Origin of the sequence: Cupriavidus mimosae (assembly GCF_023952485.1) — a bacterium.
GTDB lineage: Bacteria > Pseudomonadota > Gammaproteobacteria > Burkholderiales > Burkholderiaceae > Cupriavidus > Cupriavidus taiwanensis_C.
In genome coordinates this window covers 166802-222793 of sequence record NZ_JALHRY010000006.1, presented here as the reverse complement: position 1 = coordinate 222793, position 55992 = coordinate 166802, and the positions used below count along the sequence as shown (strand labels likewise).

At 68.2% G+C, this 55992-nt stretch carries 54 protein-coding genes; 41 read left to right on the top strand and 13 right to left on the bottom strand.

Translation table 11 applies throughout. From position 1 onward, the window contains the following. The first annotated feature begins 207 nt into the window (after positions 1 to 207). Positions 208 to 843, top strand: a complete 636-nt coding sequence (locus tag MKD50_RS13660; RefSeq protein ID WP_252667339.1) for a TetR/AcrR family transcriptional regulator — start codon at positions 208 to 210, stop codon at positions 841 to 843. A 51-nt stretch (positions 844 to 894) separates the two neighbouring features. On the opposite strand, the gene MKD50_RS13655 is transcribed toward MKD50_RS13660, so the two are convergent. Both MKD50_RS13655 and MKD50_RS13650 read right to left on the bottom strand, forming a co-directional pair. After that, positions 895 to 2163 carry a polyhydroxyalkanoate depolymerase gene (locus MKD50_RS13655; RefSeq protein ID WP_252667338.1) on the bottom strand — a complete coding sequence of 423 codons (1269 nt, stop codon included), beginning with the start codon at positions 2161 to 2163 and terminating at the stop codon, positions 895 to 897. A gap of 308 nt (positions 2164 to 2471) precedes the next feature. Continuing rightward, complete coding sequence (locus MKD50_RS13650; RefSeq protein ID WP_115706493.1) at positions 2472 to 3668, bottom strand: amino acid aminotransferase; 1197 nt, start codon at positions 3666 to 3668, stop codon at positions 2472 to 2474. A 172-nt stretch (positions 3669 to 3840) separates the two neighbouring features. Between MKD50_RS13650 and uvrB the strand changes: the two genes are divergently transcribed. The 14 genes from uvrB (at position 3841) to iscX (ending at position 15480) form a co-directional block, all read left to right on the top strand. Continuing rightward, entirely contained in the window at positions 3841 to 5925 is a 2085-nt protein-coding gene (gene uvrB, locus MKD50_RS13645) for an excinuclease ABC subunit UvrB (protein ID WP_115706494.1), read from the top strand. A gap of 90 nt (positions 5926 to 6015) precedes the next feature. Beyond that, positions 6016 to 6237: a hypothetical protein gene (locus MKD50_RS13640; protein ID WP_252667337.1), complete on the top strand. Its 222-nt coding sequence runs from the start codon at positions 6016 to 6018 to the stop codon at positions 6235 to 6237. A 40-nt stretch (positions 6238 to 6277) separates the two neighbouring features. Next, positions 6278 to 6520 (top strand): hypothetical protein, encoded by a 243-nt coding sequence (locus MKD50_RS13635; protein ID WP_115706495.1) that lies wholly within the window; start codon positions 6278 to 6280, stop codon positions 6518 to 6520. 95 nt (positions 6521 to 6615) lie between these two features. Then, positions 6616 to 7104, top strand: a complete 489-nt coding sequence (locus tag MKD50_RS13630) for a low molecular weight protein-tyrosine-phosphatase (protein ID WP_240074079.1) — start codon at positions 6616 to 6618, stop codon at positions 7102 to 7104. A gap of 80 nt (positions 7105 to 7184) precedes the next feature. After that, positions 7185 to 9281, top strand: coding sequence for a site-specific recombinase (locus tag MKD50_RS13625; RefSeq protein WP_252667336.1), 2097 nt, complete (start codon positions 7185 to 7187; stop codon positions 9279 to 9281). A gap of 119 nt (positions 9282 to 9400) precedes the next feature. After that, positions 9401 to 9955 carry a Fe-S cluster assembly transcriptional regulator IscR gene (gene iscR, locus MKD50_RS13620; RefSeq protein WP_011614910.1) on the top strand — a complete coding sequence of 185 codons (555 nt, stop codon included), beginning with the start codon at positions 9401 to 9403 and terminating at the stop codon, positions 9953 to 9955. 52 nt (positions 9956 to 10007) lie between these two features. Beyond that, on the top strand, positions 10008 to 11231 hold the full coding sequence (locus tag MKD50_RS13615; protein WP_269469265.1) for an IscS subfamily cysteine desulfurase: 1224 nt from the start codon (positions 10008 to 10010) through the stop codon (positions 11229 to 11231). 74 nt (positions 11232 to 11305) lie between these two features. Then, a complete protein-coding gene (gene iscU, locus MKD50_RS13610; protein WP_010809025.1) occupies positions 11306 to 11704 on the top strand; it encodes a Fe-S cluster assembly scaffold IscU in 399 nt (132 codons plus the stop codon). Between the two features lie 40 nt (positions 11705 to 11744). Continuing rightward, entirely contained in the window at positions 11745 to 12065 is a 321-nt protein-coding gene (gene iscA / locus MKD50_RS13605; RefSeq protein WP_115706499.1) for an iron-sulfur cluster assembly protein IscA, read from the top strand. A 34-nt stretch (positions 12066 to 12099) separates the two neighbouring features. Next, entirely contained in the window at positions 12100 to 12324 is a 225-nt protein-coding gene (locus MKD50_RS13600; protein ID WP_111519645.1) for a DUF3565 domain-containing protein, read from the top strand. A gap of 55 nt (positions 12325 to 12379) precedes the next feature. Continuing rightward, positions 12380 to 12898 (top strand): Fe-S protein assembly co-chaperone HscB, encoded by a 519-nt coding sequence (gene hscB, locus MKD50_RS13595; RefSeq protein ID WP_252667335.1) that lies wholly within the window; start codon positions 12380 to 12382, stop codon positions 12896 to 12898. 108 nt (positions 12899 to 13006) lie between these two features. Beyond that, the gene (gene hscA, locus MKD50_RS13590; protein WP_252667334.1) at positions 13007 to 14872 is read left to right on the top strand and encodes a Fe-S protein assembly chaperone HscA; all 1866 of its coding nucleotides are present in this window, start codon (positions 13007 to 13009) and stop codon (positions 14870 to 14872) included. A gap of 40 nt (positions 14873 to 14912) precedes the next feature. Continuing rightward, a complete protein-coding gene (gene fdx / locus MKD50_RS13585) occupies positions 14913 to 15251 on the top strand; it encodes an ISC system 2Fe-2S type ferredoxin (protein WP_025582290.1) in 339 nt (112 codons plus the stop codon). A gap of 34 nt (positions 15252 to 15285) precedes the next feature. Next, entirely contained in the window at positions 15286 to 15480 is a 195-nt protein-coding gene (gene iscX / locus MKD50_RS13580) for a Fe-S cluster assembly protein IscX (RefSeq protein WP_012352438.1), read from the top strand. Between the two features lie 98 nt (positions 15481 to 15578). Here the strand turns inward: iscX and lysS are convergent, their stop codons facing one another. The 3 genes from lysS to prfB form a co-directional block, all read right to left on the bottom strand. After that, on the bottom strand, positions 15579 to 17135 hold the full coding sequence (lysS, locus tag MKD50_RS13575; RefSeq protein WP_115706502.1) for a lysine--tRNA ligase: 1557 nt from the start codon (positions 17133 to 17135) through the stop codon (positions 15579 to 15581). A 48-nt stretch (positions 17136 to 17183) separates the two neighbouring features. Continuing rightward, entirely contained in the window at positions 17184 to 17942 is a 759-nt protein-coding gene (locus MKD50_RS13570; protein ID WP_115706503.1) for an SDR family oxidoreductase, read from the bottom strand. A 100-nt stretch (positions 17943 to 18042) separates the two neighbouring features. Then, positions 18043 to 19147, bottom strand: a protein-coding gene (gene prfB / locus MKD50_RS13565) for a peptide chain release factor 2 (protein WP_115706504.1) whose coding sequence is annotated in 2 segments (ribosomal slippage) — positions 18043 to 19065 and positions 19067 to 19147 — 1104 coding nt in all. Because the reading frame shifts where the segments join, the coding sequence is not laid out codon by codon here. Positions 19148 to 19338: 191 nt separating this feature from the next. Between prfB and MKD50_RS13560 the strand changes: the two genes are divergently transcribed. Next, positions 19339 to 20064: a peptidoglycan DD-metalloendopeptidase family protein gene (locus MKD50_RS13560; RefSeq protein WP_240074082.1), complete on the top strand. Its 726-nt coding sequence runs from the start codon at positions 19339 to 19341 to the stop codon at positions 20062 to 20064. A gap of 26 nt (positions 20065 to 20090) precedes the next feature. Here MKD50_RS13560 and recJ read toward each other — a convergent pair whose 3' ends face one another. Together recJ and MKD50_RS13550 are read right to left on the bottom strand one after the other, a co-directional pair. Further along, positions 20091 to 21794 carry a single-stranded-DNA-specific exonuclease RecJ gene (gene recJ / locus MKD50_RS13555; protein WP_115706506.1) on the bottom strand — a complete coding sequence of 568 codons (1704 nt, stop codon included), beginning with the start codon at positions 21792 to 21794 and terminating at the stop codon, positions 20091 to 20093. 36 nt (positions 21795 to 21830) lie between these two features. Further along, positions 21831 to 22949, bottom strand: a complete 1119-nt coding sequence (locus MKD50_RS13550) for a hypothetical protein (protein ID WP_252667333.1) — start codon at positions 22947 to 22949, stop codon at positions 21831 to 21833. A gap of 148 nt (positions 22950 to 23097) precedes the next feature. Here MKD50_RS13550 and MKD50_RS13545 point away from each other — a divergent pair, with 148 nt between their 5' ends. The 4 genes from MKD50_RS13545 (at position 23098) to MKD50_RS13530 (ending at position 28459) form a co-directional block, all read left to right on the top strand. Beyond that, positions 23098 to 24348, top strand: a complete 1251-nt coding sequence (locus tag MKD50_RS13545) for a lipoprotein-releasing ABC transporter permease subunit (RefSeq protein ID WP_115662509.1) — start codon at positions 23098 to 23100, stop codon at positions 24346 to 24348. Continuing rightward, positions 24341 to 25081, top strand: coding sequence for a lipoprotein-releasing ABC transporter ATP-binding protein LolD (gene lolD, locus MKD50_RS13540; RefSeq protein WP_240074086.1), 741 nt, complete (start codon positions 24341 to 24343; stop codon positions 25079 to 25081). The genes MKD50_RS13545 and lolD overlap by 8 nt, the downstream gene beginning before the upstream one ends. 13 nt (positions 25082 to 25094) lie before the next feature. Continuing rightward, positions 25095 to 25955 (top strand): TatD family hydrolase, encoded by an 861-nt coding sequence (locus tag MKD50_RS13535; RefSeq protein ID WP_240074087.1) that lies wholly within the window; start codon positions 25095 to 25097, stop codon positions 25953 to 25955. Between the two features lie 71 nt (positions 25956 to 26026). After that, a complete protein-coding gene (locus tag MKD50_RS13530) occupies positions 26027 to 28459 on the top strand; it encodes a DNA internalization-related competence protein ComEC/Rec2 (RefSeq protein WP_252667332.1) in 2433 nt (810 codons plus the stop codon). Positions 28460 to 28481: 22 nt separating this feature from the next. Here the strand turns inward: MKD50_RS13530 and MKD50_RS13525 are convergent, their stop codons facing one another. Then, on the bottom strand, positions 28482 to 29435 hold the full coding sequence (locus MKD50_RS13525; RefSeq protein WP_252667331.1) for a MurR/RpiR family transcriptional regulator: 954 nt from the start codon (positions 29433 to 29435) through the stop codon (positions 28482 to 28484). A gap of 263 nt (positions 29436 to 29698) precedes the next feature. Here MKD50_RS13525 and edd point away from each other — a divergent pair, with 263 nt between their 5' ends. From edd to ftsB, 12 genes are all read left to right on the top strand, one after another. Then, a complete protein-coding gene (edd, locus tag MKD50_RS13520) occupies positions 29699 to 31585 on the top strand; it encodes a phosphogluconate dehydratase (protein ID WP_252667330.1) in 1887 nt (628 codons plus the stop codon). 70 nt (positions 31586 to 31655) lie between these two features. After that, positions 31656 to 32162 carry a gluconokinase gene (locus MKD50_RS13515; RefSeq protein ID WP_115706514.1) on the top strand — a complete coding sequence of 169 codons (507 nt, stop codon included), beginning with the start codon at positions 31656 to 31658 and terminating at the stop codon, positions 32160 to 32162. Positions 32163 to 32502: 340 nt separating this feature from the next. Beyond that, on the top strand, positions 32503 to 33978 hold the full coding sequence (locus MKD50_RS13510; RefSeq protein WP_115706515.1) for a circularly permuted type 2 ATP-grasp protein: 1476 nt from the start codon (positions 32503 to 32505) through the stop codon (positions 33976 to 33978). Between the two features lie 22 nt (positions 33979 to 34000). After that, complete coding sequence (locus MKD50_RS13505) at positions 34001 to 34972, top strand: alpha-E domain-containing protein (RefSeq protein ID WP_115706516.1); 972 nt, start codon at positions 34001 to 34003, stop codon at positions 34970 to 34972. A gap of 46 nt (positions 34973 to 35018) precedes the next feature. Beyond that, positions 35019 to 35858 carry a transglutaminase family protein gene (locus tag MKD50_RS13500; protein WP_115706517.1) on the top strand — a complete coding sequence of 280 codons (840 nt, stop codon included), beginning with the start codon at positions 35019 to 35021 and terminating at the stop codon, positions 35856 to 35858. 114 nt (positions 35859 to 35972) lie between these two features. Then, a complete protein-coding gene (locus tag MKD50_RS13495) occupies positions 35973 to 36794 on the top strand; it encodes a proteasome-type protease (protein ID WP_252667329.1) in 822 nt (273 codons plus the stop codon). Between the two features lie 10 nt (positions 36795 to 36804). Next, entirely contained in the window at positions 36805 to 37611 is an 807-nt protein-coding gene (locus tag MKD50_RS13490) for an alpha/beta fold hydrolase (protein ID WP_115706519.1), read from the top strand. 128 nt (positions 37612 to 37739) lie between these two features. Next, on the top strand, positions 37740 to 39392 hold the full coding sequence (gene pyrG / locus MKD50_RS13485; protein WP_115706520.1) for a CTP synthase: 1653 nt from the start codon (positions 37740 to 37742) through the stop codon (positions 39390 to 39392). A 27-nt stretch (positions 39393 to 39419) separates the two neighbouring features. Then, entirely contained in the window at positions 39420 to 40289 is an 870-nt protein-coding gene (gene kdsA / locus MKD50_RS13480; protein WP_111519668.1) for a 3-deoxy-8-phosphooctulonate synthase, read from the top strand. Between the two features lie 91 nt (positions 40290 to 40380). Then, positions 40381 to 40674, top strand: a complete 294-nt coding sequence (locus MKD50_RS13475; RefSeq protein WP_115706521.1) for a DUF1330 domain-containing protein — start codon at positions 40381 to 40383, stop codon at positions 40672 to 40674. A gap of 118 nt (positions 40675 to 40792) precedes the next feature. Then, positions 40793 to 42082: a phosphopyruvate hydratase gene (gene eno / locus MKD50_RS13470; protein ID WP_115679924.1), complete on the top strand. Its 1290-nt coding sequence runs from the start codon at positions 40793 to 40795 to the stop codon at positions 42080 to 42082. 167 nt (positions 42083 to 42249) lie between these two features. After that, positions 42250 to 42591: a cell division protein FtsB gene (ftsB, locus tag MKD50_RS13465; RefSeq protein WP_018006885.1), complete on the top strand. Its 342-nt coding sequence runs from the start codon at positions 42250 to 42252 to the stop codon at positions 42589 to 42591. A 60-nt stretch (positions 42592 to 42651) separates the two neighbouring features. Here ftsB and MKD50_RS13460 read toward each other — a convergent pair whose 3' ends face one another. The 3 genes from MKD50_RS13460 to MKD50_RS13450 form a co-directional block, all read right to left on the bottom strand. Next, entirely contained in the window at positions 42652 to 43074 is a 423-nt protein-coding gene (locus MKD50_RS13460) for a hypothetical protein (protein ID WP_252667328.1), read from the bottom strand. A gap of 155 nt (positions 43075 to 43229) precedes the next feature. Then, positions 43230 to 44231 carry an Hsp33 family molecular chaperone HslO gene (gene hslO / locus MKD50_RS13455; protein WP_252667327.1) on the bottom strand — a complete coding sequence of 334 codons (1002 nt, stop codon included), beginning with the start codon at positions 44229 to 44231 and terminating at the stop codon, positions 43230 to 43232. 37 nt (positions 44232 to 44268) lie between these two features. After that, a complete protein-coding gene (locus MKD50_RS13450; protein ID WP_018006882.1) occupies positions 44269 to 44793 on the bottom strand; it encodes a gamma carbonic anhydrase family protein in 525 nt (174 codons plus the stop codon). 131 nt (positions 44794 to 44924) lie between these two features. Here MKD50_RS13450 and MKD50_RS13445 point away from each other — a divergent pair, with 131 nt between their 5' ends. After that, positions 44925 to 45806 (top strand): ferritin-like domain-containing protein, encoded by an 882-nt coding sequence (locus MKD50_RS13445; protein WP_371925341.1) that lies wholly within the window; start codon positions 44925 to 44927, stop codon positions 45804 to 45806. On the opposite strand, the gene MKD50_RS13440 is transcribed toward MKD50_RS13445, so the two are convergent. Continuing rightward, the gene (locus tag MKD50_RS13440) at positions 45803 to 47542 is read right to left on the bottom strand and encodes an acetate--CoA ligase (RefSeq protein ID WP_252667325.1); all 1740 of its coding nucleotides are present in this window, start codon (positions 47540 to 47542) and stop codon (positions 45803 to 45805) included. The two genes, MKD50_RS13445 and MKD50_RS13440, sit on opposite strands and share 4 nt — an antisense overlap. 156 nt (positions 47543 to 47698) lie before the next feature. Here MKD50_RS13440 and MKD50_RS13435 point away from each other — a divergent pair, with 156 nt between their 5' ends. Beyond that, positions 47699 to 48598, top strand: coding sequence for an alpha/beta fold hydrolase (locus tag MKD50_RS13435; RefSeq protein WP_240074106.1), 900 nt, complete (start codon positions 47699 to 47701; stop codon positions 48596 to 48598). A 20-nt stretch (positions 48599 to 48618) separates the two neighbouring features. On the opposite strand, the gene MKD50_RS13430 is transcribed toward MKD50_RS13435, so the two are convergent. Beyond that, entirely contained in the window at positions 48619 to 49713 is a 1095-nt protein-coding gene (locus MKD50_RS13430; protein ID WP_252667324.1) for an NAD(P)/FAD-dependent oxidoreductase, read from the bottom strand. 166 nt (positions 49714 to 49879) lie between these two features. Between MKD50_RS13430 and MKD50_RS13425 the strand changes: the two genes are divergently transcribed. From MKD50_RS13425 to MKD50_RS13395, 7 genes are all read left to right on the top strand, one after another. Further along, entirely contained in the window at positions 49880 to 50725 is an 846-nt protein-coding gene (locus tag MKD50_RS13425) for a 3',5'-nucleoside bisphosphate phosphatase (protein ID WP_115706528.1), read from the top strand. A gap of 69 nt (positions 50726 to 50794) precedes the next feature. Then, positions 50795 to 51418 carry an L-threonylcarbamoyladenylate synthase gene (locus MKD50_RS13420; protein ID WP_115706529.1) on the top strand — a complete coding sequence of 208 codons (624 nt, stop codon included), beginning with the start codon at positions 50795 to 50797 and terminating at the stop codon, positions 51416 to 51418. Positions 51419 to 51494: 76 nt separating this feature from the next. Further along, entirely contained in the window at positions 51495 to 52160 is a 666-nt protein-coding gene (locus tag MKD50_RS13415; protein WP_240074109.1) for a site-2 protease family protein, read from the top strand. 11 nt (positions 52161 to 52171) lie between these two features. Further along, a complete protein-coding gene (locus tag MKD50_RS13410) occupies positions 52172 to 52750 on the top strand; it encodes a class I SAM-dependent methyltransferase (RefSeq protein WP_240074110.1) in 579 nt (192 codons plus the stop codon). Between the two features lie 137 nt (positions 52751 to 52887). Then, positions 52888 to 53772, top strand: coding sequence for a 4-hydroxy-tetrahydrodipicolinate synthase (dapA, locus tag MKD50_RS13405; RefSeq protein WP_115706531.1), 885 nt, complete (start codon positions 52888 to 52890; stop codon positions 53770 to 53772). Positions 53773 to 53821: 49 nt separating this feature from the next. After that, entirely contained in the window at positions 53822 to 55060 is a 1239-nt protein-coding gene (gene bamC, locus MKD50_RS13400) for an NlpB/DapX family lipoprotein (RefSeq protein ID WP_115706532.1), read from the top strand. Positions 55061 to 55127: 67 nt separating this feature from the next. Beyond that, positions 55128 to 55916, top strand: a complete 789-nt coding sequence (locus MKD50_RS13395; protein ID WP_252667323.1) for an MBL fold metallo-hydrolase — start codon at positions 55128 to 55130, stop codon at positions 55914 to 55916. The last annotated feature ends 76 nt before the right edge of the window (positions 55917 to 55992 follow it).

Genomic DNA, 55992 nt, shown 5'->3' with positions numbered 1-55992 from the left:
TTGGCGACATAACGGCGGCCCTTCCGGGGCGGACAATGTGCTGGCGGCCCCTGCGGCACCGGGGTCTCTGCGGACCCTGCGGTTTTCGCGCCGCAAGGATTATCCCCGATTTCGCCGGCGGACAGAAACGGCGATGATCCGCGTCGCGCGGCCGGATTGCCGCAATCCGGCCTGTGCCATAATCCGCGCAACGATCCACCACATCTCATGTCAACAGAGCCCAAGACCAAACGCGACCCGGAAGGGACGCGCCGACGCATCCTCGCTGCGGCCACCGAGGAATTCGCCAAGGGCGGTCTGGCCGGCGCCCGCGTCGACCAGATTGCCCGGCGCGCGGAAACCAACGAACGCATGCTGTATTACTACTACGGCAGCAAGGAGGGCCTGTTCCTGGCGGTGCTCGAGAAGCAATACGCGAACTTCCGCGCCGCCGAAGAGCAACTGCACCTGGTCGACGAAGACCCGGTCGAGGGTGTGCGCACGCTGGCCCGCTTCGTCTGGGACTGGTACTACGAGCACCCCGAGTTCATCCGCCTGGTCAACAGCGAGAACCTGCACGAGGCGCGGCACCTGAAGAAATCCGCGCAGTTGCAGCAGCTGATCAACCCGGTGGTCGACGTGCTCGCCGACGTGATCCGGCGCGGCCAGCAGCGGGGGCTGTTCCGCGACCATATCGACGTGCCCCAGTTCTACCTGACGATTTCCGCGCTGGGCTACTACGTGCTGTCGAACCGCTACACCATCAGCGCCGTGATCGGCCGCGACGTGGCGTCGCAGCAGGAGCACGAGCGCTTCGCCGAACTGCACACGGACATGCTGCTGAGCTATCTGAGGAAGCCCTGAGGCGCCGGCGACGCTGCCCAGACAGAAACGCCCGCTTGCGCGGGCGTTTTTTTACTTGCTGGCCACCGCCATCGGGGCCTGGTGGTACTTGCGGATAAAGTCGCGCAGCAGCGGGTAGATGTCCTCGCGCCAGCGCCGCCCCGAAAAGATCCCGTAATGGCCGCAACGCTCGGCGTTCAGGTGCTGCTTGCGGTTTTTCGGGATGCCGGCGCACAGGTCGTGCGCGGCGGCGGTCTGGCCCGCGCCGGAGATGTCGTCGAGCTCGCCCTCGATGGTCATCAGCGCCGTGCTCTTGATGTCCTGTGGGCGCACGGGCTTGCCGTCGATGGCCCAGGTGCCGTTGGCCAGGCGGAATTCCTGGAACACCTCGCGGATGGTGTCGAGGTAATACTCGGCGGCCATGTCGAGCACCGCGTTGTATTCATCGTAGAAGCGCACGTGCGCCTCGGCGTCGTCGGCATCGCCCTCGACCAGGCTCAGGTAGTAGTCATAGTGCGAGGACAGGTGCCGGTCCGGGTTCATCGCGACGAAGCCGGCATGCTGCAGGAAGCCCGGGTAGACGCGGCGGCCGTGGCCGGGGTAGTTGGCCGGCACGGTGTAGATGACGTTGTTCTCGAACCACTCGTAGGACTTGTTGGTCGCCAGCGAGTTGACCGCGGTCGGGCTTTTGCGGGCGTCGATCGGGCCGCCCATCATGGTCATGGTGCGCGGCGTCTTCTCGCCGGCGGACGCCATCAGCGAAATCGCCGCCAGCACCGGTACCGTGGGCTGGCACACCGAGATCACGTGCAGGTTCTCGGCGCCGATATGGCGGATGAATTCCTGGATGTAGTAGATGTAGTCCGACAGGTGGAAGACGCCTTCCTCGACCGGCACCATGCGCGCGTCGATCCAGTCGGTGACGTAGACCTTGTGGTCCTGCAGCAGCGTGCGCACGGTGTCGCGCAGCAGCGTGGCATGGTGGCCCGACAGCGGCGCCGCCACCAGCACCACGGGCTCGTCCTTGAGCAGCTTGATGGTTTCGGGATCGTCGGCATAGCGCTTGAAGCGCAGCAGCTTGCAGAAGGGCTTTTCCAGCACGGTCTGTTCGACGATGGGGATGTCGCGGCCGTTGGAGCGCACCGACTTGATATCGAACGCCGGTTTTTCGTATTCCTTGCCAAGCCGGTACAGCAGTTCGTAGCCGGCGGCCAGGCGGGGCGCGCCAGGTACCAGCGACATCGGGCTGAGGGGGTTGGTGAAGGTCTTGGCGGTCGCCTGGGCCCACGCGGTCAGCGGGTGCAGGATCGAGCGCTGGAACTCATGCAATTGATAGAGCATGCCGTTTCTGCCTGGTCTTACTGAGGATGCGTACCACCAAGTAACAATGTACTGACAATACACCTGGGATCGAGTGGCGCCGATTATGCCTGAATCGAACGACCGTGCTAACGATCTTGCTTTGCAGCATATACCTTAAAGTACTTCCCTATGCGCGGAACACAATAAGGCATTGGCCTGATTTTTCGGTGACAACGTCCTACAACATCGCAAACAAATGCAAAAAGCGGCCGAAGCCGCTTTTTTTCTATGGTTTTGTGATGCCGACGCCAGTTGCCGTCGTTGCGGCGCGGCAACTGGCAACGGTGTTACATCACGGCCGCGATCGCGTCGACCACCGCATCGATGTTGCGGCTGTTCAGGGCCGCCACGCAGATGCGGCCGGTGCCCACGGCGTAGATGCCGTGCTCATTGCGCAGGCGGTCCACCTGGGCCGAGGTCAGGCCCGAGTACGAGAACATGCCGCGCTGGGCCTTGACGAAGGAGAAGTCGCCCGGCACGCCCTTGGCGGCCAGCTTGTCGACCAGCGCGTGGCGCATCAGCTTGATGCGGTCGCGCATTTCGGCCAGTTCTTCTTCCCACATGGCGCGCAGTTCCGGGCTGTTCAGCACAGTCGCGACCACGGTGCCGCCGTGGGTGGGCGGGTTGGAGTAGTTGGTGCGGATCACGCGCTTGACCTGCGACATCACGCGCTGCGCCTCTTCCTTGCTGGTGGTGACGATCGACAGCGCGCCGACGCGCTCGCCGTACAGCGAGAAGCTCTTCGAGAACGAGCTCGACACGAAGAACGGCAGGCCGGAGTCCGCGAACAGGCGCACCGCGGCGCCATCGGCATCGATGCCGTCGGCAAAGCCCTGGTAGGCCATGTCCAGGAACGGGATCAGGTTGCGCTCCTTGACCAGTTGCACCACCTGCTGCCACTGCTCGGGCGACAGGTCGACGCCGGTCGGGTTGTGGCAGCAGGCGTGCAGCACGACGATGGTGTTGGCCGGGAACGACTTCAGCGATTCCACCATGCCGGCGAAGTTCAGGCCGTGGCTGGGGGCGTCGTAGTAGGCGTAGTTGACCACCGGGAAGCCGGCGGATTCGAACAGTGCGCGGTGGTTTTCCCAGCTCGGGTCGCTGATGGCGACCTTGGCGTCCGGGTACAGGCGCTTCAGGAAGTCGGCGCCGATCTTCAGCGCGCCGGTGCCGCCAAGTGCCTGGGCCGTCACCACGCGGCCTTCCGTGATCAGCGGCGATTCCTTGCCGAACAGCAGCGTCTGCACCGCCTGGTCATAGGCCGCAATGCCTTCGATCGGCAGGTAGCCGCGCGGGGTGGCGGTGGTCAGACGGGCTTTTTCTGCCTCCTGGACGGCGCGCAGCAGGGGGATTTTCCCTTCGTCGGTGAAGTACACGCCAACGCCCAGGTTGACCTTGGTCGCGCGGGTGTCGGCATTGAAGGCTTCGTTGAGGCCCAGGATCGGGTCGCGCGGGGCCATCTCGACGGCAGAAAACAAACTCATTTGGAATCTCGTGGTCGGCTATGTGAAAAACGGAAGGCGTAGAATGCTCCGTACTGCGCTGGAGGCTGGCAGGCCCGGCCGCGCTCTTCTTGGCTTGAAGCGGGGGCTGACAACCCCAAGATTCTAGCGTAATCCGCCCGTTTTCCTCAGGTATTTCCCTAGTCACGCCCCTATGACGAACCTTGCCGAAGCCGCGCCGGCCCTGGACGAAGACAAATTCGTCACATTTCCCGGCTCCCCGTTCCAGTTGTACCAGCCGTTCCCGCCCGCCGGCGACCAGCCCGAGGCAATCCGGCAGCTGGTGGAGGGGGTGGAAGACGGCCTGTCGTTCCAGACCCTGCTGGGCGTCACCGGTTCCGGCAAGACCTTCACCATGGCCAACGTGATCGCGCGCATGGGACGGCCGGCCATCGTGTTCGCGCCCAACAAGACGCTGGCGGCGCAGCTCTACGCGGAATTCCGCGAGTTCTTCCCGCGCAATGCCGTCGAGTACTTCGTCAGCTACTACGACTACTACCAGCCCGAGGCCTATGTCCCGCAGCGCGACCTGTTTATCGAGAAGGACTCGTCGATCAACGAGCATATCGAGCAGATGCGGCTGTCGGCGACCAAGAGCCTGCTGGAGCGCCGCGACACTGTCATCGTCGCGACCGTGTCGGCGATCTACGGTATCGGCAACCCGACCGAATACCACCAGATGATCCTGACGCTGCGGGCCGGCGACAAGATCAGCCAGCGCGACGTGATCGCGCGCCTGATCGCGATGCAGTACACCCGCAACGAGACCGACTTCCAGCGCGGCACCTTCCGCGTGCGCGGCGACACCATCGACATCTTCCCGGCCGAGCATGCCGAGATGGCGGTGCGGCTGGAGATGTTCGACGACGAAGTCGAATCGCTGCATTTCTTCGACCCGCTGACGGGGCGGGTGCGGCAGAAGATCCCGCGCTTCACGGTCTACCCGTCGAGCCACTACGTGACCCCGCGCGAGACCGTGCTGCGCGCGATCGAGGCGATCAAGGACGAGCTGCGCGAGCGGCTCGAGTTCTTCCACAAGGAAAACCGGCTGGTGGAGGCGCAGCGGCTCGAGCAGCGCACCCGCTTCGACCTCGAGATGCTGTCCGAGCTGGGCTTCTGCAAGGGCATCGAGAACTATTCACGGCACCTGTCCGGCGCGCGCCCCGGCGACCCGCCGCCGACGCTGGTCGACTACCTTCCGCCCGACGCGCTGATGTTCCTGGACGAGTCGCATGTGCTGATCGGCCAGCTCAACGGCATGTACAACGGCGACCGCGCGCGCAAGACCACGCTGGTGGAGTACGGCTTCCGGCTGCCGTCGGCGCTGGACAACCGGCCGCTCAAGTTCGACGAGTTCGAGCGCAAGATGCGCCAGGTGATGTTCGTCTCCGCGACGCCCGCGCAGTTCGAACAGGAGCACGCCGGCCAGGTGGTTGAGCAGGTGGTGCGGCCGACCGGCCTGGTCGACCCGACCATCATGGTGCGCCCGGCGACCACGCAGGTGGATGACCTGCTGTCCGAGATCCATGTCCGGGTCGAGGCCGGCGAGCGTGTGCTGGTGACCACGCTGACCAAGCGCATGGCCGAGCAGCTGACCGAGTTCCTGACCGAGAACGGCGTCAAGGTGCGCTACCTGCACTCGGATATCGATACCGTCGAGCGCGTCGAGATCATCCGCGACCTGCGCCTGGGCACCTTCGACGTGCTGGTGGGCATCAACCTCCTGCGCGAGGGGCTGGACATCCCGGAGGTATCGCTGGTGGCGATCCTCGACGCGGACAAGGAAGGCTTCCTGCGTGCCGAGCGCTCGCTGATCCAGACCATCGGCCGCGCCGCGCGCAACGTCAACGGCACCGCCATCCTGTACGCGGACCGCATGACCGACTCGATGAAGAAGGCCATCGACGAGACCGAGCGCCGCCGCGCCAAGCAGATCGCCTTCAACGAAGCCAACGGCATCACGCCGCGCGGCGTGGTCAAGCGCATCAAGGACATCATCGACGGCGTCTACAACGTCAGCGACGCCCGGGCCGAGCTGCAGGCGGCGCAGGAGCAGGCCCGCTACGAGGAGATGAGCGAAAAGCAGGTCTCCAAGGAGATCAAACGGCTGGAGAAGCTCATGCTCGACCATGCGCGCAACCTGGAGTTCGAACAGGCCGCGCAGGTGCGCGACCAGCTGGCCAAGCTCAAGGCGCAGGTGTTCGGCGCCAGCGGAGAGGGCGCGCTGCCGGCTGCCTGATACGTCGCAACGCCGGGCGCGCTTCGCCTATAGTGAAATCCTCGGCAGCGCCAGCGGAGCAGGGCAACGGACCGCGGCGAAGGAGGCACGATGGAACGCCAGTTTGAATACGGCGGCTACGCGGTGGTCGTCACCGCGGTCCCGAATGCCGGCGGCGGCTTTGCCGCGCAGATGCGCATCGCCGACGCGTTCGGCGAACCGACCGGCCCCAGCTTCGAGGCAATTGCCGGCGACGCGCCCACGCCTGAGGCCGCGATCGCGCTGGCGGAGGCGGGCGCGATGCGCGCGATCGACGCGGGCGAAGTCAGCTAGCGCGCCGGCGAGTACCCCCATTTCCCGTGGAGAAACCACAATGACCGACATCGGCGAATGGAAAAAGAAGGTCTATGAAACCCACGAAGTGCAAGTGCAGGTCAGGCAGCGCTCACAAAGCGAATGGTCGTACACGGTGCGCGTCTGCCGCCCCGGCACCAACATCCGGGCCGCCGGCACGCTGACCGACAGCTCGCGCATCACCGATCACTACAAGTCGGCCGAGGCCGCGCAGGTGGCGGGGTTTGCGCACGGCGAGCGGCTGGCCAGGCAGCTCGCCTAGCGCCCCCAGCCGCCCAGCGCTGCGACACGCCGGGCCGGCGAAAGGCGCGGCAGGTAGAATCGCGCCTCCATGCCACCCTGCCAAGCCTTGATCCGATGAAGCCATACGCCATCCTGATGTGTTGCATGGGGAATATCTGCCGTTCCCCCACGGCGGAGGGCGTGCTGCGCGCCAAGCTCGATGCCGCCGGACTGGCGGCGCTGGTTGAACTGGATTCGGCCGGCACGCATGAATACCACCTCGGCCGCGCCCCCGATCCCCGCACCCAGCGCCATGCGCTGCAGCGCGGCTACGACCTTTCGGCGCTGCGCGCGCGCAAGGTCGGGGTGCCCGACTTCGACCGCTTCGACCTGATCCTGGCGATGGACCGCGAGAACCTGGCCGGCCTGCTGCGGCTGCGCCCGGATGCCGGCGACAAGGTGCGGCTGCTGATGAGCTTCGCCACCCGCCACCACGCCGACGAGGTTCCTGACCCGTATTACGGCGAAGGCGATGGCTTCGAGCGCGTGCTCGACTACATCGAGGATGCCTGCGACGGCCTGGTGGCCGAACTGCGCCAGCGCCTGCAGCATCCGGCCGGCTGAGCCGGTCCGCTGCCTTCCTTCCCGGCCCCGCCGCGGCGTCCTGCGCCCGCGGCCGGCGGCCCCATCCCTGCAAGAATTCCATGCTTCGCAAACTGTTTCGCAAATGGCGCGAGTCGCGCAATGCCAGCCTGCAGCTCGACGCCATCCTGAGTGCGGCCGATCCGCAGGCGCCGCTGGCCGAGCGCAACGGCTGGCTGATCGAACTGGCCTTCTGGATCCGTCGCGACGGCGGCCTCGGCGCCGATGACGACAGCCAGGAAGACGGCGCGCCGCGTCGCCATCCGGAGCACGTGCGCCTGCGCTACCTGCTGCAGGTGCTGGAGCGGCATCCGGACTGGGCCGCGAGCTTTGCGCAGACGGTTCGCAGCCTGCTGCGCGAGAACGATCCCACCGGCCTGTTCTGCGATACCGGCGTGGCCCAGCATCCCGGCTTCTTCAGCGAGATGGTGAGCCGGCTGCAGAGCCGCTTCCTGCCGCCGCCGCCGAACCGCAGCGACATGGCCGCGCTGTTTGCGCTGGTGTTCGTCGGCGACGACGATGCCGAGTGGGTCGATGCCATCGACGCTGCGCTGATGGCGCGGCTGGCCCGCGTGCTGGAAACCGGCCACGCCGAGGGCGAGGCGGCTGGCCTGGCGCGCTATCGCGCGGCGCTCGGCCAGACCCTGGCCACCAGCATCGCGGTGCTGGTCAGCCAGGTGCGCGCCACCGGGCTGAGCCAGGCGATCCGCTCGCGCCTGGCGGGGTGTGTCGAGGAGACCCCGTTCTTCCGCCTGGATGAGGCCGTCCAGGCCTTGCGCGAGGACGGCCTGCGCCGCGACGACAACAGCTTCGGCCATCGCCTGAACTACTTCCGCGCGCTGCTCGACGGCTGCCACGCCGCCGCCCGCCAGGTGTACGAAGATCTGGAGGAAAACGGCGTGTCGGTCGAGGTGGTGTTCCAGATCGAGCGCATGAAGGTGCAGCTCAGCCGCATCGAGCTGCTGCTTGCGGCGTGGGTCGAGCCAGGCCGTCCCGGCATGCCGGCGCACCTGGTGGCCGAGCTGATCCGCTCGACCCAGGCGCGGCGCAGCATTGCGCATCTGGCCGGCACCTCGTTCGCACAGCTGGCGCGCAAGGTGGTGGAGCGCTCGGCCGAGACCGGCGAGCACTACATCACCCGTGACCGCCGCGAATATGCCGAGCTGGTGCGCGCCGCGGCGGGCGGCGGCCTGGTCTCGGTGGCCACGGTGTACCTGAAGTTCCTGATCTATGGCTTGCACCTGGACAAGTTCAGCGAAGGCGTGCTGGCCTCGCTCAACTATGCCGGCAGCTTTTTGGCCATCCATTTCGCGCACTTCACGCTGGCGACCAAGCAGCCGGCCATGACCGGACCCGCGCTGGCGCACCGGCTGGACAACGCCGGGCGGCCGGAAGGGCGCGAGATCTTTGTCGACGACACCGTCGCCATGATCCGCTCCAACGCGGCGGCCATTGCCGGCAACCTGGCAGTGGTGTTCCCGGTGGCGCTGGGCGTGCAGTGGCTGGCGCAAAGGCTGCTGGGCACCAACCTGATCACGCCGGCCAAGGCGATCGCCACCATCGAGTCCTTTTCGATCCTGGGACCGACGCCGCTGTACGCGGCCTTTACCGGCGTGCTGCTGTGGCTGTCGAGCCTGTTCGCGGGCTGGGCCGACAACTGGTTCGCGCTGCACCGCGTGCACGACGTGATGGCCTACCACCGGCGCCTGCAGTATGTGCTGGGCGCACGCGGCGCCACCCGGGTGGCGGACTTCTGGAAACGCAACCTGTCGGGCATCGTCGCCAACGTGTCGCTGGGCCTGCTGCTGGGGCTGGGGCCGGAGATCCTGAGCTTTTTCGGCCCGCATATGGAAGTGCGCCATGTGACGCTGTCGACCGGGTCGGTGGGCGCCGCGATCGGCGTGCTGGGTTGGGATGCGCTGCGCATGCCGGCGCTGTGGCTGGCGGTGGCGGGCATTGCGCTGATGGGCATGCTGAACGTCGCGGTCAGCTTTGCGCTCGCATTCAATATGGCGCTGCGGTCACGCAACTTGCGGCGCATCGATCGCGCCGACCTGAGCGCGGCCGTGCGGCGACGCATCCTGAAACAGCCGTTGTCGCTGCTGGTGCCGCCGCGCGTGGCACCTGCGCACGCGGCCGCAGGCGGGCGCCAGGCCTGAGGGCGGAAGTGGTGCGGTGCGGCAGGGGTAGTTGACTGAATTAGTCGGGTACCTTTATACTTGACGGAAACGATCAAGTATTAGCTTCACCCCCACGCTTCACCCCAGAGCCCTGCACCATGAGACTGACCACCAAAGGCCGCTTCGCGGTCACTGCGATGATCGACCTGGCCATGCGCCAGGACCAGGGACCGGTCACGCTCGCCGGCATCAGCCAGCGGCAGAAAATCTCGCTGTCATACCTGGAGCAGCTGTTCGGCAAGCTGCGCCGGCACGAGATCGTCGAAAGCGTGCGCGGCCCGGGCGGCGGTTACAGCCTGGCGCGCAAGGCCGAGGACGTCACCGTGGCCGACATCATCATTGCCGTGGACGAGCCGCTGGATGCCACCCAGTGCGGCGGCAAGGGCAATTGTAACGGAGATGACGGCTCGGGGCGTTGCATGACCCACGAATTGTGGGCCACGCTGAACCAGAAGATGGTCGAGTACCTCGACTCGGTTTCCCTGAAGAACCTGGTGGACCAGCAGCGCGAGCGCCAGCCCGCCGTGCTGCACGACATGCGCGAAGACGCCGCGCAGCCGGTCGCCGCCGCCGCGCGCGGCAAGGCCGACAAGCAGGAAAAACCGGTCCGGGCCAGAATGGTGAATTCAGTTTTCAGCCTGGCGCAATCCTGAGCGCGCCGGCAAGACAGCAACACAGCGATCAGCGGTCCCTTACAAGGCAGTCATAACGATGAGCACCCCACATTTCCCCATCTACATGGATTACTCGGCCACCACGCCGGTGGACCCGCGCGTGGCGGACAAGATGATTCCGTACCTGCGCGAGCAGTTCGGCAATCCCGCGTCGCGCAGCCATGCGTACGGCTGGGAAGCGGAGCGCGCGGTGGAAGAAGCACGCGAGCAGGTGGCCGCTCTGGTCGGCGCCGACCCGCGCGAAATCGTGTGGACCTCGGGGGCGACCGAATCGAACAACCTGGCGATCAAGGGCGCCGCGAATTTCTATTCGGGCAAGGGCAAGCACATCATCACCGTGAAGACCGAGCACAAAGCCGTGCTCGACACCACGCGCGAGCTGGAGCGCCAGGGCTTTGAAGTGACCTACCTGGACGTGAAGGACAACGGCCTGCTCGACATGGAAGTGTTCAGGCAGGCGCTGCGCCCGGACACCATCCTGGTGTCGGTGATGCTGGTCAACAACGAGATCGGCGTGATCCAGGACGTCGAGCAGATCGGCGCGATCTGCCGCGAGAAGGGCATCATCTTCCATTGCGACGCCGCGCAGGCGACCGGCAAGGTGACGATCGACCTGAACCGGCTGAAGTGCGACCTGATGTCGTTCTCGGCCCACAAGACCTACGGCCCCAAGGGCGTCGGCGCGCTGTACGTGCGCCGCAAGCCGCGCGTGCGCATCGAGGCGCAGATGCACGGCGGCGGCCATGAGCGCGGCATGCGCTCGGGCACGCTGGCCACGCACCAGATCGTCGGCATGGGCGAAGCCTTCCGCATCGCCCGCGAAGAGATGGCGACGGAAAACGAGCGCATCCGCATGCTGCGCGACCGCCTGTGGAACGGCCTGTCCGACATGGAAGAGGTCTACCTGAACGGTGACCTGGAGCACCGCGTGCCGCACAACCTGAATGTCAGCTTCAACTTCGTCGAAGGCGAGTCGCTGATCATGGCGATCAAGGACGTGGCGGTGTCGTCGGGCTCGGCCTGCACCTCGGCCTCGCTGGAGCCGTCGTATGTGCTGCGCGCGCTGGGCCGCAATGATGAGCTGGCGCACAGCTCGATCCGCTTCACGGTGGGCCGCTTCACCACCGAGCAGGAAATCGACTACACCGTCGAGCTGCTCAAGAGCAAGATCGGCAAGCTGCGCGACCTGTCGCCGCTGTGGGAAATGTTCAAGGACGGCGTCGACCTGAATTCGATCCAGTGGGCCGCGCACTGAGCGCATGAGCACCCGCGGGATCCCGCCAAAATAACAGCAAGACCCCCGTAAAAGATACGCAAGAGGTAAGCCAAATGTCATACAGCACGAAGGTTCTCGACCACTATGAAAACCCCCGCAACGTCGGTTCGTTCGACAAGAACGACGATGCGGTCGGCACCGGCATGGTCGGTGCCCCGGCTTGCGGCGACGTGATGAAGCTGCAGATCAAGGTCAACGAGGCTGGCGTGATCGAAGACGCCAAGTTCAAGACCTACGGCTGCGGCTCGGCCATCGCTTCGTCGTCGCTGGTGACCGAATGGGTCAAGGGCAAGACCGTGGACCAGGCGCTGGAGATCAAGAACACCCAGATCGCCGAGGAACTGGCGCTGCCGCCGGTGAAGATCCACTGCTCGATCCTGGCCGAAGACGCGATCAAGGCCGCCGTCGAAGACTACAAAAAGAAGCACGGCGCCGAGCAGAAGGCCGCCTGACCTGTCGCACTGAGCACGGCACCGACGAAGGAACGCAACGATGATCACCATGACCGAGAAGGCCGCCAAGCATGTGGCGCGCTACCTGGAACGCCGCGGCAAGGGCGTGGGCCTGCGCCTGGGCGTGAAGACCACCGGCTGCTCGGGCCTGGCCTACAAGCTGGAATACGTCGACGACCTGCTGCCGGAAGACCAGGTGTTCGAATCGCACGGCATCAAGGTCATCGTCGACGCCAAGAGCCTGCCGTATATCGACGGCACCGAACTCGACTACGCGCGCGAAGGGTTGAACGAAGGCTTCCGCTTCAACAATCCCAACGTCAAGGACGAGTGCGGCTGCGGCGAGTCGTTCACGGTCTGACGTACGCCAGCGCAGGCTGACGCGGGCAGGGCCGGTGGAGCGCAGCATCGTCGGCTTCCGCCGGGACGAGGAAGGCCACTGGGTGGCCGAACTCGACTGCGGCCATGGCCAGCATGTGCGGCACGACCCGCCGTGGCAGTCGCGGCCGTGGACGCAGAGCGAGGCGGGCCGCGCCGCCATGATCGGCACGCGGGTGAACTGCCTGAAGTGCGACCGCAACGAGCCGCCGGCCGAGTGGGCCAGCCAGCCCGCGCGGTAGCGGCGGCAGCACGGACGAAGGGCGGCGCGGCCGCTCTTTTTTCTTGGGGAAGCAGTTGAAAGACGATTTTTTTGCGCTGTTCGGCCTGCCGGTGCAGTACGGCGTCGACGAGGCCGCGCTGGACGCGGCCTACCGCACCGTACAGTCGCAGGCGCATCCGGACCGCTTCGCCAAGGCCGGCGACGCCGAGCGCCGCGTGGCGATGCAGTGGGCCGCGCATGCCAACGAAGCCTACCGCACGCTGCGCCAGCCGCTGCGGCGCGCGACCTACCTGCTCAAGCTGCGCGGCGTCGACGTGCAGGCGGAGAACAACACCGCCATGTCGCCCGCGTTCCTGATGCAGCAGATGGAATGGCGCGAGGCGCTGCAGGAGGCGGTGGAAGCGCGCGACGTGGACCGCCTCGATGCGCTGCTGCGCGAGCTGCGCCAGGAAAAGCGCGAACGCCACGCAGCGCTGGGCGCGCTGCTCGATGCTGGCGACAACGACGCGGCCGGCGGCGCGGTGCGGCAACTGATGTTTATCGAGAAGATCGAGCACGATACCAGCGAGGCCATCGACCGGCTGGAAGACTGACCGGCAAGATCGCCGGGGCCATGACACAATGGCGCCCGGCCTGAAAACCGCACGCATGCCGCCCCGCATGGCGGTTTCCCCTGCCGTACAAGACAGCGAAGAATTACCATGGCACTGCTCCAGATTTCCGAACCCGGCATGTCGCCGGCGCCCCACCAACGCCGCCTGGCCGTCGGCATCGACCTCGGCACCACCAACTCGCTGGTGGCCGCGGTGCGCAGCAGCATTCCCGAAGTGCTGGCCGACGAGCGCGGCCGCGCACTGCTGCCGTCGGTGGTGCGCTACCTGCCGGACCGTACCGCGCATATCGGCTACCGGGCCCAGGACGAGGCGGTGCGCGACCCCAAGAACACCATCGTCTCGGTCAAGCGCTTCATGGGCCGCGGCCTGCGCGACGTGGCCAATATCGAGCACAGCCCGTACGACTTCGTCGATGCGCCCGGCATGGTGCAGATCAAGACCGCGGCCGGCGTGAAGAGCCCGGTCGAGATCTCGGCCGAGATCCTGGCCACGCTGCGCCAGCGCGCCGAAGACAGCCTCGGCGACGACCTGGTCGGCGCCGTCATCACGGTGCCGGCCTATTTCGACGAGGCCCAGCGCCAGGCGACCAAGGACGCCGCGCGCCTGGCCGGCCTGGAAGTGCTGCGCCTGCTCAACGAGCCCACCGCCGCGGCCATTGCCTACGGCCTCGACAACGCCGCCGAAGGCATCTATGCCGTGTATGACCTCGGCGGCGGTACCTTCGATATCTCGGTGCTCAAGCTCACCCAGGGCGTGTTCGAAGTGCTGGCCACCGGCGGGGATTCGGCGCTGGGCGGCGATGACTTCGACCAGCGCCTGCTGTGCTGGATCGTCGAGCAGGCCGGCCTGCAGCCGCTGTCGGCACAGGACATGCGCCTGCTGATGGTGCGCGCGCGCGCCGCCAAGGAAGCCTTGTCGGAAGCGGACAGCACCGTGATCGATGCCGTGCTCGACTCAGGCGAGATCGTGCACCTGACGCTGACCGACGAGACTTTCGAGCAGATCACCGCCCACCTGGTGCAGAAGACCCTGGCGCCGGTGCGCAAGGCGCTGCGCGACGCCGGCGTGACGCCCGAAGACGTCAAGGGCGTGGTGCTGGTCGGCGGCGCCACGCGCATGCCGTCGATCCGCAAGGCGGTGGGCGATTTCTTCGGCCAGACCCCGCTCACCAACCTCGATCCGGACCGCGTGGTGGCGCTGGGCGCCGCGATGCAGGCCAACCTGCTGGCCGGCAACCATGCCCCGGGCGAGGACTGGCTGCTGCTCGACGTGATCCCGCTGTCGCTGGGCGTGGAGACCATGGGCGGCCTGGTCGAGAAGATCATCCCGCGCAACAGCACCATCCCGGTGGCGCGCGCGCAGGAATTCACCACCTTCAAGGATGGCCAGACCGCGATGGCGATCCACGTGTTGCAGGGCGAGCGCGAGCTTGCCAGCGACTGCCGTTCGCTGGCGCGCTTCGAGCTGCGCGGCATCCCGCCGATGGTCGCGGGCGCGGCGCGCATCCGCGTGACCTACCAGGTCGATGCCGACGGGCTGCTGTCGGTGACCGCGCGCGAGACGCATTCGGGCGTGGAGGCCTCGGTCACGGTCAAGCCGTCGTACGGGCTGGCCGACGACGATATCGCACGCATGCTGCAGGACAGCTTCCGCGAGGCCGAGCACGACATGAAGAGCCGTGCGCTGGCGGAGGAACGCGTGGAAGCTGACCGCCTGGTCGAAGCCACGCAGCGTGCGCTGGAAACCGACGGCGACCTGCTGTCCGCCGAGGAGCGCGCGGCGGTGGAAGCGCTGATGGCGACGGCGCGCGAGATTGCCACGGGCGATGACCATCTCGCCATCCGCGCCGCGGTGGAGCAGCTCTCGCACGGTACCGACGAATTTGCGGCGCGCCGCATGGACCGCTCGATCAAAAGCGCACTGGCGGGGCGCAAGGTGCAGGAGCTGGGCTGATCACCACACTTGCACCGCACTACAGAACCCAGGAAACGACATGCCACAGATCATTGTTTTGCCCCACGTCGAATACTGCCCGGAAGGGAAGGTGATCGAGGCCGAGAAGGGCGTCAGCGTGCTGGATTCGCTGCTCTCCCACGGTATCGATCTCGAGCACGCGTGCGAGAAGTCCTGTGCCTGCACCACGTGCCACGTGATCGTGCGCGAGGGCTTCGACTCGCTCAACGAGGCTGAGGAAAAGGAAGAGGATTTGCTCGACAAGGCCTGGGGCCTGGAGCCGAATTCGCGCCTGTCGTGCCAGGCCATCGTCGACGAGGAAGACCTGACCGTCGAGATTCCCAAGTACACCATCAACCACGCCAAGGAAGGCCACTGAGCGGCCGGCACAGACCCCAGCGGAGAACAAGCCCATGAAGTGGACCGATACCTACGCCATCGCTGAAGCCCTGTACGACAAGTTCCCGGAGGTCGACCCGGCCGGCGTGCGTTTTACCGACCTGCGCCGCTGGGTGCTGGAACTCGACGGCTTTGCCGACGATCCGGCGCGCTCGGGCGAGAAGATCCTGGAGGCAATCCAGCAGGCGTGGATCGAGGAAGCGGAATGACTTCCTGATGTCAGGAATGAGAAAAAGGCCGGCTTGATGCCGGCCTTTTTGCTTTGATGCTGCTACACAGCCCTGATTACCTGCTGGTTTGCAATGCCTCAGTCTTCCCGCCGCAGATGCGGGAACAGAATCACGTCACGGATATTGGGGCTGTCCGTCAGCAGCATCACCAGCCGGTCGATGCCGATGCCGCAGCCGCCCGTCGGGGGCATGCCGTATTCCAGCGCGCGGATATAGTCGGCGTCGAAGTACATCGCTTCCTCGTCGCCGGCGTCCTTCTGCTCGACCTGCTTGCGGAAGCGGTCGGCCTGGTCTTCGGCGTCGTTCAGCTCGGAGAAGCCGTTGGCGATCTCGCGGCCGGTGATGAAGAGTTCGAAGCGCTCGGTGATGCCCGGCACCGTGTCGGAGGCACGCGCCAGCGGCGAGACCTCGACCGGGTAGTCGACGATAAAGGTCGGCTCCCACAGCTGGCTCTCGGCGGTTTCCTCGAACAGCACCAGTTGCAGCGTGCCCAGCCCGGCATTGAGGAACTGCGGCGCGTTGGTGTTGACGCCGAACTTCTTCAGCTCGGTGCGCAGGAATTCGGCATCGCCGAGCTGCGCGTCGGTGTACTGCGGCGCGAACTTCTGGATCGCCTGGCAGATGGTCAGGCGGTGGAACGGCTTCGACAGGTCCAGCTCGCGCTCCTGGTACGTCAGCACGGCGCTGCCGCGCGCGTCGATCGCGGCCTTGCGGATCAGGTCTTCGGTGAAGTCCATCAGCCAGCGGTAGTCGGTGTAGGCCGCGTAGAACTCCATCATGGTGAACTCGGGGTTGTGGCGCGGGCTCACCCCCTCGTTGCGGAAGTTGCGGTTGATCTCGAACACGCGCTCGAAGCCGCCGACGATCAGGCGCTTGAGGTACAACTCGGGCGCGATGCGCAGGAACATCTGCATGTCCAGCGCGTTGTGGTGCGTGATGAACGGCTTGGCCGCGGCACCGCCCGGGATCGGGTGCAGCATCGGCGTTTCCACTTCCATGAAGCCGGCGTCGGCCATATGGCGGCGCAGTGACGAGATCGCGTCGGTACGCGCGCGGAAGGTGTTGCGCGTTTCCGGCGACACGATCAGGTCGACATAGCGCTGGCGGTACTTCATTTCCTGGTCGGCCAGGCCGTGGAACTTGTCCGGCAGCGGACGCAGCGACTTGGACAGCAGGCGCAGCTCGCGCACCTGCACCGACAGTTCGCCCTTGTTGGTGCGGAACAGCTCGCCGCGGGCGCTGATGATGTCGCCCAGGTCCCAGTGCTTGAAGGCCGCGTAGACCTCTTCGCCGACCTTGTCGCGGGTGATGTAGAACTGGATCTGGCCGCTGCCGTCCTGCACGGTGGCGAAGCTGGCCTTGCCCATCACGCGCTTGAGCATCATGCGCCCGGCGATGGCGACCTCGACCGGCGCGGCCTCGAGCGTGGCCTGTTCGGTCTCGGCATACTGCGCCTGCAGCGCGGCGGCCTGGTGGGTGGGGCGGAAATCGTTGGGGAAAGCCACCCCTTGCTGGCGCAGCGCGGCCAGTTTTTCGCGCCGCTCCGCGATGATCTTGTTTTCGTCGACGGCGGGCGTGTCGGCGGCGGCGGCCTTGTTCTGCGCCGGGGCCTGGGCGCGGTTCGGTTCGGTCATGATGTCTTGTCGGTCGCGCGCGGTGCCGCGCGCGGGTTCAGTATGGCTTCAGTGGTTGCGGAGATCGTCCAGCTCGGTGCTGCCGAAATCCGGGCGGTGCAGGTAGGCGACGATGCGGCCGGCGGTTTCCTCTGCCGAGGCGAGCTGCTGGTTGGCCTTGAGCTCGCGGAAGCGCTGCACCTGGGCAAAATCGGCATTGCGGATGGTGGCCTGCATGCCGGTATCGATCACGCCCGGCGCCAGCGCCACCGCGCGCACGGTGCGCGGCGCTTCGGCCCGGGCGTACTCGGCGTTGACCGAGCGCATGAACATGTCGAGCCCGGCCTTGCCGGCGCAGTAGGCGCTCCAGCCTTCGATCGGGCGCCGTGCCGCGCCGGAAGAGATCGCCAGCACCTTGCGCGGGCAACCGAACTTCTCGGTGCGCTCCAGGAACGCCGCGGTCATGGTCATCGGCGCCGCCAGGTTGGTCAGCAGGTGCGGCACCAGCGATTTTTCCTGCAGCGCCGCGACCGGCCCGATCGGCTCGACCACGCCGGCGTTCAGGATCAGCGTGGCGCTGGTTGGCGGCAGGTCGAGCGTGTCGAGCACGCTGGCGAGCCAGGTTGCGGCAGGGCCGGCCTGCGACAGGTCCTGCAGGTGCCAGGCCACCGGCACGCCGCTAAGCGTGGCGATGCGCTCCAGCTCGGTGTTGCGGCTGCGCGCGACGCAGATCAGGCGGTTGCCTGGCACGAGCAGGGCGTTGGTCAGTGCCGCGCCCAGCCCGCGCGAGGCGCCGGTGATGATGTACAGGTGATTGGCTTCGCTCATGGTGCCCCGGTCGGAAAGGCCGTCGTGCCGGCAAGGCGCGGGCGGCGGTACAGCGATGGATGGGTTGCTGTGCCGCCGCCGGCCGGCGGCGGGTACGGTCTTAGAGTCCCTGCTTGAGGCTGGCCTCGATGAACGGGTCCAGGTCGCCGTCCAGCACCTTCTGGGTGTTGGACATTTCCACGTTGGTGCGCAGGTCCTTGATGCGGCTCTGGTCCAGCACGTAGGAGCGGATCTGGTGGCCCCAGCCCACGTCGGTCTTGCCGGCCTCGAGCTTGTCGGCCTCGGCCTGGCGCTTGCGCATCTCGTGCTCGTACAGGCGCGACTTCAGCATCGACATGGCCTCGGCGCGGTTGCGGTGCTGCGAGCGGTCGTTCTGGCACTGCACCACGATCCCGGTCGGGATATGCGTGATCCGCACGGCCGAATCGGTCTTGTTGATGTGCTGGCCGCCCGCGCCCGAAGCGCGGTAGGTATCCACGCGCAGGTCCGCCGGGTTGACTTCCACTTCGAACGAGTCGTCCACCTCGGGGTAGACGAACACCGACGAGAACGAGGTATGGCGCCCGCCCGACGAATCGAACGGCGACTTGCGCACCAGGCGGTGCACGCCGGTCTCGGTCCGCAGGTAGCCGAAGGCGTACTCGCCCTCGATCTTGATGGTCGCGCTCTTGATGCCGGCCACGTCGCCTTCGGACTCTTCCAGCACCTCGGCCTTGAAGCCCTTGCGCTCGCAGTACTTCAGGTACTGGCGCAGCAGCATCGAGGCCCAGTCGCACGCTTCAGTGCCGCCGGCGCCGGCCTGGATGTCGATGAAGGCATTGGCCTGGTCCATCTCGCCGGCGAACATGCGGCGGAATTCCATGTCGGCCACCACCGCCTCGAAGCCCTTGACGTCGGTCTCGATCGATTCGAGGGTGTCGTCGTCGCCTTCTTCCTTGGCGAGCTCGAACAGCTCTTCGGCACCGACGAGGTCATCGGTGAGCTTGCCCAGGACGCCGACCACGCCCTCGAGCATCTTCTTTTCCTTGCCGAGGTCCTGGGCCCGCTTGGGGTTGTTCCAGACGTCGGGGTCTTCCAGCAGGCCGTTGACTTCGTCCAGCCTTCCTACTTTGACATCGTAGTCAAAGATACCCCCGTAGATCTTCCGTCCGGGAACGGAGATCGGAGATGGCACCGGAGATGGCGTTGAGGCGTTCTGCTTCCATGATGTTCCTGCGCTTCGAAAACCTCGAATTATAGCGGATCGGCGCGGCAAATCGGGGCTTGCGGGCCGTCACGGCGGCGCCCCGAACCGAACGCAACGGCGCCGGCGCGGTCTATCCGGCGGTGCCGGGCGGTGCGCGCGGCGATAATATGGGTCGCAAGCCGCCCCCGGCACAGACCAAGAACAGGACGCATGACGAAAACCAGACATGACATCGAGCCAGGCCGGCGCCGTACGCTGGGCCTGCTGCTGGCGGCCGCGACGGCGGCGATCACGGCCGGCTGCGGCACCACGGGTGGGCCCGTGCCGGACGGCTACTACCGCGTCGAGCGCGGCGACACGCTGTATTCGATCGCGCGCAAGCACCACCGCAGCGTGCGCGACCTGACCCGCTGGAACAGCGACATCACCAGCCCCAGCCAGATCGAGGTGGGCCAGCTGATCCGCGTGCGTCCGCCGGGCGCCGCGGCCGGCAGCGCCACCGCGTCGACCGGCACCGGCCAGGCCGTGACCGATACGCCGCGCGCCGACAGCGCCGCGGCGTCCCGGCCGCCGGCCAGCAGCATCCGCTTGCAATGGCCGGCCGACGGTCGCGTCACGGCGGGCTTCTCCCCGCCCGCCAGCAAGGGCCTCAGCATTGCCGTGCCGGCCAACGGCACGGTGCGCGCCGCCGCCGCCGGCCGCGCCATCCACGTCGGCAACCTGCGCGGCTACGGCATGCTGGTGATCGTCAAGCACAACGACGACTGGCTCACCGTGTACGGCAACCTCGACCAGCCGCTGGTCAGCGAGGGCGCGCAGGTGTCGGCGGGGCAGGACGTGGGCCGCATGGGCGCGAGCCCGAGCGAGCTGCACTTCGAGGTGCGCGGCAACGGCAAGCCGGTGAATCCGGCCAGCTACCTGCCGTCGCGCGGCTGAGCAGGGCGCGCCGCGCCCAGGGCACGCTACTGCGCGTGCTCGATCACCAGCTGCACGCGGGTGACGCCGTTGAAGGTGTTGTTGTCGAGCCGGTACGCCACCTGCGCGCTGGCGCCGAGCGAGTCGGCATGGTTGAACCAGATCGCGTCGAAGCGCTGGCTGCCCCGGCCCAGCTGCAGCTTCAGGTGCTTGCCCTTGAGCACGCTCTGGCGCAGCACGTCGAACTCGCCGCAGAAGGTCGGCGCCGGGAAGCCCTGGCCCCACACCTGCTGTTCCAGCAGGGTGACGAACTCCGGGCTGAAGCACTGGTCCTCGATATCGCCATCGGTCTCGATCACGCGCGCCAGCTGGTCGTCGGTCAGCCATTCGCGCCCGACCGCCTCGAAGGCTTCCTGGAACTCGGCAAAGCGTTCGGCGCGCACGGTCAGTCCCGCCGCCATGGCGTGGCCGCCGAACTTGAGCAGCATGCCGGGGTGGCGCTTGGACACCAGGTCGAGCGCATCGCGCAGGTGGAAGCCCGGGATCGAGCGGCCCGAGCCCTTGACGGTGGTGTCGTCGCCCGGCGCGAAGGTGATGGTGGGACGGTGGAACTTGTCCTTGAGCCGCGATGCCACGATGCCGATCACGCCCTGGTGCCAGGTATCGTTGAACACGCTGACGGTAAAGCGCGAGGCATCCGCACCGGCCAGTCCGGCCATGGGCTGCTCCAGGATGCGCAGCGCTTCCTGCTGCATGCCGGCCTCGATGTCGCGCCGCTCGCGGTTCATGCTGTCCAGCTCCTGGGCGATTTCCCAGGCGCGGTTGGCATCGTCGGTCAGCAGGCATTCGATGCCCAGCGACATGTCGGCCAGCCGGCCGGCCGCATTCAGGCGCGGGCCCAGGCCGAAGCCCAGGTCGAAGGTATTGGCGCGCACGGCCTCGCGGCCGGCGGCGCGGAACAGCGCGGCGACGCCGGGCTGCATCCGGCCGGCGCGCATGCGGCGCAGGCCCTGCGCCACCAGGATGCGGTTGTTGGTGTCCAGCTTGACCACGTCGGCCACGGTGCCCAGCGCCACCAGGTCCAGCAGCGTCTGCAGCGGCGGCTGGGTCTGCGGGGTGTAGACGCCGCGGCGGCGCAGCTCGGCGCGCAGCGCCAGCAGCACGTAGAACATCACGCCCACGCCCGCCAGGTTCTTGCTGGGGAATTCGCAGCCCGGCTGGTTCGGGTTGACGATCACCGCGGCCTGCGGCAACTCCGAGCCGGGCAGATGGTGGTCGGTCACCACCACGTCGATGCCCAGCGCATTGGCCGCGGCCACGCCGTCGACGCTGGCGATGCCGTTGTCCACCGTGACGATCACATCCGGATTCTGCTTCGCCGCCAGCGCCACGATCTCCGGTGTCAGGCCATAGCCATACTCGAACCGGTTGGGCACGATGTACTCCACCCGCGCGCCCAGCATGCGCAGCCCGCGCACGCCCACCGCGCAGGCGGTGGCGCCGTCGCAGTCATAGTCGGCAACGATCAGCAGGCGCTTGCCTGCGGCGATGGCATCGGCCAGGTAGGCCGCGGCGTGGTCGATGCCCTTCATGGCCGCGGGCGGCACCAGTTCGGGCAGGTCCGTGGCCAGTTCCGTGGCGCGGGCCACGCCGCGCGCGGCCAGGATGCGCGCCAGCGTCGGGTGCAGGCCGGTGGCGGCCAGCGCGCTGGCGTGTTCGGGCGAATATTGGCGGATGGCGATCCGGGTCATGGGCGGGGCGGCAGTGGGGTGTCAGTAGCGATGGCTTCAGGCGGCAAGGGCGAGGTCGGACAGCAGTGCGCGCCAGTCGCCGCGCTGGCCCATGCCGCGCCAGAACTTGCGCAGGTCGGCGCGCCGCACGGTGAACTCGGCAAAGTGGTTCTCGCCGCCCAGCACCAGCGTGATGGCGCCGATATTGCCGGCCGCCAGCGCCTCCAGCGCCGGACCGAACCAGTCGGCATCGAGCGCGTGCATGCGGTCCAGCCACAGGCCCCAGTCTTCGGCGATATGCGCTTCGGTGGCGCTGTCGAGCATCGCCAGCACCGAGCCTGCGAGCGCGGCCGCGCCGGCCAGGCCTGCCGGCACCGGCAGCACGCGGCTGCCGCCGGCCAGCGCCAGGCCGTTCAGGAACGGGTCGCCGCTCAGCACCGTATCGGCCAGCCGCGGCACCGACTGCAGCGCGCCGCCGCCGTACAGCCAGACCGAGTTGACCGGCACCTCGCCGGCGGCTTCGCGGGCCTGGTTGACGCGGTGGTCGAACCATGTCATCTGGATTTCGTTCTGCAGCCGGCGCCAGTCGCGTGCGCGCTCGCCGGCCTGCATCCAGATGTCGATATTGCGTCCCGCCGCGCGCAGCGGCGTGGTCGCCTCGAGCGGGCCGAACACCGCCTCGGGCAGGTACCAGCGCTGCGGGCAGGGCGTCTCCAGCGCGATGCCGGACTCCTGCAGCAGCGCGTCGATGGCCTCGCGCAGCGCGCTGGCTTCCTGCGGTCGCAGGCCCAGCTGGCCCGGCGGCATCAGCACCAGGTGATCGCGCGCGGCATGGATGTGCACCGGCTGCAGGCAGGCCCACGACTGGCCGTCGGCGTCGGCCGGGGTGGCCGTGGCCGCGCCGGCGCTGTCGGCCAGCCGCATATAGGGCGCCAGCGGCACCCGCCCCGTATCCAGTCCGGTCTTGCCGGCCAGCCAGCGTTCCTGCGGCAGGCTGCGCAGGAAGGGGTCGTCGTGCCGCTCGCGCGGCCCGGGTGCGGCCCGGGTCAGCAACTTTCCGAGCGCCGGCAGCTCCAATTGCCGCAGCAGCGCGCCGGGGACGACGTCGTCGCGGCCGTCGTCGCCGGCGCCGGGCGGGACGGAAAAGGGCACAATCAGGGTCAGGTGCGTCATCATGGTGGCGAGATTGTAAACTCCCGGCTGGCTCGCGCTAGTCTGAACCGGACCACAACGTGAGCGCGGCGCCGCCCGCCACGGCTGGCCTGCGTGCCGCCGGCGGCGCCCCGACGGGCACTGGCGCTTTTCCGAAACAACAGGAATCCTCTTGAAATTTCCCTACGAGTGGCAGATCGGCTGGCGATATACCCGCGCAAGCAAGCGCGCCAGCCGCAACACCTTCATTTCGTTTATCTCGATGATCTCGATGCTGGGCATCGCGCTCGGCGTGGCCGCGCTGATCGTGGTGCTGTCGGTGATGAACGGGTTCCAGAAGGAAGTGCGCGACCGCATGCTGTCGGTGCTGGCGCATATCGAGGTGATCGGCCCGTCGGCGCTGCCGGACTGGCAGAAGACCGCGGCCGAGGCGCTGCAGAACAAGGAGGTGGTCGGGGCCGCGCCCTACGTGGCGGCGCAGGCCATGCTGACCCGCGACGATGCCGTGCGCGGCGTGCTGCTGCGCGGCGTGGAGCCGTCGCAGGAGCCCAAGGTGTCGGAGATCGGCAGCCAGTTCCGCGCCGGCAGCATGGCCGCGCTGGTGCCGGGCAGCTTCGGCATCGCGCTGGGCAACGAGCTGGCCAATGCCATGGGCGTCCAGGTCGGCGACAAGGTCACGCTGCTGGCGCCGCAGGGCACCATCACGCCCGCGGGCGTGCTGCCGCGGCTCAAGCAGTTCACCGTGGTAGGCGTGTTCTCATCCGGACACTTCGAGTTCGACAGCGCGCTGGCGCTGGTCAACCTGCAGGACGCCGAGACCCTGTTCCGCCTGAGCGGTCCCACCGGGGTGCGCCTGAAGCTGCAGGACATGCAGCGCGCGCCGCTGGTGGCGCAGGAGCTGGCCGGCACCATGTCGGGCGAGCTTTACCTGCGCGACTGGTCGAAGCAGAACCGCAACTGGTTTGCCGCGGTGCAGACCGAGAAGCGGATGATGTTCATCATCCTGACGCTGATCATCGCGGTGGCCGCGTTCAACCTGGTGTCGACGCTGGTGATGACCGTCACCGACAAGCAGGCCGATATCGCCATCCTGCGCACCATGGGCGCGCAGCCGGGCTCGATCATGAAGATCTTCATCGTGCAGGGCGTGGCCATCGGCTTTATCGGCACGCTGCTGGGCGTGGCCGGCGGCACGCTGATCGCCACCAACATCGACGTGATCGTGCCGTTCATCGAGCGGCTGCTGCACGTGCAGTTCCTGCCGCGCGACATCTATTTCATCAGCCAACTGCCTTCCGATCCCCGCGTGAACGACATCGCCACCATCGGCATCATCTCTTTCGTGCTGGCCACGCTGGCCACGCTCTATCCCAGCTGGCGCGCCGCCCGCGTCAATCCGGCGGAGGCGCTGCGCTATGAGTGAAGCCGTGCTGCAAGCCGCTACTTCCACGCCCGCGCCGGGCCTGCCGCGCACCGGTGCGCCGGTGCTGGTGGCCGAGGGCCTGACCAAGCGCTTCCGCCAGGGCGAGCTCGACGTCGACGTGCTGCGCGGCGTCGACGTGCGCGTCAACGCCGGCGAGAAGGTGGCCATCGTGGGCGCCTCGGGCTCGGGCAAGAGCACGCTGCTGCATGTGCTGGGCGGGCTCGACGAGCCCGATTCCGGCCGCGTTGCGCTGCTCGGCAAGCCCTTCACGGCGCTGCGCGAGCGCGAGCGCAACGTGGTGCGCAACCGCTCGCTGGGCTTTGTCTACCAGTTCCACCACCTGCTGCCGGAATTCACCGCGCTCGACAACGTGGCGATGCCGCTGCGCATCCGCGGACTGACCCAGCACGCCGCGCGCGAGGTTGCGCAGGCGATGCTGGAGCGCGTCGGGCTGGGCGGGCGCTCGCGGCACCGGCCGGGCGAGCTGTCCGGCGGCGAGCGCCAGCGCGTCGCCATTGCGCGCGCGCTGGTGGGCCAGCCGGCCTGCGTGCTGGCCGACGAGCCCACCGGCAATCTCGATGACCACACCGCCGGCGGCGTCTATGACCTGATGCTGGAACTGTCGCGCACGCTCGGCACCAGCTTCGTCATCGTCACCCACGACCTCGACCTGGCCGGGCGCTGCGACCGCGTGCTGCGGCTGCGCGACGGCCACCTGCACCAGGAACGCTGAAGCGTACGCAGCCATGTGGATCGACACCCATTGCCACCTCGACGCCGGCGAGTTCGACGCGGACCGCGAGCAGGTCACCGACGCGGCCGCGGCCGCCGGCGTGCGCGGCATCGTGGTGCCGGCGGTGGCCGCGTGGAACTTCGATACCGTGCGCGCGCTGGCGCATCGCGATGCGCGCTGCGTCTATGCGCTGGGCATCCATCCGCTGTGCTCGCCCGGCGCGGGCCAGGCCGAGGTGGACACGCTGCGGCGCCAGGTGGCCGCCAGCATGGACGACCCGCGCTTCGTCGGCATCGGCGAGATCGGGCTCGACTTCTTCGTCGCGGGGCTGGACGCGCACCACCAGACCTGGCTTTACGTCGAACAACTGAAGATCGCGCGCCAGTTCGACCTGCCGGTGCTGCTGCACGTGCGCAAATCGCAGGACCAGGTCGGTGCGCAACTGCGCAAGCTCGGCGTCAAACGCGGCATCGCCCACGCCTTCAACGGCAGCCACGAACAGGCGCGGCGCTTCGTCGAGCAGGGCCTGAAGCTGGGCTTCGGCGGCAATGTCACCTTCAGCCGCGCGCGCCAGATCCGCCGGCTGGCGGCTGAACTGCCGCTGGAGGCGCTGGTGCTGGAAACCGATGCGCCGGACATCGCGCCGGCATGGCTGTCGGACGACCAGTTCGGCGAACAGCACAAGGCGCGCAACACGCCCGCCGAGGTGGCCGGCGTGGCGCGCGTGATGGCGCAACTGCGCGGCATCGACGCACTGACGCTGGCGCAGGCGACCTGGCGCAATGCCGTGGCGGCGCTGCCGCGGCTGGCGGCGTTTGCCGATACCATGGCGCCTCCGCTTGCTGGCGGTCACACAACTTCCACGCCTGCTTGACAAGCTGACAAGCTCGCCGCGCCTGCGCGCGGGTACAACTCCGGTAATGCAAGATCATCGGAGGAGGTGCCGTGCGTCGCTTCGTGGTGGCATTCGTGGCCGGGTGCTGGGCCCTGCAGCAGCAGTCGACGCTGCCGCAATCGCACGGCCTGCGCCTGGGCGCCGCGCTGCTGGCCTTGTGCGCCATCGGCATGGCCCTGTGGGGCAGGCGCCTGCCTGCCCTGCTGCAAGTCCTGGCGCTGGCGGCGCTGGCCTTTGCCATGGCGTACTGCTGGGCTGCCTGGCGCGCCGAACTGCGCCTGCGCGAATGGCTGCCCGTGGCGCTGGAGGCGCGCAACCTCGACGTGCGCGGGGTGGTCTCGGGGCTGCCCACTCGATCCCCCACCGGCACACGCTTCGCGTTCACCGTCGAGCAGTCGGCGGGGCCGGACCAGCCGCTGCCGCGCCAGGTCATCCTCAACTGGCGCGACGCGCCGCTCGAGTTAAGTCCGGGACAACGCTTTACGCTGACCCTGCGCCTGCGCCGCCCGCGCGGGCTCGCCAATCCGTTTGGCTTCGATTACGCCTACTGGCTGCTAGCGCAAGGCTATGGCGCCACCGGCTACGTGCGCCGCGCCCACGGTCCGCCGCAGGATGCCGCCTCGGAGCGGCTGGCCTGGCGCATCGAGGCCTGGCGTGCGGCCGTGCGCGACCACCTGCGCGCCGCGCTGCCGGCCGGGGCACGTTACGGCGCGGTGCTGGTCGCGCTGGTGATCGGCGACCAGCGCGGCATCGAGGCGGACGACTGGCAATTGTTCCGGCGCACCGGCGTGAGCCACCTGGTCGCCATTTCGGGGCTGCATATCACCATGGTGGCCGGCATGGCGGCGTCGCTGACCGGACTGTTGTGGCGCCACTCGTTCGGCTTTGGCCGCTGGCTGCGACGGCCACTGCCATTGTGGCTGCCGGCCCGGCAAGCCGCGCTGGTGGTGGCGGTGGCCACCGCGCTGGGCTACGGCATGCTGGCCGGCATGCAGATCCCGGCGCTGCGCACCGTCGCCATGCTCTGCGTCGCGGCGGTCGCGGTGTGGGGGGCACGTGCGCCGCCGGCGTCGGTGGTGCTGGCCTGCGCCGCGCTGGTGGCGCTGCTGCTGGACCCGTGGGCGGTCATGCTGCCCGGTTTCTGGCTGTCCTTCGGTGCCGTCGCGGTGATCTTCTTCGCTGCCCGGCCGGGACGCGACGCCGCCATCGCAGGGCGCTGGCAACGGCTGCGGGCCGCGCTTGCCGCGGGCGCGCGCACCCAGTGGGCCGTGACCATCGGGCTGGTGCCGCTGACGCTGTTGCTGTTCGGCCAGGTCTCGGTGGTGTCGCCGTTTGCCAATGCGGTGGCGATCCCCGTGGTCAGCCTGCTGGTAACGCCGCTGGCGCTGCTGGGTGCCGCGCTGCCGCTGTGGCTGGCCGTGCCGGTCATCGCCGGTGCCCACTTTGCCATGCAGGGGCTGGCGGCCGTGCTGGCATGGTTCTCCATGCTGCCCGGGGCATTGTGGGAGGCCGCCAGCGCGGGGCCAGTCGCGCTGCTGCTGGCCGCGCTTGGCGTGGCCGTGCTGGTGGCGCCCGTGGCTTCGGCGCGCCTGCGCCGGCATGGCGCACTGCTGATGCTGCCGATGCTGGTGGCGCGCGGCCCGCCGGTGGCCGATGGCCAGTTCCGCGCAGTGATGTTCGACGTCGGGCAGGGCACCGCGGTGCTGGTGCGCACGCGCTCGCATGCGCTGCTGTACGACACCGGACCCGGCTATGTGTCGGGGTCCAGTGCGGGCGCTCGGGTGGTGGTGCCGCTATTACGCGCCGAAGGGGTGGCGCGGCTCGACCACCTGATGGTCAGCCATGAAGACATCGATCATGCCGGCGGCGTGGCGGACATTGTAGGAACGGTCGGCGTGGCGGCGCGCAGCACCGGTGCGCCAGCCGGCCACCCGCTGCTGGACGCGCTGAATGATGGGACCGGTCCGGCCCGATGGAACCCATGCGCCGCGGGACAGCAATGGGAGTGGGACGGGGTGCGCTTTGCCGTGCTGCACCCGTTGCCTGAACAGTCGCAGCAGGCCGCCATCGCCAGCAACGCGCGCAGTTGCGTGCTGCGCGTGGACACTGCCGCGCACAGCCTGCTGCTGACCGGCGATATCGGCCTGGCGCAGGAGCGTGCGTTGATCGGGCGCATGCCGGCCGAAGCCTTGCGCGCCGACGTGCTGGTGGTGGCGCATCACGGCAGCGCTACGTCGTCCGGCGCGGACTGGATCGAGACGGTCGGGCCCGCGGCCGCGGTGTTCCAGCTGGGCTATGGCAACCGCTATCGCCATCCGAACGCCGAAGTCTGGGAGCGCTTTGGCCGCGCGGGCATCCTGCGCTATCGCACCGACGAAACCGGCGCGGTGACCATGGACACGGCACGCGCGGGTTACACGCTGTCGACGTTCCGGCAGGCGGAGCCGCGCTACTGGCGGGAGCGGCCGCCGGCGCCGCGCTAGGGCGCGAGGGTGTCGCGGGCGGTCAGCCGGCCTTACTGCGGCTGGGGCGTGCGGCGGGCCGTGCGGGCCTGGTGGACGTAGACGGCGTGGCCGGCTCGGCCGCCGCGGCGCGGCCCCGGCTGCGTGCCGGCGCCGGCTCGGCACCGGCGATGCGCCGCTCGCGCAGATGCGCCTTGGCGCGCTGCAGGCGCGGCGCGACGGTGTCCGCGCGCGCCAGCGCCACGCCAGCGGCGAGCACGTCGCCCAGCACCAGGTGGCTGATGCGCGAAGTCATTGGCGTGTAGACCTCGCTGTCTTCCTCGACGTCCGAGAACACGCAGACCTCGGCCAGCCGCGCCAGCGGCGAGCCGCTATGGGTCAGCGCCAGCACGCTGGCGCCGCTGCTGCGTGCCAGCGTGGCGGCGGTCAGCATGTCCCAGGTGCGGCCGCTGTTGGAGACCAGTACGGCCACGTCGCCCGGCGCCAGCAGCGCCGCCGACATGCTGAACACGTGCGGGTCGGCATAGGCGACGGTCGGCACGCCCAGGCGGAAGAACTTGTGCTGCAGGTCGAGCGCGACGATGCCGGAGTTGCCACAGCCGTAGAACTCGATGCGGCGCGCGCCGGCGAGCAGCTGGATGCCATGCTCGATCTGGTCGGCCGAAAGCGCGTTGCGCACGCTCATCAGCGTGGCAATGGTGCGGTCGAACACCTTGCCAGCGATGTCCGCCGGGCGGTCGTCGGCGGCGACATCCTGGTGCACGAAAGGGGTGCCGCCGCCGACGTTCTGCGCAAACTGCAGCTTGAATTCGCGGAAGCCGTCGTAGCCCAGCGCCGCGCAGAAGCGCGCGATAGTGGGTTGCGATACCCCGGCGCGCTCGGCCAGTTCCGGCATCGACAGCCGGATCACGGTGGCACCGTGGCGGGCTACATAGTCGGCCAGGCGGCGTTCTGAGGGACGGAGGGTGTCGTAGACGGCAAGGATGCGGTCGCGCATGGCGGCAGGCGGCGGTATCGGTGTGGAAGAGTATGTAGATATTCTACATTGATTGGCGCCGCATCTTGCCTTAGATGAAGGCTGACTGGCTCTCCGGGTTTGTACTGATTACGGCCTTGTGGTGGGGATTTTTCTGCAATGGCGGGTCGACGAGCGGCAGGTGCTGGGTATAATGGCGCCCGGTTTGTAGAAAATCTACAGGTGATAGCGCCCTGCGGCGCCCGTCGCCCCGCCTCCTTTTTCCCACAAGGACCGTCATCGCCATGCCTTCTGCCGTCCATGCCGAGCTTCAGGCCGTTACCGACCGCATCGTTGCGCGCAGCCGCGCCAGCCGTGCCGCCTACCTTGCCCGTTGCGAGCGCGCGCAGGCGGAACTGGGGCCGCTGCGCGGCATGTCCTGCGCCAACCTGGCGCACGGCTTTGCCGCGCTGCCGGCCAGCGACAAGCTGAAGCTGCGCGTCGAGCATGCGCCCAACTTGGGCATCGTCACCGCGTACAACGACATGCTGTCGGCGCACCAGCCCTACGAGCGCTATCCCGCCGTGATCCGCGAGGCCGCGCGCGCGGTCGGCGCGGTGGCGCAGGTGGCGGGCGGCGTGCCGGCGATGTGCGACGGCATCACGCAAGGCAACGCTGGCATGGAGCTGTCGCTGTTCTCGCGCGATGCGATTGCCATGGGCACCGCGGTGGCGCTGTCGCACAACACCTTCGATGCGGCGCTGATGCTGGGGGTGTGCGACAAGATCGTGCCGGGGCTGCTGATGGGCGCGCTGCAGTTCGGCCACCTGCCGATGGTGTTCGTGCCCGCGGGCCCGATGTCCAGCGGGCTGCCCAACAAGGAGAAGGCGCGCGTGCGCCAGCTCTACGCCACCGGGCAGGTCGGGCGCGACGCGCTGCTGGAAGCCGAATGCCAGGCCTACCATGGCGCCGGCACCTGCACCTTCTACGGCACCGCCAACAGCAACCAGTTCCTGATGGAAATCATGGGGCTGCACCTGCCTGGCGCGGCCTTCGTCCATCCCGACAGCGGCCTGCGCGATGCGCTGACGGCCGCGGCGGCACAGCGCGCGATTGCGCTGCGCGCGCGCGGCGACAGCTACCTGCCGCTGGCGCGCATCGTCGACGAGCGCGCCATCGCCAATGCCATGGTCGGCCTGCTGGCCACCGGCGGCTCGACCAACCACACCATCCACCTGGTGGCGATGGCGCGCGCCGCCGGCATCGTCATCGACTGGAACGATTTCGACCTGCTGTCGCGCATCACGCCGCTGCTGGCGCGGGTCTATCCCAATGGCTCGGCCGATGTGAACCATTTCCATGCCGCCGGCGGCGCCGGCTTCGTGATCCGCGAGCTGCTGCAGGCCGGTCTGCTGCACGAGGACGTGCAGACCGTGGCCGGCCCGGGCCTGGCCCGTTATGCGCAGGAACCGGTGATGACCGACGGCGTGCTGCGCTGGCGCGACGGCGCCGCAACGAGCGGCGACCCGCAGGTGCTGGCGCCTGCGGGCGCGCCGTTCTCCGCCGAGGGCGGGCTGCGGCTGATGCAGGGCAACCTGGGACGCGGCGTGATCAAGGTCTCGGCCGTGGCGCCCGAGCACCGCGTGGTCGAAGCGCCGGTGCGGGTGTTCGATTCGCAGGAGGCGCTGCAGGCGGCGTTCGATGCTGGCGAATTGGGCGGCGACCTGGTGGCGGTGGTGCGTTTCCAGGGGCCGAATGCCAACGGCATGCCGGAACTGCACCGGCTTACCCCGGTGCTGGGCGCGCTACAGGACGCCGGCCACAAGGTGGCGCTGGTGACCGACGGGCGCATGTCCGGCGCGTCGGGCAAGGTGCCGGCGGTAATCCACGTCGGCCCCGAGGCGCTGGCGGGCGGGGCGCTCGCGCGGGTGCGCGACGGTGACCGCATCCGTGTCGACGCTGTCGCCGGCACGCTGCAATGGCTGGGTGACGAGGCCGAATTCGCGGTGCGCGCGCCGGCGCGCGCGCCTGCCGACCCGTTCGCGCAATTCAGCCTGGGGCGCGGCCTGTTTGGCCTGTTCCGGCGCCACGCACGGATCGCGGAAGAGGGTGGCAGCGCACTCGACCTGTCCGAACTGGACGCCGCCGGCGCCGACGGCCGTACCGCCGGGTTGCGATCCGTCGCACAATAGCCGGACCAGGACAGGCAGGCAACTGACAAGGATGGCAACACCATCCGATACCAAGACCGACGGAGCAGACATGATCTATATCCTGATGGGCGTTTCCGGCAGCGGCAAGACCACGGTCGGCCAGTTGCTGGCGCAGCGGCTGGGCTGCGGCTTCCATGACGCCGACGACTTTCACAGCGACGCCAACAAGGCCAAGATGCACGCCGGCATCCCGCTGACCGACGATGACCGCTGGCCCTGGCTGGCGGCGATGCGCGCGGCCATCGACACCGCCCGGGCCGAAGGCCGCACTCATGTGTTCACCTGCTCGGCGTTGCGCCAGGCTTACCGCGACCGGCTGACCCCGCCCGATGGCGGCGTGACCTTCGTGTTCATGAAGGGGGATGCCGCGCTGATCGGCCAGCGCCTGTCCGCGCGCACCGAGCATTTCTTCAATCCGGAGCTGCTGCAAAGCCAGTTCGATACGCTGGAAGAGCCCGGCGACGCGCTGGCCCTCGACATCCGCCAGCCACCGGAGGCGCTGGTCGACACCATCCTGCGCGCCACCGGGCGGCAGGGCGCCAGCGCGGCGCGCTGAAGCGCTGCCGCCTGCGCGCAGGGGCATGGTCCCCGGCGGACTTCCTGATTTTCCATGGATCGCAACCACGGCCGCCGGCCTCACCGGCGGCCGTTTTTTTGCGTGCGCTGGCAGGCATCTTGCTAGCTTCGCTTCGGTGTCTGTGCGGCGCGGCTGCGGTGGCACGGGCGGCCCGCCGGCCGCCTTGCGGCTTTCGCCGGCACGGTTATGCTGGAAGGGCCAGTGACTCGACGGCATCACCGCGGCTTGCGCCAACCGGCGCGGCCGCGCGGCAGGGCAGGACAGCCAGGGCAACCAGGGCGGCCGGCAGCGGCGCCCGCGACATGGAGGAGCGGCCATCATGGCGGCGCGGTATTTCGACGAGATGCTGGACTGGCGCGACGACAGTGCGCCGGCGCTGATCCACGCGGGACAGACCTTGCCCGAGGGGGCGGTCCGCCCGCACTACCGGCATTTCGCCGAATGGCTGGCGCGCCAGACCGAAAGCACCATGGCCAACAAGCGCGCCGAGGCCGACCTGGTGTTCCGGCGCGTGGGCATCACCTTCGCCGTCTACGGCGACAAGGACGAAGCCAACAGCGGTACCGAGCGCACCATTCCGTTCGACGTGGTTCCGCGCATTTTCCCGGCGAGCGAATGGGCGCTGCTGGAAAAGGGCCTGCGCCAGCGCGTGGCCGCGCTGAACCGCTTCATCCACGACATCTACCACGGCCAGGACATCATCCGCGCCGGCGTGATCCCGCCCGACCAGATCTACAACAACGCCCAGTACCGGCCCGAGATGCTGGGCGTCAGCGTGCCGCACGACGTCTATGCGCATGTCGCCGGCATCGATGTGGTGCGTGCCGGCGAGGGCGAGTTCTACGTGCTCGAAGACAACCTGCGCGTGCCGTCGGGCGTGTCGTACATGCTCGAGAACCGCAAGATGATGATGCGCTTGTTCCCGGACCTGTTCGCGCGCAACCGCGTGGCACCGGTGGCGCACTATCCCGACCTGCTGCTCGACATGCTGCGCGGGGTCTCGCCGCAGGCGATCGCCGATCCCACCGTGGTGGTGCTGACGCCGGGCATGTACAACTCGGCGTACTTCGAGCACGCCTTCCTGGCGCAGCAGATGGGGGTGGAGCTGGTCGAAGGCAGCGATCTCTTCGTCGAGGACAACCACCTGTTCATGCGCACCACGCAGGGCCCGCAGCGCATCGACGTGATCTACCGGCGCGTCGACGATGATTTCCTCGACCCGCTTGCGTTCCGCCCCGATTCCGCGCTCGGCGCCGCGGGGCTGCTGTCGGTCTACCGCGCCGGCAACGTGACCATCTGCAATGCGATCGGCACCGGCGTGGCCGACGACAAGTCGATCTATCCTTATGTGCCGGACATGATCCGCTTCTACCTGGGCGAGGAGGCCATCCTGAGCAACGTGCCGACCTACATGTGTCGGCGCGCCGAGGATCTGCAGTACGTGCTTGACCATATGGCCGAACTGGTGGTCAAGGAAACCCACGGAGCCGGCGGCTACGGCATGTTGGTCGGCCCGGCGGCGACGCGCGCCGAGATCGAGGCCTTCCGCGAGGTGGTCCGCTCCAGGCCGGAGCAGTACATCGCGCAGCCTACGCTGGCGCTGTCGACCTGCCCGACCTATGTCGAGGCCGGCATCGCGCCGCGCCATATCGACCTGCGCCCGTTCGTGCTGTCGGGCAAGGAGGTGCGCATGGTACCGGGCGGGTTGACGCGCGTGGCGCTGCGCGAGGGCTCGCTGGTGGTGAATTCCTCGCAGGGTGGCGGCACCAAGGACACCTGGGTGCTGGAACGATGAACGCCGATTCGGGAGAGCCCGCATGCTGAGCCGCACCGCCGACCACCTGTTCTGGATGGCCCGCTACACCGAGCGCGCGGAGAACACCGCGCGCATGCTCGACGTCAACTACCAGACCTCGCTGCTGCCGCAATCGGCCGAAGTGGCCGAGCAGGGCTGGTGGGCCATGCTCGACATCTCGGAGCTGACCGACGTCTTCGACCACAAATACGGCCTGCTGTCGCGCGACGACGTGATCGACTTCATGGTACGCGACATGACCAATGCCTCGTCGATCATGAGCTGCCTGCGCGCGGCGCGCGAGAACGCGCGCGCGGTGCGCGGCTCGCTTACCACCGAGGTCTGGGAAACCGTCAACACCACCTGGCTGGAGGTGCAGCGCCTGATTGCCGATGGCGTGCTGAAGGAAGACCCGGCGCGCTTCTTCGAATGGGTCAAGTTCCGCTCGCACCTGGCGCGCGGCGTGCAGTTCGGCACCATGCTCAAGGACGATGCCTTTCATTTCATGCGCTTGGGCACCTTCCTGGAGCGGGCCGACAATACCGCGCGGATCCTCGACGTCAAGTTCCAGGCGTCTAACGGCCGGGAGGGCGAGGAGCCCGAGGCCAAGCCCGACCAGGGCGCCCACAACGATTTCTACCATTGGGCGGCGATCCTGCGCTCGGTGTCGGGCTTCGAGGTCTACCGCAAGGTCTACCGCGCGGTCATCACGCCGCAGCGCGTGGCCGAACTGCTGATCCTGCGCCCGGACATGCCGCGTTCGCTGGTATCGAGCATGGACGAGGTGGTGGCGATACTGCATACGGTGCGCAACCAGCATTCGGCGGAAACCGAGCGCCAGGCTGGTAAACTCCACGCCGACCTGAAGTACGCGCGCATCGACGATATCTTTGCCGTCGGCCTGCATGCGTACCTGACCAGCTTCCTGGAGCGCATCGGCGACCTTGGCAACGGCATCAGCCGGGACTTCCTGGTGCCGCTGCAGGCGGCCTGAGCCGGGCCGCCGGCAGTCCCCCGTACCGCCGCCGCGCCCTGATACCGTGAAATACAAGATCCACCACCATACCGTCTACCGCTACACCGAACCGGTGCGGCGCAGCGTGCACGAAGTGCGTCTGCAGCCGCGCTCGGGTCCGCTGCAGACCGTTGACTACTGGCAGCTATCGACGCCGGGCAACCCGTCGGCGGCGCGCGATGGCTTCGGCAACATCGTGCACAACTTCACGGTGGCCGGGCCCGCCACCACCATCGCCATCGAAGCCAGCGGCGAGGTCGAAGTGCTGCCGCCGCATGGAGACCTGGATCGCGACGGGCATCACGCGTTTTGCGATGCGCCGCCGGATGGCGAGGCGCGGGTGTCGCCGCTGTATTTCCTCGGCAGCACGCCGCTGACCACGGCGCCGGCGCCGATGCGTGCCTTTGCCGCGCCGTTCCTGGCGGCGGGGCACGACATCGATGCGCTGCTGGCGCTGGCGCGCGGCATCGGCGAGCGCGTGCGCTACAAGCCCAACACCACCGATGTCGGCACTTCGGCGGCGGAGGCTTTCGCGCTGGGCAGCGGGGTGTGCCAGGACCAGGCGCAGGTGATGGTGGCGGCGTGCCGGGCGCTGGGCATTCCGGCGCGCTATGTCAGCGGATATTTCTACGACCCGGCCGCCACCGAACTGGCCAGTCATGCCTGGGCCGACGTGTGCCTGGACCCGGCCGGCGAAATCTGGTGCAGCATCGACATCACGCACGGCTGCCTGACCGACGAGCGCCATATCCGGCTGGCGGTGGGGCGCGATTACGCGTCGGCGGCACCAGTGCGGGGCATCCTGGAAGGCGGCGCCGGCGAGACGCTGGAAGTCAATGTAACCATCACGCCACTTTCGACCTGATTAGGTGCTTGCTTCCAGACGCGGCGCGGTGCCGGTGCATGGGCGCTAGAATCCAGAGTGATGCAGGCCACTGCCGGCCCATGCCGGCCGCCACCAAGAACACCAAGACAAACCATGACGTATTGTGTAGCCATGCGGCTGGATGCCGGCCTGGTATTCCTGTCCGACTCCCGCACCAATGCCGGGGTAGACGCCATTTCCACCGCGCGCAAGATGACGGTGTTCGAGGAGCCCGGCGACCGGGTGATGGTGCTGATGACCGCCGGCAACCTGGCCATCAGCCAGTCGGTGCGCCAGATCCTGATCGAGGACCATGACGAGAAGCGTTCGTTGTGGACCGCGCGCGACATGTTCGAGGCGGCCTCGATCGTCGGCGAGGCGGTGCGCCAGGTGCACCGGCGCGACGCCCACGCGCTGCGCGACGCCGGCATCGAGTTCAATGTCAGCCTGGTCTTCGGCGGCCAGGTGCGCGGCGAGCGGGTGCGGCTGTTCAACATCTATGCGGCCGGCAATTTCGTCGAAGCCACGCCCGAGAACTGCTACTTCCAGATTGGCGAGGCCAAGTACGGCAAGCCCATCGTCGACCGCGTCGTGCATCCGTCGCTGCCGCTGGCGGAAGGGGCCAAGTGCGCGCTGATATCGATGGATTCGACGCTGAAGTCGAATATCTCGGTGGGCTTGCCGCTGGACCTGCTGGTCTATGAAGCCGATTCGCTGCAGGTGACCCGCTTTGTCAATATCGACGAGCGCAACGCCTATTTCCGCATGATCCGCGACACCTGGGGCCATCGCCTGCGCCAGGTCTTCAGCGAGATCCATAACCCGGAATGGGATCCGGCCGCGCCCGCGGAATTCTCGCTGGCGCGCTCCGGCGAGGCCGACCGCTGGGCCCAGCCGGTGCGGGCCCGGCGCGTCCATCCGCGCAAGCCGGACTGAGGCGGCAGACATGCGCGACATCATCCATTTTTCCCACGCCAACGGCTTCCCGGTGACGACCTACCGCAAGCTGTTCGGCGAACTCGACGGCGAGTTCGAGTTCCGCGCCGTGGACCGCTACGGACACAAGCCGGAATTCCCGGTGACCCGCGGCTGGCCGCACCTGGTGGAAGAGTTGCTGGGCGACATCGACCGCCAGTACCGCCAGCCGGTGTGGCTGGTGGGTCATTCGCTGGGCGGCTTCCTGTCGCTGATGGCGGCGCTGCGCCGCCCGGAGCGGGTGCGCGGCGTGGTCATGCTGGACTCGCCGATCATCGCCGGCTGGCGCGCTTCCCTGCTGAAGACCGCCCAGATGCTGGGCATCGATGAGAAGCCCGGCCCGGCGGCGGTGACCAGGAACCGGCGCACGCATTGGCCGGACGCCGAGGCGGTGTGGGAACACTTCCGCGCCAAGCCCAATTTCGCCGTGTGGGACCAGGAAGTGCTGCGCGACTATGCCATCCACGGCACCGAGCCTACCGGCAAGGACAGCGAGCGCCGGCTGCGCTTCGACCGCGAGGTCGAATACTGGATTTACCGCACGCTGCCGACCAGCCTCGGGCGCAAGGTCGCGCGCGGCGCGCCGGTGCCGGTCGGCTTCGTCGCCGGCACGCGCTCGCGCGAGGTGCGGCAGTGCGGCCTGGGGGCGACGCGGCGGCTGGTCGGGCCCAACCTGCGCTTTATCGAGGGCGGCCACCTGTACCCGATGGAACGGCCGCAGCAGACCGCGCAACTGGTGCGCGAACTGATCGGCGCGATGCGCGAGCAGGGGCGCTGAACGAGCGTGCGGCGCATGCGCCGCAGCGGGGCGCGCGGCGCGCCGGAGACGGGCTGCTGTCACAATTTCCGGGTCGGCGGGGAACGGCCTCTCATGTATAATCCCGATTTCCCCGGCAAGCTCGGTTTATGACCAAATTCGTCTTCGTCACCGGTGGCGTCGTCTCTTCTCTCGGCAAGGGCATCGCTGCTGCCTCGCTCGCGGCTATTCTTGAGTCGCGCGGCCTCAAAGTCACCCTCCTCAAGCTCGATCCCTACATCAACGTCGATCCCGGCACGATGAGCCCTTTCCAGCATGGCGAGGTGTTTGTCACGGAAGACGGTGCGGAAACCGACCTCGATCTCGGCCACTACGAGCGTTTCGTCTCGGCCAAGATGCGCAAGTCGAACAACTTCACCACCGGCCAGATCTACGAATCGGTGATCCGCAAGGAGCGCCGCGGCGAATACCTGGGCAAGACCGTGCAGGTGATCCCGCATATCACCAACGAGATCCAGGCCTTCGTCGAGAAGGGCGCGGCCGCGTCGCACGACGGCAAGGCCGACGTGGCGCTGGTCGAAATCGGCGGCACCGTGGGTGACATCGAGTCGCTGCCGTTCCTGGAAGCCGCGCGCCAGATGAGCCTGCGCATGGGCCGCAACCACTGCGCCTTCGTGCACCTGACGCTGGTGCCGTTCATCGCCAGCGCCGGCGAGCTGAAGACCAAGCCGACCCAGCACTCGGTGCAGAAGCTGCGCGAAATCGGCATCTCGCCCACCGCGCTGCTGTGCCGCGCCGACCGCCCGATCCCGGACGACGAGCGCGCCAAGATCTCGCTGTTCGCCAATATCCCGCAAGACGCCGTGATCTCGGTGTGGGATGCGGACAGCATCTACAAGATCCCGCAGATGCTCAACGAGCAGGGCCTGGACCGCCTGATCTGCGAGGAGTTGCGCCTGGATCCGAAGCCGGCCGACCTGTCGATGTGGCAGAAGCTGGTCAACGCCCAGGAAAATCCCGAGCATGAAATCACCATCGGCATGGTCGGCAAGTACGTCGACCTGACCGAGTCGTACAAGTCGCTGATCGAGGCGCTGCGCCACGCCGGCATGCACACCGCCACGCGCGTCAATATCGAGTACATCGATTCCGAGGAACTGGAATCGGGCCACCTCGAAGTGCTGGCCCCGCTCGACGCGATCCTGGTGCCGGGCGGCTTCGGCAAGCGCGGCACCGAAGGCAAGATCCGCGCGATCCAGTACGCCCGCGAGAACAAGATCCCCTACCTGGGCATCTGCCTGGGCATGCAGCTGGCGGTGATCGAGTTTGCCCGCCACCTGGCTGGCATGGCCGACGCCAACTCGACCGAGTTCAACCTGGAAACCGAGCACCCGGTGGTCGCGCTGATCACCGAGTGGGTCGACCGCGAAGGCAAGGTCGAGCAGCGCTCGGCCGATTCCGACCTGGGCGGCACCATGCGACTGGGCGCGCAGCGCGTGCCGGTCAAGGAAGGCACCAAGGCCAACGCCATCTATGGCGCCGAGGTCAACGAGCGCCACCGCCACCGCTACGAGGTCAACAACCACTACGTGCCGACGCTGGAAAAGGCCGGCATGGTGATCTCGGCGCGCACGCCGACCGAGAACCTGCCGGAAATGATGGAGCTGCCCGAGTCGATGCACCCGTGGTTCGTCGGCGTGCAGTTCCACCCGGAATTCACCTCGACGCCGCGCGACGGCCATCCGCTGTTCAAGGCCTACGTCGAAGCCGCGCTGGCCAGCCAGCAGCGCAAGAGCGCGTAAGACCCGGCGCAAGCAGGAGAGACAGTCATGAAACTCTGTGGATTCGAGGCCGGCCTCGACCAGCCTTTCTTCCTGATCGCCGGTCCGTGCGTGATCGAGTCCGAGCAGATGGCGCTGGATACCGCGGGCGAGCTCAAGGCCATCACCACCGAGCTCGGCATCCCGTTCATCTACAAGTCGTCGTTCGACAAGGCCAACCGCTCTTCCGGCAAGTCGTTCCGCGGCCTTGGCATGGAGAAGGGCCTGGAGATCCTGGCCCACGTCAAGCGCGAGATCGGCGTGCCGGTGCTGACCGACATCCATGAGATCGACGAGATCAAGCCCGTCGCCGCCGTGGTCGACGTGCTGCAGACGCCCGCGTTCCTGTGCCGCCAGACCGATTTCATCCGTGCCTGCGCGCAGAGCGGCAAGCCGGTGAATATCAAGAAGGGCCAGTTCCTGGCGCCGCACGACATGAAGAACGTGATCGACAAGGCCCGCGATGCCGCGCGCGAAGCCGGTCTGCCCGACGATGTCTTCATGGCCTGCGAGCGTGGCGTTTCGTTCGGCTACAACAACCTGGTGTCGGACATGCGCTCGCTGGCGATCATGCGCGAGACCGGCGCCCCGGTGGTGTTCGACGCAACCCATTCGGTGCAGCTGCCCGGCGGGCAGGGCACCAGCTCCGGCGGCCAGCGCGAGTTCGTGCCGGTGCTGTCGCGTGCCGCGGTCGCCACCGGCGTCGCCGGCCTGTTCATGGAGACGCATCCGGACCCGAGCAAGGCCATGTCCGACGGCCCCAACGCGGTGCCGCTGTCGCGCATGAAGGAACTGCTGTCCGTGCTCAAGGAACTCGACACGCTGGTCAAGCGCGCCGGCTTCCTGGAAGACAACTTCGGCTGGCCGGCCTGCGCCTGAGCCAGCCCGGCTTGTCGCCGCCGCGCCGGTCGCGGCTGCCGGCGGTGACAAACCATATCGAAAGACAATACAAAAAATCGGGAGATTCTCCATGGCCGCGGGCTTTATCATCGCCTACGTCGACGTGACCGACCCCCAGCAGTACGAGCAATACAAGGTGCTTTCCAGCCGGGCCATGGAGGTCCATGGCGCCGAGGTGCTGGTGCGCGGCGGCAAGACCGAGCCGCTCGAGGGCGACTGGGCGCCGACGCGCGTGGTGGTGCTGAAATTCCCCAGCTATGACGCCGCCAAGGCCTTCCACGATGGCGAGGCCTACCGCGCCGCGCGCAAGTCGCGCGAGCATGCGGCGACGATGAATATGATCGTGGTCGAAGGCGCCGCCTGAGCCGGCAGGCGCCAGGCAGCCGTCATGCGCGCCGCGCCGGCGCACATGACATGCGCCTGACACGCGCGCAGGTTGAAGTGATACGCAGCAGCAAGAATCAACAGTCAGAGAGGAATTCATGAGTGCAATCGTAGATATCATCGGTCGCGAGGTTCTCGACTCGCGCGGCAATCCCACCGTCGAGTGCGACGTGCTGCTGGAATCCGGCGTGATGGGCCGCGCCGCGGTGCCGTCGGGCGCGTCGACCGGTTCGCGCGAAGCCATCGAGCTGCGCGACGGCGACAAGGGCCGCTACCTGGGCAAGGGCGTGCTGAAGGCGGTCGAGCATATCAACACCGAGATCTCCGAAGCCATCATGGGCCTGGATGCCTCCGAGCAGGCCTTCCTGGACCGCACCCTGATCGACCTCGACGGCACCGAGAACAAGGGCCGCCTGGGCGCCAACGCCATGCTGGCGGTGTCGATGGCTGTCGCCAAGGCGGCCGCTGAAGAAGCCGGCCTGCCGCTGTACCGCTACTTCGGCGGTTCGGGCGCAATGCAGCTGCCGGTGCCGATGATGAACATCGTCAACGGCGGCGCGCATGCCAACAACAGCCTGGACATCCAGGAATTCATGGTCATGCCGGTGTCGCAGACCAGCTTCCGCGAAGCGCTGCGCTGCGGCGCCGAGATCTTCCACGCGCTGAAGAAGATCCTGGCCGACAAGGGCATGTCCACCGCGGTGGGCGACGAAGGCGGCTTCGCCCCGAACTTCTCGTCCAACGAGGAGTGCCTGAACACCATCGTGCAGGCCATCGAGAAGGCCGGCTACCGCGCCGGCGAGGACGTGCTGCTGGCCCTGGACTGCGCCGCGAGCGAGTTCTACCACGAAGGCGAAGCCGTGTACCAGCTGGAAGGCGAAGGCCTGAAGCTGAGCTCGACGCAGTTCGCCGACTACCTGGCCAACCTGTGCGACAAGTTCCCGATCGTGTCGATCGAGGACGGCATGGCCGAAGGCGACTGGGACGGCTGGAAGACCCTGACCGACAAGCTCGGCTCGCGCGTGCAGCTGGTTGGGGACGACCTGTTCGTCACCAACACCAAGATCCTGAAGGAAGGCATCGAGAAGGGCATCGGCAACTCGATCCTCATCAAGATCAACCAGATCGGCACCCTGACCGAGACCTTCGCCGCCATCGAGATGGCCAAGCGCGCCGGCTACACCGCCGTGATCTCGCACCGCTCGGGCGAAACCGAGGACAGCACCATTGCCGACATCGCCGTGGGCACCAACGCCGGCCAGATCAAGACCGGCTCGCTGTCGCGCTCGGACCGCATGGCCAAGTACAACCAGCTGCTGCGCATCGAGGAAGACCTGGGCGATATCGCCAGCTACCCGGGCAAGGGCGCGTTCTACAACCTGCGCTGAGGTTTGCCGCGTCGTTCCCGCGCCAGCGGGAGCGGCTGCGGGCGAATGGCATGGCGGCGGCCGGGAGTTCCCGGCCGCCGCCGTTTTTGTATCGAAATCTGCCTGGCAATTGCCTTCCAGGCGGAGTTCGCAGATCATTGTGCGGAAATTCCTGTCCGCCACCTTTCATGCGCCTGATTTCGCTGCTGTTGTTCGTGCTGCTGCTTGCCATCCAGTATCCGCTCTGGCTTGGCAAGGGCGGCTGGCTGCGCGTGTGGGACCTGAACCGCCAGCTGACCGAGCAGGGTACCCGCAACCAGACGCTCAAGCTGCGCAACGCCAAGCTGGAAGGCGAAGTGGCCGACCTGCAGGACGGCACCGGCGCCATCGAGGAACGCGCCCGCTATGAGCTGGGCATGGTGCGCGAAGGCGAGGTCTTCGTGCAGTTCGTCGCGCCGGCGCCCAAGGTCAGCGCCACGCCGCCGTTGCCGCCGCCGCCGAATTCGGTCGCCGGCCGGGGCGGCCACTAAGCCGTTCACCGTGACTGCCCGCGGCTTGCTTCAACTTGCCTCAAGCCAGCCGCAACTCCTTCACCACCAGCCGTACGGATAGCCGCCCCAGCCCCAGCCGGGCATGCCGACGCTGACGCCGCCGCCCCAGTGGCCGCCACCCCATCCCCCGTAAAACAGGTTCCAGCTGGTGTTGGGATAGGCATACGCCGCGCGCGCGGCCGCGGCCTGCTGGTCCAGCGCGATCGCCGCGGCCTGGTCGCGCAGCACCTGCTGGTTGAGCGCGTCGAGCTTCTGCTTGTCTTCGGCGGTCAGTGGCGCCGGTGGCACTGCGTTGGGCGCCAGCCGCGCGGTGGGCGGCGAGCCATTGGCGTCGCGCGGGATCTGCGCGCAGCCGGCCGCCAGCAGCAGCGTGCCGAGGGCGGCGCACGCTGCCGCGCCGCGCCACGAATAACGGACACGGCAGGCGAAGTCAGGCAGGGAAGGGTTGGCTCGGGCGGACATGGCGGTTCTCAGGCTCGCTGGCCGGCAGCTGGATGCTGCCATCGTACAGCCGTTGGACCGGGCGGCAACACCGATGTTTCCATCGCGCCGCCCGCCGGCTGCCCCGCATTGCCCGCGCCGGTGCGGCAGCGCACGCAGGCGCTGCGCAAGGCGGATCAGTGGTGCTGGGTTGCGCCGGCGCCGGCGCCGGTGGCGACTGGCGTGGCCGAGAACAGCTGCGCGCAGTCGACCGGGTCGAATTCATAGCGCTGGCCGCAGAAGTCGCAGTGGATCTCGACATGGCCGCGCTCGGCGATGATGCTTTCGATCTCCGCCTGGCCCAGCGACTGCAGCATGCCGGCTACCTTCGGGCGCGAGCAGCTGCAGTAAAAATGCGGCGTCAGCGGCTCAAACACGCGCAGGCCGGCGTCCTGCAGGTCTTCCCAGAACAGGCGGCGCAGCAGCGTGTCGGGCATCTCGGCCAGCAGTTCTTCGGCCTTCAGCGTGGTGCCGAGCTGCACCGCGCGATCCCAGGTGTCGAGGTCCTGCGCCTTGGCGTGGCTGGCCAGCGGCGCGCCGGTCTCGCCGACTTCGGCGGTGCCGCCGTAGGCCGGCAGCTTCTGCAGCAGCATGCCGGCGGCGACATGGTCGTCGGCGGCCAGCCACAGGCGCGTGTCGAGCTGCTCGGAGGCCTGCATGTAATGCTCCAGCACGGCGCTGATCGAGCCCAGCGGGCCATGCGCGTCGGCCAGCGGCACGATGCCCTGGTATGGCTGCTGGCCCGGCAGCTTGTCCTTCGGGTCCAGCGTGATGGCAAAGCGGCCGTGGCCGTGGACATTGACCATCTGCGCGAGCGTGGCATCATCGGCCAGCTGTGCGCCCTCGACCAGCTTGGCGGTGGCGCGCATCGACAGGTCGGACAGGCATTCCACCACCAGCATGCGCACCGGGCCGTCGCCGTGCAGCTGCATCACCAGCGCCCCGTTGAACTTGAGATTGGCCGACAGCAGCGCCGCGGCGGCCATCATCTCCCCCAGCAGCCGGCGCACCGGGGCAGGGTAGCTGTGGCGGCCGAGCACTTCTTGCCAGGTGGCTTCCATGCGCACCAGCTCGCCGCGCACGGGGGCCGCGTCGAACAGGAACTTCTGCAGGGTGTCGGGGGTGGTGGTATCGGTCACAATAATCGGTCGGGTTTCGGTAGAGGCTCGGCGGTCGTCAGCCGATCCGCTTGAGCTGTTGCTTGTACAGGGCCTGCCGCGTGGCGTAGGTCTCGGCGTTGCGATACAGGTTGGCGACGTCGGCATCGGTGAGCTGGCGCACCACCTTGGCCGGCGCGCCCAGGATCAGCGAGCGGTCCGGGAAGACCTTGCCCTCGGTCACCACCGCGCCGGCGCCCACCAGGCATTCCTTGCCGATCACGGCACGGTTCAGCACCACGGCCTGGATCCCGATCAGCGAGCCTTCGCCCACGGTGCAGCCGTGCAGCATGGCCTGGTGGCCGATCGAGACCTTGTCGCCCAGCGTTAGCGGACAGCCCGGGTCGGTATGCAGTACCGAACCCTCCTGGATATTGGTGTCCGCGCCGACCACGATCGGCTCATTGTCGCCGCGGATCACGACACCGGGCCAGGCGCTGGCGCGGGACTTGAGGGTCACGTTGCCGATGATGGTGGCTTCGGGGGCCACGTAGGCTTCGCTGTCGATACTGGGCTTGACGTCGCCGAGCTGGTAAAGCGCCATGAGGTCTCCTGCACGAATGGCTTTTGTTGAAGTGGGGGTTGCCGCCGGACTTTAAAGGGCCGGTGCCGGGGAACGGGGCGGCGCCGCGCTGCGCGGCTGGCGCGGCAGGCGGGCGCCGGCCAGGCCCTACAATGGCGGCAGACCCGGATTTTACGCCCATGCCAGAAAAAACACCTGACGCCGCGCTGCCTGACCCGTCTCCTTCGCCCCGCCGGCAGGCGCTGGCGGTGCTGTGCCTGACGGATCCGCGCGACAAGGCCGTGGCGGCGCGCGCACTTTATCGGCACGTAGCGACGTTGCCGGATGCCGCCCTCGGAGCCGGCGAGAGCCTGCAGGCCGGGGCCACCCATGCCATCCCTGGCCGGCCGGAGCGGCCGCTGCTGGTTGCGCCCCAGCACGTCGAGCGGCGCCGCTCGCTGCAGACCGCGGCCGGGCGCGCGGCGATGATCCACGCGCTATGCCATATCGAGTTCAATGCCATCAACCTGGCGCTGGACGCAGCCTGGCGCTTTGCCGGCATGCCACCCGCGTATTACCGCGACTGGCTGCGCGTGGCCGATGAAGAGGCCTACCACTTCACGCTGCTGGCCGACCACCTCGGCGCCCTCGGCGCCGCCTACGGCGATTTCCCGGCCCACAACAGCCTGTGGGAGATGACCGGCAAGACCGCCGGCGACGTGCTCGCGCGCATGGCGCTGGTGCCGCGCACGCTCGAGGCGCGCGGGCTCGATGCCTCGCCGCCGGTGCGCGCCCGGCTGGCCGGGGCTGGCGACCATGCCGCCGCGGCCATCATCGACATCATCCTGCGCGACGAGGTCGGCCACGTCGCCATCGGCAACCATTGGTACCGCTGGCTGTGCGCGCAGCGCGGGCTCGATCCTGTCGCCACCTATGCGCGGCTGGCCGAGCAGTACCGCGCGCCGAAGCTGCGCGGGCCCTTCAACCTCGAGGCGCGCCGCGCCGCGGGCTTCGACGAGGACGAGCTGGCGTGGCTGGAGGCATCGGCCGGCTAGGCTGAGCGGAGACGCTCGCCGGCGCGCTCCTCTTCCAGCAGCCGCAACACCCGCCGCTGGATCTTGCCCGTGGTGGTCATCGGCAGCTGGTCGATGAATTCGATCGCCTTGGGGTATTCGTACGGCGCCAGCTGGCCGCGCACATGGGCCTGCAGTTCAGCAACCAGCGCCGCGTCGCCGTCGAACGAACGCGCCACCGATGGCGTGAGCACTACGAAGGCCTTGACCACCGCGCCGCGCTCCGGATCGGGCGACGGCACCACGGCGCAGTTGGACACCGCCGGATGCTTGAGCAGGCAGTTCTCGATCTCGCTCGGCCCGATGCGGTAGCCCGAGGACTTGAACACATCGTCGGCGCGTCCCTGGTACCACAGGTAGCCGTCGGCATCGACGCGCGCCAGGTCGCCGGTGCGGCACCAGCGCAGGCCGTCGCGCTCGGTGTACTTGCCCGTGGTGGCGGCGTCGTTCTTCCAGTAGCCGAGGAAGAACACAGGGTCCGGATCTCCGGCGCTGTCGGTGGCGCACACCGCCACTTCGCCGTCCTCGCCGGGCGGGCAGGGACGGCCTTCGTCGTCGATCACCTGCACGCGGTGGCCGGGGTAGGGCCGTCCCATCGAACCCGGGCGGGCCGGCCAGCCCAGCCGTTGGTCGTCGTTCTGCGCGGTGCAGTTGCCGACGATGTAGTTGATCTCGGTCTGGCCGAACATCTCGTTGACCAGCACGCCGAGCGCGTCGCGGCACCAGCCGAACACGGTCTCGCCCACCGCCTCGCCGGCGCTCATCAGCGCGCGCAGCCGGATGTCGTAGTGCCGGCGCGGCTCGGGGCAAGCCTTCATCATCTGCTTGAGCGCGGTCGGGAACAGGAAGGTATTGGTGACGGCATAGCGCTCCAGCAGTTCGAAGGCGCGCTCGGCGGAAAAGCGGCCCTGGTAGCCGACGATCGGCTTGCCGAAATACAGCGCCGGCATCAGCGCGTCCCACAGGCCGCCGGTCCAGGCCCAGTCGGCCGGGCTCCAGAACACGTCGTCGTGCTGCGGATACCAGTTCTGCGAGCAGACAAAGCCGGTCAGGTTGCCGATCAGCGCGCGGTGCGGGATCAGCGCGCCCTTGGGCGGGCCGGTGGTGCCGCTGGTGTAGATCAGCACCGCGGCCTCGTCGGCCTTGGTCTGCTCGGCGACGAAGGTCGGCAGCTGCGCCGCGAGCAGCAGGTCCCAGTCGTAGTCGCCGCGGCCGCGGGCATCGCCGGCGGCAATCACGGTGGCCAGCGTAGGGCATTCGGGGCGCGCCGCCAGCAGGTTGTCGATCGAGGTCTCGTCGGCGATGGCCACGCCGGCTTCGCTGTGCGCGATGCGGTAGGCCAGCGCCTCCGGCCCGAACAGCATCGACAGCGGCATGGCGATGGCGCCCAGCTGGTAGATCGCCATATGCGCGATCACGGTCTCGATGCGCTGCGGCATCACGATCGCGACGCGGTTGCCGCGGGCCACGCCCAGCGCGCGCAGCGCCGCCGACAGGCGGTTGGCCTCGGCCTGGATATAGGCAAAGCTGTGCGCGTTGCGGCGGCCGTCTTCGTGCTCGGTATAGACCGCGATGCGGTCCATGCTGGCCGGGTCGCGGGCCCAGCGGCCGCAGCAGGCTTCGGCGATGTTGAACTGCGCCGGAATCTCCCAGCGGAACGATTCGTACAGGGCGCGGTAGTCGTCGCGCCGGCTTGCCGGCAAGGCAGTTGCGGCCATTCAGGGTCTCCGTTGGGGTCCGCCTCGCGGCACACGGCGAGCGGCGCTGGCGGCGGCTGCCGCTATAATGCGCACAAGCGAACGATCGTTCTATTTTGTCGTGGCCTCCCCGCCAACCTCCGCGGCGGGCAGGATCCCGACGCAAGGGTGGAGACAATGACAATCAAGGAAACCTCGCGGTCTGAATTTATCACGGTGCGCGGGCTGCGCTACCATGTGCGCCACTGGGGCACGCCGGGCGCGCGCAAGCTGTTCATGCTGCATGGGTGGATGGACGTGGCCGCGTCGTTCCAGTTCCTGGTCGACCACCTGCGCGGCGACTGGCACGTGATCGCGCCCGACTGGCGCGGGTTTGGCGCGACCGACTGGCCCACGCGCTACCCCGGCACGCAGTCGTACTGGTTTGCCGACTACCTCGCCGACCTGGAGGCACTGCTCGACCACTATGCGCCGGAGGGACAGGTCGACCTGGTCGGCCACAGCATGGGCGCCAACGTGATCTGCCTGTATGCCGGCATCCGCCCGCAGCGCGTGCGCCGCGTGGTGGACCTGGAGGGCTTCGGCATGACCGCGACGCGGCCCGAGCATGCGCCCCGGCGCTATGCGCGCTGGCTCGACGAAGTGCGCGCCGGCGCCGAGCTGAAGACCTATGACAGCCTCGATGGCGTGGCCGCGCGCCTGCAGAAGACCAACCCGCGCCTGCCGGACGAGCGCGCCGCGTTCCTGGCCGCGCACTGGTCGCGCCGCAATGCCGAGGCCCGCTGGGAGATCCTGGGCGACCCGGCGCACAAGCTGGTCAACCCGATGCTGTACCGGCTCGATGAAGTGATGGCGGTGTGGGCGCAGGTCACCGCGCCGGTGCTGCATGTGGAAGCGCGCGATTCCGAGACGCTGCGTCATATCGCCCACAAGCAGGCTATCGACGAATTCAGGCAGCGCTTCCGCGCCTTCCGCGACTTCCGCGAGGCGGTGGTGGAGGACGCCGGCCACATGCTGCACCACGACCAGCCCGCCGCCGTGGCGGAACTGGTGGAATCGTTCTGCGCCGGCAACTGATACCGGCGTCAGTCCGGGCCTCACGCGTGCGTGAGCTTTTCCTTCAGCGCGGCGTTGTTGCTGGTGTGCACGTGCACCAGCGCCTTTTCCGGGAACGCGTAGTGATAAGCCTTGCGTAGCGCCAGCGCGGCCTCGTGGAATCCCGACAGGATCAGCTTCTGCTTGTTGGGATAGAACGCGATATCGCCGGCGGCGAAGATGCCGCCGCGCGAGCTTTCGTAAGTGGTGGTGTCGACCAGGATGCGGCCGGCGCGCATATCCATATCCCACTGCGCGATCGGGCCGGGCTCGGACACCAGGCCGTACAGCGCCACCAGTTCCTCGGCGGGCAGCACGGTGCTGCCGTCGCGGGTACGGATTTCGACTTCGCTGAGGCCGCCGTCCGCACCCTCGGTGCGCAACGCGCCCAGCATGCCGACCACGAAATCCATCTCGCCCGCGGCCACCGCGCGGCGCATCTCGGCGACGCTACCGTCGGCGGCGCGAAAGCCTTCGCGCCGGTGCAGCAGCGTCACGCGCGCGGCGACCTTGCGCAAAGCCAGGGCCCAGTCCAGCGCCGAGTCGCCGCCGCCGGCGACAATCACGCGCTTGCCGGCGAAGTGCGAGACATCGCGCACCGCGTAGTGCACGTGGCGGCCTTCCAGCGCCGGCGCCTCGGGCAGCGACACGCGCTGCGGCGCGAACGCGCCCGCGCCGGCGCAGACCAGCACCGCGGCGACATCGAAGCGCTTGCCGCCGTCGGTCGTCACCAGCAGGCGCTCGTGCCCGGCATGGCCTTGCGGCGCTGCTGGCGCCGGGATTTCCGCCACGCTTTCGGCGCGCTGGCCGAAGTGCATCGGGAAGTCGAACGGGGCGCATTGCTCCAGCAGCCGGTCCACCAGGTCCTGTGCCAGGCATCCCGGCACCGCGGGAATGTCGTAGATCGGCTTCTCGGGATAGAGCTCGGTGCACTGGCCGCCGGCGCGGTCGAGCACATCGATCAGTTCACATTTCAGGCCGAGCACGCCGGCCTGGAACGCGGCGAACAGGCCAACGGGGCCGGCACCGACGATCAGGACATCGGTGGTGGTGGCCGGGACGGTGGCGGGAGCGGTGGCTGGGGTAGCGGTGGACATGGGCATGGCAGGCACGCCAGGTGCCCGCGAATCGACGATGCAAAGCCCGACTATACCGCGCAGCCGGCGGCTTTCCGCCGACGCCAGCGTTGCCGGCATGGCTTTGCCTGACCGGCCGGAGCGGCGCGCCGCGCATGCCAGGGGCGACGGGAGTAGAATTGCCACCATGCAAAACGCCCACGCCATCAATGCCGACCTGCATTGCCATTCCACCGTTTCCGACGGCACGCTGGCGCCGCGCGCCGTGGCGCGGATCGCCCGCGACGCGGGGGTTGCGTTCTGGGCGCTGACCGACCACGACGAGCTGGGCGGGCAGGCCGAGGCACGCGCCGCGGCCGAGGAATTCGGCATGCGCTACGTGCCGGGCGTCGAGATCTCGGTGACCTGGGCCGGGCAGACCGTGCATATCGTCGGCCTGCAGATCGACCCGTTCTGCCCGGAACTGATCGATGGCCTGACAGAGACCCGCTCGGGTCGCGCGCGCCGCGCGCGCGATATCGCCGACGCGCTGGCCAGGGTGGGTATCGCCGGTGCCTATGAAGGGGCCCTGCAGTACGTGGGCAACCCGGACCTGATCTCGCGCACGCATTTCGCGCGCTGGCTGGTCGACCAGGGCCGCTGCGCCAGCATCGGCGATGTTTTCAGCGAGTACCTGTCGGAGGGGCGTCCGGGCTATGTCGGCCACCGCTGGGCCAGCCTGGCCGAAGCGGTGGGCTGGATCCGCACCGCCGGCGGCATCGCGGTGATGGCGCACCCGGGCCGCTACCACTACACCGACACCCAGCACGACGCGCTGTTCGATGAATTCACGGCACTGGGCGGCGGCGCGGTCGAGGTGGTGACCGGCAGCCATACGCCCGACCAGTACCGCCGCTACGCCGAGGTGGCGCGGCGCTACGGCTTGCTCGCTTCGCGCGGCACGGACTTCCACGGGCCCGGCGAGGGCCGGGTCGAACTCGGCACGCTGCCGCCGCTGCCGTCCACGGTCACGCCGGTCTGGCACGACTGGTAGCCCCACCCTGCCTGGCCGGGGCCAGCCCCCGGATGCCGCTCCGTTCCATCCGACTCCGCTCCCTGGCCCATGTCCCAGTACTTCGAGATCCATCCGCTCAACCCGCAGTCGCGCCTGCTCAAGCAGGCGGCCCAGATCCTGCAGAAGGGCGGGCTGATCGCGCTGCCGACCGACTCCAGCTATGCGCTGGCATGCCGGCTCGACGACAAGGCCGCGGTCGAGCGCCTGCGCCGGCTGCGCGGCATCGACGACCGCCACCACCTGACGCTGATGTGCCGCGACCTGTCCGAGCTCGGCAACTTTGCCCGCGTCGACAACCGCCAGTACCGCTGGCTCAAGGGCGCCACGCCGGGCCCGTACGTGTTCATCCTGGAGGCGACCAAGGAGGTGCCACGGCGGCTGTCGCACCCGGCGCGCAAGACCATCGGCGTGCGCGTGCCCGAGCATGCCATCCCGCTGGCGCTGCTGGGCGAAACCGGCGAGCCGCTGATCTCGGCGACGCTGCAGCTGCCGGGCGACGAGGCGCCGCTCAACGACGCGGCACAGATCCGGGCGCGGCTGGAAAAGCAGCTCGACCTCGTGGTCGACGGCGGGCCGGCGCCGGCGCAGCCGACCACGGTGATCGACCTGACCGGCGGCGAGCCCGAACTGGTCCGCGCCGGCCGCGGCGACATCGCCCGCTTCGGCCTCTGACCCGCGGCGCCGCCGCGCCTTCGGTCGGGTGCATCAGCGTGCGCCCGGGCGCCGGCGGGCCGCTACAATAGCGCTCATGGATTCCTCCCTTATCCAGACCTTCGCGGTCTATGCCCTGCCGGTGCTGTTCGCGATCACGCTGCACGAGGCCTCGCACGGCTACGTGGCCAAGCTGTTCGGCGACAGCACCGCCTATGCCCTCGGGCGCGTCAGCCTGAACCCGATCCGCCATATCGACCCGATCGGCACCATCGCCGTGCCGCTGCTGCTGTACATCATGACCAGCGGCCAGTTCGTGTTCGGCTACGCCAAGCCGGTGCCGGTGGTGTTCGAGCGCCTGCGCAATCCGCGCTGGCATGGCATGTGGGTGGCGCTGGCGGGCCCGGCCAGCAACGTGGTGCAGGCCTTCGTCTGGGTGCTGCTGGCGATCGGCCTGACCTGGGGCGGCGTGCGCGAGCCGTTTTTCGGCGAGATGGCACTTGCCGGCGTGCGCGTCAACCTGGTGGTGGCGGCCTTCAACCTGTTCCCGGTGCCGCCGCTGGATGGCGGCCGGGTGCTGACCGCGCTGCTGCCGCAAGGCATTGCGCGCGCGGTGTCGCGCATCGAGCCGTACGGCATTTTCGTGGTGCTGGCGCTGGTGGCCGCGGGGGTGATCACCACCATCTGGATGACGCCGGTGGTCAATGCGCTGATGTCCCTGATCGAGCTGCTGCTGCGCCCGATCGTGCTGCTGCTCAATTGACGGGGGCTGCCATGACGCTGTCGCACGCCGGTATTGCCGCGCCCTCCGCCTGGGTCACGCGCTGGGCCCATCTGCTGCGCCCGGGCGCGCGGGTGCTGGACCTGGCCTGCGGCGGCGGCCGCCATGCCGCCTGGCTGGCCGCGCGCGGCCACCAGGTGCTGGCGGTCGACCGCGATGCCGACGCCATCGCCGGCCTGCCTGCGGGCGTGACCGGGCGCGTGGCCGACCTGGAGCAGGGCGGCTGGCCGCTGTCCGCGGAGGCGCCGTTCGACGCCATTGTCGTCACCAATTACCTGCACCGGCCGCTGTGGCCGCACCTGGCGGCCGCACTGGCGCCGGGAGGGTGCTGGATCTACGAGACCTTCGCCGCCGGCAACGAGACCGTGGGCAAGCCGTCGCGGCCGGATTTCCTGCTGCGCCCCGGCGAGCTGCTCGAGGTCGCGCGCGCTCATGGACTGCGCGTGGTGGCCTACGAGGATGGCGTGGTTGAAGTGCCGAAAACAGCCTTCGTCCAGCGCCTGTGTGCGGTGCGCGAGGCGGCGGGGGCTGCCGGTGCGGCCGCGCCGCCACGCTACCGGCTCGATCCCTGAGCGGCGCGCCGCGCTGTCGGCGCAAACGGCGCCGCATGCGTTGAAACAGTTGGTATCAACCCCTGTCCGGGCAGCGGTCGAAGCGGCCTGCGGTTCCGGTACAATCCCGTTATTCGCATCCCGAATTCCCTAACGTTATGACACAGATTACCGGCAGCATCGTTGCCATCGTCACCCCGATGCAAGAGGACGGCAGCCTGGACTTCCCGGCCCTGCGCGCACTGGTCGACTGGCACGTTGCCGAAGGCACCGACGCCATCGTGATCGTGGGCACCACCGGCGAGTCCCCGACGGTGACCGTCGAGGAGCACTGCGAACTGATCCGCGTTGCCGTCGAACAGGCCGGCAAGCGCATCCCGATCATCGCGGGGACCGGCGGCAATTCCACCAAGGAAGCCATCGAGCTGACCGCCTTCGCCAAGAAGGTCGGCGCCGATGCCTCGCTGCAGGTCGTGCCGTACTACAACAAGCCCACCCAGGAAGGCATGTACCGGCATTTCCGCACCATCGCCGAAGCGGTGGAGCTGCCGGTGCTGCTGTACAACGTCCCCGGCCGCACGGTCGCGGACATGAACAACGAGACCATCCTGCGCCTGGCGCAGGTGCCGGGCATCGTCGGCGTCAAGGAAGCGACCGGCAATATCGACCGTGCCGCGCAGCTGATCAAGGGCGCGCCGGAAGGCTTCGCCATCTACAGCGGCGATGACCCCACCGCGGTGGCGCTGATCCTGCTGGGCGGCCACGGCAATATCTCGGTGACCGCTAACGTGGCGCCGCGCAAGATGCACGAGATGTGCGCGGCAGCACTGAAGGGCGACGTCGTCACCGCGCGCCGCCTGCATATGGAACTGATCGGGCTGAACCAGGCCATGTTCATCGAAGCCAATCCGATCCCGGTCAAGTGGGCGCTCCAGCAGATGGGCAAGATGGCAGGCGGTATCCGCCTGCCACTGACCCCGCTGTCCGAGGGCAACCACGACTACGTACGCAAGGCACTGGCCGCCGCCGGCCTGCTGGCCTGATTTTCCGCGGCGTCCTGCTGTCCGCCTTACCTACTAGGATTGCGTGTCAATGAAACTGAAGCTTAACCGCCGTGGCGCGACGCAAGTCCGCCGCGCCGCCCTGGTTGTGCCCGTGCTCGCCGCAGGTGTGCTGACCGGCTGCAGCAGCCTCAACGAGGCCATGCAGCCCGACAAGATCGACTACAAGTCGTCGGCCTCTAAACGCACGCCCACGCTGGACGTGCCGCCCGACCTGACCAAGCTGGAAGGCGACCGGCGCTATTCGGTGCCCGATGCCAACGGCACCTCGACGCTGTCGACCTACAGCCAGGCCACCAAGGTGCGCGAGCAATCGCCGACCGAGAACGTGCTGCCGTCGGCGCAGGGCATCCGCATGGAGCGCGACGGCAACCAGCGCTGGCTGGTGATCAGCAACGGCATGCGTGGCGACCAGCTGTGGCAGCAACTGCGCGGCTTCTGGCAGGAAAGCGGTTTCCTGCTTGTGCAGGACTCGCCCGAGACCGGCATCATGGAAACCGACTGGGCCGAGAACCGCGCCAAGATCCCGCAGGACATCATCCGCAATACCATCGGCAAGGTGTTCGACGGCCTGTACTCGACCTCGGAGCGCGACAAGTTCCGCACCCGCGTCGAGCGCGCGCAGAACGGCACGCTCGAAGTCTTCATCAGCCACCGCGGCGCGCAGGAACAGCTTACCGGCATCGACAAGTCGAGCACGGTGTGGACCCCGCGCCCGGCCGATCCCGAGCTGGAAGCCGAATTCCTGTCGCGCCTGGCCCAGCGCCTGGGCGTGCAGAAGGAGCAGGCCGACCGCATGGCCAAGAACCCGACGCCGGCCGGCAATACCGCCGCGGCGGCGGGCGCTGCGGCGGGCACTGCGGCTGCCGCGGGTGCCGCTGCCGGCGCCGAAGGTGCCGCGCCGAACAAGTCGTACCTGGCCCAGGTCAACGGCGCCCCTGCGCTGCAGCTGCCCGAGCCGTTCGACCGCGCCTGGCGCTCGGTGGGCCTGTCGCTGGACCGCGTCAACTTCACCGTCGAAGACCGCGATCGCGCGCAAGGGTTGTACTTCGTGCGCTATGTCGACCCGCGCAACACGGTCGACAACCGCGGCTTCTTCTCCAAGCTGTTCACCAAGCCGGACGATCCCAAGACCGCCAAGAAGTACCGCGTCTCGCTCAAGGGTACGGGCAGCGGCACGCTGGTGACGGTGCTCAACGACGCCGGCCAGCCCGAGAACGGCGAAGTCGGCAAGCGCATCCTGTCGCTGATCGACGAGCAACTGCACTGAGCCGGCGCATGAGTGCTGGCTTGCCAGCCGGCCATCCTGGCCGGTGCCTGGCGGGGAGGGCGCGGCCATGATGCGCTTCGCCTTCCTCGGCAGCGGCAGCGAGGGCAACTCGCTGCTGATCGAATCCCGCGAAGACACCGCCACCACCCGCGTGCTGCTGGACTGCGGCTTCGGCATCCGCGAGACCGCCCGGCGCCTGGAGCGCCTGGGCGTCACGCCGGACCAGCTCGACGCGGTGCTGGTCACGCACGAGCATGGCGACCATGTCGGTTCGGCCTATGCCTTTGCCGCGCGCCATCGACTGACGGTCTATGCCAGTCACGGCACCTGGCTGGCCACCTCGCACCTGCGCGGTGCCGACGTAGCCGACGTGCGGGTTTGCTGTGCCGACCATGGCTTTGCGATCGGTGGCCTGCAGGTGCTGCCTTACACCGTGCCGCACGACGCGCGCGAGCCGGTGCAGTTCGTGCTATCGGACGGGCATGCACGGCTGGGTGTGCTGACCGATGCAGGGATGGAAACGCCTTACGTGACCGCGCGCCTGGCGGGCGTCGATGCGTTGGTGCTCGAATGCAACCATGACCGCGAGATGCTGCGCAATTCGGTCTACCCGGCCTCGCTCAAGCGGCGCATCGGCGGCGACTTTGGCCACCTGGCCAATGAAGTGGCTGCCAGCATCCTGGCGCAGGTAGCCCATGATGGCCTGAACCGCGTGGTGGCGGCCCACCTGAGCAAGCAGAACAATACGCGTGAACTGGCCACCGGGGCGCTGGCGGCGGCGCTGGGCGCAAGGCCGAGCGAAGTGCTGGTGGCGGATCAGGACGAGGGCCTGGCGTGGCAGGCGGTGCGGGCCTGAGGCCAGTGGCAGCAGGGACCGCGCGAGGGCGCGCCCCAAAAACAAAAACCGGCCCGAAGGCCGGTTTTTTTATCGG

Excerpts from the sequence above, each read along its gene's own strand:
- MKD50_RS13660 (WP_252667339.1), top strand. The coding sequence starts at position 208 with ATGTCAACAGAGCCCAAGACCAAACGCGACCCGGAAGGGACGCGCCGA.
- MKD50_RS13655 (WP_252667338.1), bottom strand. The coding sequence starts at position 2,163 with ATGCTCTATCAATTGCATGAGTTCCAGCGCTCGATCCTGCACCCGCTG.
- MKD50_RS13650 (WP_115706493.1), bottom strand. The coding sequence starts at position 3,668 with ATGAGTTTGTTTTCTGCCGTCGAGATGGCCCCGCGCGACCCGATCCTG.
- uvrB (WP_115706494.1), top strand. The coding sequence starts at position 3,841 with ATGACGAACCTTGCCGAAGCCGCGCCGGCCCTGGACGAAGACAAATTC.
- MKD50_RS13640 (WP_252667337.1), top strand. The coding sequence starts at position 6,016 with ATGGAACGCCAGTTTGAATACGGCGGCTACGCGGTGGTCGTCACCGCG.
- MKD50_RS13635 (WP_115706495.1), top strand. The coding sequence starts at position 6,278 with ATGACCGACATCGGCGAATGGAAAAAGAAGGTCTATGAAACCCACGAA.
- MKD50_RS13630 (WP_240074079.1), top strand. The coding sequence starts at position 6,616 with ATGAAGCCATACGCCATCCTGATGTGTTGCATGGGGAATATCTGCCGT.
- MKD50_RS13625 (WP_252667336.1), top strand. The coding sequence starts at position 7,185 with ATGCTTCGCAAACTGTTTCGCAAATGGCGCGAGTCGCGCAATGCCAGC.
- iscR (WP_011614910.1), top strand. The coding sequence starts at position 9,401 with ATGAGACTGACCACCAAAGGCCGCTTCGCGGTCACTGCGATGATCGAC.
- iscU (WP_010809025.1), top strand. The coding sequence starts at position 11,306 with ATGTCATACAGCACGAAGGTTCTCGACCACTATGAAAACCCCCGCAAC.
- iscA (WP_115706499.1), top strand. The coding sequence starts at position 11,745 with ATGATCACCATGACCGAGAAGGCCGCCAAGCATGTGGCGCGCTACCTG.
- hscA (WP_252667334.1), top strand. The coding sequence starts at position 13,007 with ATGGCACTGCTCCAGATTTCCGAACCCGGCATGTCGCCGGCGCCCCAC.
- fdx (WP_025582290.1), top strand. The coding sequence starts at position 14,913 with ATGCCACAGATCATTGTTTTGCCCCACGTCGAATACTGCCCGGAAGGG.
- iscX (WP_012352438.1), top strand. The coding sequence starts at position 15,286 with ATGAAGTGGACCGATACCTACGCCATCGCTGAAGCCCTGTACGACAAG.
- lysS (WP_115706502.1), bottom strand. The coding sequence starts at position 17,135 with ATGACCGAACCGAACCGCGCCCAGGCCCCGGCGCAGAACAAGGCCGCC.
- MKD50_RS13570 (WP_115706503.1), bottom strand. The coding sequence starts at position 17,942 with ATGAGCGAAGCCAATCACCTGTACATCATCACCGGCGCCTCGCGCGGG.
- MKD50_RS13560 (WP_240074082.1), top strand. The coding sequence starts at position 19,339 with ATGACGAAAACCAGACATGACATCGAGCCAGGCCGGCGCCGTACGCTG.
- recJ (WP_115706506.1), bottom strand. The coding sequence starts at position 21,794 with ATGACCCGGATCGCCATCCGCCAATATTCGCCCGAACACGCCAGCGCG.
- MKD50_RS13550 (WP_252667333.1), bottom strand. The coding sequence starts at position 22,949 with ATGATGACGCACCTGACCCTGATTGTGCCCTTTTCCGTCCCGCCCGGC.
- lolD (WP_240074086.1), top strand. The coding sequence starts at position 24,341 with ATGAGTGAAGCCGTGCTGCAAGCCGCTACTTCCACGCCCGCGCCGGGC.
- MKD50_RS13535 (WP_240074087.1), top strand. The coding sequence starts at position 25,095 with ATGTGGATCGACACCCATTGCCACCTCGACGCCGGCGAGTTCGACGCG.
- MKD50_RS13525 (WP_252667331.1), bottom strand. The coding sequence starts at position 29,435 with ATGCGCGACCGCATCCTTGCCGTCTACGACACCCTCCGTCCCTCAGAA.
- edd (WP_252667330.1), top strand. The coding sequence starts at position 29,699 with ATGCCTTCTGCCGTCCATGCCGAGCTTCAGGCCGTTACCGACCGCATC.
- MKD50_RS13515 (WP_115706514.1), top strand. The coding sequence starts at position 31,656 with ATGATCTATATCCTGATGGGCGTTTCCGGCAGCGGCAAGACCACGGTC.
- MKD50_RS13510 (WP_115706515.1), top strand. The coding sequence starts at position 32,503 with ATGGCGGCGCGGTATTTCGACGAGATGCTGGACTGGCGCGACGACAGT.
- MKD50_RS13505 (WP_115706516.1), top strand. The coding sequence starts at position 34,001 with ATGCTGAGCCGCACCGCCGACCACCTGTTCTGGATGGCCCGCTACACC.
- MKD50_RS13495 (WP_252667329.1), top strand. The coding sequence starts at position 35,973 with ATGACGTATTGTGTAGCCATGCGGCTGGATGCCGGCCTGGTATTCCTG.
- MKD50_RS13490 (WP_115706519.1), top strand. The coding sequence starts at position 36,805 with ATGCGCGACATCATCCATTTTTCCCACGCCAACGGCTTCCCGGTGACG.
- pyrG (WP_115706520.1), top strand. The coding sequence starts at position 37,740 with ATGACCAAATTCGTCTTCGTCACCGGTGGCGTCGTCTCTTCTCTCGGC.
- kdsA (WP_111519668.1), top strand. The coding sequence starts at position 39,420 with ATGAAACTCTGTGGATTCGAGGCCGGCCTCGACCAGCCTTTCTTCCTG.
- MKD50_RS13475 (WP_115706521.1), top strand. The coding sequence starts at position 40,381 with ATGGCCGCGGGCTTTATCATCGCCTACGTCGACGTGACCGACCCCCAG.
- eno (WP_115679924.1), top strand. The coding sequence starts at position 40,793 with ATGAGTGCAATCGTAGATATCATCGGTCGCGAGGTTCTCGACTCGCGC.
- ftsB (WP_018006885.1), top strand. The coding sequence starts at position 42,250 with ATGCGCCTGATTTCGCTGCTGTTGTTCGTGCTGCTGCTTGCCATCCAG.
- MKD50_RS13460 (WP_252667328.1), bottom strand. The coding sequence starts at position 43,074 with ATGTCCGCCCGAGCCAACCCTTCCCTGCCTGACTTCGCCTGCCGTGTC.
- MKD50_RS13450 (WP_018006882.1), bottom strand. The coding sequence starts at position 44,793 with ATGGCGCTTTACCAGCTCGGCGACGTCAAGCCCAGTATCGACAGCGAA.
- MKD50_RS13445 (WP_371925341.1), top strand. The coding sequence starts at position 44,925 with ATGGCGGCAGACCCGGATTTTACGCCCATGCCAGAAAAAACACCTGAC.
- MKD50_RS13440 (WP_252667325.1), bottom strand. The coding sequence starts at position 47,542 with ATGGCCGCAACTGCCTTGCCGGCAAGCCGGCGCGACGACTACCGCGCC.
- MKD50_RS13435 (WP_240074106.1), top strand. The coding sequence starts at position 47,699 with ATGACAATCAAGGAAACCTCGCGGTCTGAATTTATCACGGTGCGCGGG.
- MKD50_RS13430 (WP_252667324.1), bottom strand. The coding sequence starts at position 49,713 with ATGTCCACCGCTACCCCAGCCACCGCTCCCGCCACCGTCCCGGCCACC.
- MKD50_RS13425 (WP_115706528.1), top strand. The coding sequence starts at position 49,880 with ATGCAAAACGCCCACGCCATCAATGCCGACCTGCATTGCCATTCCACC.
- MKD50_RS13420 (WP_115706529.1), top strand. The coding sequence starts at position 50,795 with ATGTCCCAGTACTTCGAGATCCATCCGCTCAACCCGCAGTCGCGCCTG.
- MKD50_RS13415 (WP_240074109.1), top strand. The coding sequence starts at position 51,495 with ATGGATTCCTCCCTTATCCAGACCTTCGCGGTCTATGCCCTGCCGGTG.
- MKD50_RS13410 (WP_240074110.1), top strand. The coding sequence starts at position 52,172 with ATGACGCTGTCGCACGCCGGTATTGCCGCGCCCTCCGCCTGGGTCACG.
- dapA (WP_115706531.1), top strand. The coding sequence starts at position 52,888 with ATGACACAGATTACCGGCAGCATCGTTGCCATCGTCACCCCGATGCAA.
- bamC (WP_115706532.1), top strand. The coding sequence starts at position 53,822 with ATGAAACTGAAGCTTAACCGCCGTGGCGCGACGCAAGTCCGCCGCGCC.
- MKD50_RS13395 (WP_252667323.1), top strand. The coding sequence starts at position 55,128 with ATGATGCGCTTCGCCTTCCTCGGCAGCGGCAGCGAGGGCAACTCGCTG.